This window comes from Bradyrhizobium sp. 2S1, from assembly GCF_011516625.5.
GTDB classification, from domain to species: Bacteria; Pseudomonadota; Alphaproteobacteria; order Rhizobiales; family Xanthobacteraceae; genus Bradyrhizobium; species Bradyrhizobium septentrionale.
In genome coordinates this window covers 7,096,445-7,152,834 of the sequence record NZ_CP147717.1, presented here as the reverse complement: position 1 = coordinate 7,152,834, position 56,390 = coordinate 7,096,445, and the positions used below count along the sequence as shown (strand labels likewise).

General features: G+C 63.8%; 55 protein-coding genes and 3 pseudogenes (2 of these 58 running past the window's edge). 17 read left to right on the top strand and 41 right to left on the bottom strand.

All coding sequences use genetic code 11. The annotated features are described in order from the left end of the window. Both HAP54_RS33650 and HAP54_RS33645 read left to right on the top strand, forming a co-directional pair. A protein-coding gene (locus tag HAP54_RS33650) for an efflux RND transporter permease subunit (protein ID WP_166294622.1) crosses the window boundary here: on the top strand, nt 1–1,900 show its 3' portion. The gene continues 1,346 nt to the left of window position 1, outside the view; the window shows 1,900 of its 3,246 coding nt (coding positions 1,347–3,246); the start codon falls outside the window, past its left edge; the stop codon is at nt 1,898–1,900. Nucleotides 1,901–1,910: 10 nt separating this feature from the next. Beyond that, nucleotides 1,911–3,455, top strand: a complete 1,545-nt coding sequence (locus tag HAP54_RS33645; RefSeq protein WP_414646159.1) for an efflux transporter outer membrane subunit — start codon at nt 1,911–1,913, stop codon at nt 3,453–3,455. Between the two features lie 68 nt (nt 3,456–3,523). Here the strand turns inward: HAP54_RS33645 and HAP54_RS33640 are convergent, their stop codons facing one another. From HAP54_RS33640 to HAP54_RS33615, 6 genes are all read right to left on the bottom strand, one after another. After that, nucleotides 3,524–4,612, bottom strand: coding sequence for a TRAP transporter substrate-binding protein (locus HAP54_RS33640; RefSeq protein ID WP_166294620.1), 1,089 nt, complete (start codon nt 4,610–4,612; stop codon nt 3,524–3,526). Next, complete coding sequence (locus HAP54_RS33635) at nt 4,609–4,782, bottom strand: hypothetical protein (protein ID WP_166294618.1); 174 nt, start codon at nt 4,780–4,782, stop codon at nt 4,609–4,611. The genes HAP54_RS33640 and HAP54_RS33635 overlap by 4 nt, the downstream gene beginning before the upstream one ends. A gap of 123 nt (nt 4,783–4,905) precedes the next feature. Further along, nucleotides 4,906–5,994 (bottom strand): TRAP transporter substrate-binding protein, encoded by a 1,089-nt coding sequence (locus HAP54_RS33630; protein ID WP_029078525.1) that lies wholly within the window; start codon nt 5,992–5,994, stop codon nt 4,906–4,908. A 308-nt stretch (nt 5,995–6,302) separates the two neighbouring features. Further along, the gene (locus tag HAP54_RS33625; RefSeq protein WP_029078524.1) at nt 6,303–6,533 is read right to left on the bottom strand and encodes a hypothetical protein; all 231 of its coding nucleotides are present in this window, start codon (nt 6,531–6,533) and stop codon (nt 6,303–6,305) included. Nucleotides 6,534–6,743: 210 nt separating this feature from the next. Further along, nucleotides 6,744–7,874 carry an Mrp/NBP35 family ATP-binding protein gene (locus HAP54_RS33620; RefSeq protein ID WP_166294616.1) on the bottom strand — a complete coding sequence of 377 codons (1,131 nt, stop codon included), beginning with the start codon at nt 7,872–7,874 and terminating at the stop codon, nt 6,744–6,746. A 56-nt stretch (nt 7,875–7,930) separates the two neighbouring features. Further along, the gene (locus HAP54_RS33615; protein ID WP_414646158.1) at nt 7,931–8,368 is read right to left on the bottom strand and encodes a VOC family protein; all 438 of its coding nucleotides are present in this window, start codon (nt 8,366–8,368) and stop codon (nt 7,931–7,933) included. A 209-nt stretch (nt 8,369–8,577) separates the two neighbouring features. On the opposite strand from HAP54_RS33615, the gene HAP54_RS33610 reads away from it, so the two are divergent. The 6 genes from HAP54_RS33610 (at nt 8,578) to HAP54_RS33585 (ending at nt 15,026) form a co-directional block, all read left to right on the top strand. Continuing rightward, nucleotides 8,578–9,450, top strand: coding sequence for an NAD(P)-dependent oxidoreductase (locus HAP54_RS33610; protein WP_166294613.1), 873 nt, complete (start codon nt 8,578–8,580; stop codon nt 9,448–9,450). Nucleotides 9,451–9,576: 126 nt separating this feature from the next. After that, entirely contained in the window at nt 9,577–11,055 is a 1,479-nt protein-coding gene (locus HAP54_RS33605) for an L-lactate permease (RefSeq protein ID WP_166294612.1), read from the top strand. Nucleotides 11,056–11,208: 153 nt separating this feature from the next. Continuing rightward, entirely contained in the window at nt 11,209–12,813 is a 1,605-nt protein-coding gene (locus HAP54_RS33600) for a sensor histidine kinase (protein WP_029078518.1), read from the top strand. Nucleotides 12,814–12,920: 107 nt separating this feature from the next. Beyond that, a complete protein-coding gene (locus HAP54_RS33595) occupies nt 12,921–13,124 on the top strand; it encodes a DUF1289 domain-containing protein (protein ID WP_029078517.1) in 204 nt (67 codons plus the stop codon). 25 nt (nt 13,125–13,149) lie between these two features. Continuing rightward, on the top strand, nt 13,150–13,737 hold the full coding sequence (locus HAP54_RS33590; protein ID WP_166294610.1) for a TIGR02281 family clan AA aspartic protease: 588 nt from the start codon (nt 13,150–13,152) through the stop codon (nt 13,735–13,737). Nucleotides 13,738–14,042: 305 nt separating this feature from the next. Next, on the top strand, nt 14,043–15,026 hold the full coding sequence (locus tag HAP54_RS33585) for a cysteine synthase A (protein ID WP_166294608.1): 984 nt from the start codon (nt 14,043–14,045) through the stop codon (nt 15,024–15,026). A 49-nt stretch (nt 15,027–15,075) separates the two neighbouring features. Here HAP54_RS33585 and catC read toward each other — a convergent pair whose 3' ends face one another. Next, nucleotides 15,076–15,366 carry a muconolactone Delta-isomerase gene (gene catC / locus HAP54_RS33580; protein ID WP_166294606.1) on the bottom strand — a complete coding sequence of 97 codons (291 nt, stop codon included), beginning with the start codon at nt 15,364–15,366 and terminating at the stop codon, nt 15,076–15,078. 106 nt (nt 15,367–15,472) lie between these two features. Continuing rightward, nucleotides 15,473–17,051 (bottom strand): annotated as a pseudogene (locus HAP54_RS33575) (4-hydroxyphenylacetate 3-hydroxylase N-terminal domain-containing protein). Between the two features lie 339 nt (nt 17,052–17,390). Here HAP54_RS33575 and HAP54_RS33570 point away from each other — a divergent pair. The 5 genes and pseudogenes from HAP54_RS33570 to HAP54_RS33550 all read left to right on the top strand — a co-directional run. Then, nucleotides 17,391–17,900, top strand: coding sequence for an FAD synthetase (locus HAP54_RS33570; RefSeq protein WP_339156784.1), 510 nt, complete (start codon nt 17,391–17,393; stop codon nt 17,898–17,900). 52 nt (nt 17,901–17,952) lie between these two features. Next, a complete protein-coding gene (locus HAP54_RS33565; protein WP_166294602.1) occupies nt 17,953–18,477 on the top strand; it encodes a flavin reductase family protein in 525 nt (174 codons plus the stop codon). A gap of 70 nt (nt 18,478–18,547) precedes the next feature. After that, complete coding sequence (locus HAP54_RS33560; RefSeq protein ID WP_166294600.1) at nt 18,548–19,417, top strand: dioxygenase; 870 nt, start codon at nt 18,548–18,550, stop codon at nt 19,415–19,417. Nucleotides 19,418–19,486: 69 nt separating this feature from the next. Then, nucleotides 19,487–20,665, top strand: coding sequence for a muconate/chloromuconate family cycloisomerase (locus tag HAP54_RS33555; protein ID WP_166294599.1), 1,179 nt, complete (start codon nt 19,487–19,489; stop codon nt 20,663–20,665). Between the two features lie 186 nt (nt 20,666–20,851). Beyond that, nucleotides 20,852–21,010, top strand: a pseudogene (locus tag HAP54_RS33550) (LysR family transcriptional regulator); the annotation flags it as partial. A 102-nt stretch (nt 21,011–21,112) separates the two neighbouring features. On the opposite strand, the gene tnpC reads toward HAP54_RS33550, so the two are convergent. The 3 genes from tnpC to tnpA form a co-directional block, all read right to left on the bottom strand. Continuing rightward, on the bottom strand, nt 21,113–22,714 hold the full coding sequence (gene tnpC / locus HAP54_RS33545) for an IS66 family transposase (RefSeq protein ID WP_166205729.1): 1,602 nt from the start codon (nt 22,712–22,714) through the stop codon (nt 21,113–21,115). 125 nt (nt 22,715–22,839) lie between these two features. Then, nucleotides 22,840–23,193, bottom strand: coding sequence for an IS66 family insertion sequence element accessory protein TnpB (gene tnpB / locus HAP54_RS33540; protein WP_166205730.1), 354 nt, complete (start codon nt 23,191–23,193; stop codon nt 22,840–22,842). Beyond that, nucleotides 23,174–23,620, bottom strand: a complete 447-nt coding sequence (tnpA, locus tag HAP54_RS33535) for an IS66-like element accessory protein TnpA (RefSeq protein WP_166205731.1) — start codon at nt 23,618–23,620, stop codon at nt 23,174–23,176. The genes tnpB and tnpA overlap by 20 nt, the downstream gene beginning before the upstream one ends. Before the next feature lie 111 nt (nt 23,621–23,731). On the opposite strand from tnpA, the gene HAP54_RS33530 reads away from it, so the two are divergent. Continuing rightward, on the top strand, nt 23,732–24,460 hold the full coding sequence (locus HAP54_RS33530; protein ID WP_224741661.1) for a LysR family substrate-binding domain-containing protein: 729 nt from the start codon (nt 23,732–23,734) through the stop codon (nt 24,458–24,460). A gap of 9 nt (nt 24,461–24,469) precedes the next feature. Here HAP54_RS33530 and dusA read toward each other — a convergent pair whose 3' ends face one another. The 9 genes from dusA to HAP54_RS33485 form a co-directional block, all read right to left on the bottom strand. Then, nucleotides 24,470–25,456 (bottom strand): tRNA dihydrouridine(20/20a) synthase DusA, encoded by a 987-nt coding sequence (gene dusA / locus HAP54_RS33525; RefSeq protein WP_166294597.1) that lies wholly within the window; start codon nt 25,454–25,456, stop codon nt 24,470–24,472. Nucleotides 25,457–25,736: 280 nt separating this feature from the next. Next, the gene (locus tag HAP54_RS33520) at nt 25,737–25,937 is read right to left on the bottom strand and encodes a hypothetical protein (protein WP_414646157.1); all 201 of its coding nucleotides are present in this window, start codon (nt 25,935–25,937) and stop codon (nt 25,737–25,739) included. A gap of 399 nt (nt 25,938–26,336) precedes the next feature. Beyond that, nucleotides 26,337–26,549: a hypothetical protein gene (locus HAP54_RS33515; protein WP_224741662.1), complete on the bottom strand. Its 213-nt coding sequence runs from the start codon at nt 26,547–26,549 to the stop codon at nt 26,337–26,339. Nucleotides 26,550–26,628: 79 nt separating this feature from the next. Then, on the bottom strand, nt 26,629–26,829 hold the full coding sequence (locus tag HAP54_RS33510; protein WP_166294594.1) for a hypothetical protein: 201 nt from the start codon (nt 26,827–26,829) through the stop codon (nt 26,629–26,631). A 665-nt stretch (nt 26,830–27,494) separates the two neighbouring features. Then, on the bottom strand, nt 27,495–27,689 hold the full coding sequence (locus HAP54_RS33505; RefSeq protein WP_166204157.1) for a hypothetical protein: 195 nt from the start codon (nt 27,687–27,689) through the stop codon (nt 27,495–27,497). 32 nt (nt 27,690–27,721) lie between these two features. Next, nucleotides 27,722–27,922, bottom strand: coding sequence for a hypothetical protein (locus tag HAP54_RS33500; protein WP_166294592.1), 201 nt, complete (start codon nt 27,920–27,922; stop codon nt 27,722–27,724). Between the two features lie 45 nt (nt 27,923–27,967). Beyond that, nucleotides 27,968–28,141 (bottom strand): hypothetical protein, encoded by a 174-nt coding sequence (locus HAP54_RS33495; RefSeq protein ID WP_166294590.1) that lies wholly within the window; start codon nt 28,139–28,141, stop codon nt 27,968–27,970. A 260-nt stretch (nt 28,142–28,401) separates the two neighbouring features. Next, nucleotides 28,402–28,911 carry a cyclic nucleotide-binding domain-containing protein gene (locus tag HAP54_RS33490; RefSeq protein WP_248114412.1) on the bottom strand — a complete coding sequence of 170 codons (510 nt, stop codon included), beginning with the start codon at nt 28,909–28,911 and terminating at the stop codon, nt 28,402–28,404. 65 nt (nt 28,912–28,976) lie between these two features. Next, complete coding sequence (locus tag HAP54_RS33485) at nt 28,977–31,367, bottom strand: NHLP bacteriocin export ABC transporter permease/ATPase subunit (protein ID WP_166294587.1); 2,391 nt, start codon at nt 31,365–31,367, stop codon at nt 28,977–28,979. Between the two features lie 198 nt (nt 31,368–31,565). Here HAP54_RS33485 and HAP54_RS33480 point away from each other — a divergent pair, with 198 nt between their 5' ends. Next, the gene (locus HAP54_RS33480) at nt 31,566–31,934 is read left to right on the top strand and encodes a hypothetical protein (protein WP_166294585.1); all 369 of its coding nucleotides are present in this window, start codon (nt 31,566–31,568) and stop codon (nt 31,932–31,934) included. Here the strand turns inward: HAP54_RS33480 and HAP54_RS33475 are convergent. From HAP54_RS33475 to HAP54_RS33390, 18 genes are all read right to left on the bottom strand, one after another. Next, entirely contained in the window at nt 31,880–33,148 is a 1,269-nt protein-coding gene (locus HAP54_RS33475) for an ATP-binding cassette domain-containing protein (protein WP_283843173.1), read from the bottom strand. The genes HAP54_RS33480 and HAP54_RS33475 overlap by 55 nt on opposite strands. A gap of 26 nt (nt 33,149–33,174) precedes the next feature. Then, nucleotides 33,175–34,107, bottom strand: coding sequence for a cysteine peptidase family C39 domain-containing protein (locus tag HAP54_RS33470; protein WP_312022797.1), 933 nt, complete (start codon nt 34,105–34,107; stop codon nt 33,175–33,177). Nucleotides 34,108–34,119: 12 nt separating this feature from the next. After that, the gene (locus tag HAP54_RS33465) at nt 34,120–35,388 is read right to left on the bottom strand and encodes an NHLP bacteriocin system secretion protein (protein WP_166294584.1); all 1,269 of its coding nucleotides are present in this window, start codon (nt 35,386–35,388) and stop codon (nt 34,120–34,122) included. A 202-nt stretch (nt 35,389–35,590) separates the two neighbouring features. Beyond that, complete coding sequence (locus tag HAP54_RS33460; RefSeq protein WP_224741664.1) at nt 35,591–35,785, bottom strand: hypothetical protein; 195 nt, start codon at nt 35,783–35,785, stop codon at nt 35,591–35,593. Between the two features lie 190 nt (nt 35,786–35,975). Continuing rightward, on the bottom strand, nt 35,976–36,176 hold the full coding sequence (locus tag HAP54_RS33455; RefSeq protein ID WP_166294582.1) for a hypothetical protein: 201 nt from the start codon (nt 36,174–36,176) through the stop codon (nt 35,976–35,978). 232 nt (nt 36,177–36,408) lie between these two features. Continuing rightward, nucleotides 36,409–37,140 carry a sulfite exporter TauE/SafE family protein gene (locus HAP54_RS33450; RefSeq protein WP_166294581.1) on the bottom strand — a complete coding sequence of 244 codons (732 nt, stop codon included), beginning with the start codon at nt 37,138–37,140 and terminating at the stop codon, nt 36,409–36,411. Nucleotides 37,141–37,598: 458 nt separating this feature from the next. Continuing rightward, nucleotides 37,599–39,368, bottom strand: a complete 1,770-nt coding sequence (locus HAP54_RS33445; RefSeq protein WP_166294580.1) for a hybrid sensor histidine kinase/response regulator — start codon at nt 39,366–39,368, stop codon at nt 37,599–37,601. Nucleotides 39,369–39,429: 61 nt separating this feature from the next. Beyond that, nucleotides 39,430–40,092, bottom strand: coding sequence for a response regulator (locus HAP54_RS33440; protein ID WP_166294579.1), 663 nt, complete (start codon nt 40,090–40,092; stop codon nt 39,430–39,432). A gap of 634 nt (nt 40,093–40,726) precedes the next feature. After that, entirely contained in the window at nt 40,727–41,728 is a 1,002-nt protein-coding gene (locus tag HAP54_RS33435; protein ID WP_166294577.1) for a formate dehydrogenase subunit gamma, read from the bottom strand. 32 nt (nt 41,729–41,760) lie between these two features. Beyond that, the gene (fdh3B, locus tag HAP54_RS33430) at nt 41,761–42,357 is read right to left on the bottom strand and encodes a formate dehydrogenase FDH3 subunit beta (RefSeq protein ID WP_166204147.1); all 597 of its coding nucleotides are present in this window, start codon (nt 42,355–42,357) and stop codon (nt 41,761–41,763) included. A 13-nt stretch (nt 42,358–42,370) separates the two neighbouring features. After that, nucleotides 42,371–45,316 (bottom strand): formate dehydrogenase subunit alpha, encoded by a 2,946-nt coding sequence (locus tag HAP54_RS33425; protein ID WP_166294575.1) that lies wholly within the window; start codon nt 45,314–45,316, stop codon nt 42,371–42,373. 11 nt (nt 45,317–45,327) lie between these two features. Next, on the bottom strand, nt 45,328–45,537 hold the full coding sequence (locus HAP54_RS33420; RefSeq protein ID WP_166294574.1) for a twin-arginine translocation signal domain-containing protein: 210 nt from the start codon (nt 45,535–45,537) through the stop codon (nt 45,328–45,330). Nucleotides 45,538–45,566: 29 nt separating this feature from the next. Beyond that, nucleotides 45,567–46,343 (bottom strand): Cro/CI family transcriptional regulator, encoded by a 777-nt coding sequence (locus HAP54_RS33415; RefSeq protein ID WP_166294572.1) that lies wholly within the window; start codon nt 46,341–46,343, stop codon nt 45,567–45,569. A 119-nt stretch (nt 46,344–46,462) separates the two neighbouring features. Next, complete coding sequence (locus HAP54_RS33410; protein WP_166294570.1) at nt 46,463–47,122, bottom strand: DUF3306 domain-containing protein; 660 nt, start codon at nt 47,120–47,122, stop codon at nt 46,463–46,465. Further along, the gene (locus HAP54_RS33405) at nt 47,119–47,634 is read right to left on the bottom strand and encodes a DUF3305 domain-containing protein (protein WP_166294568.1); all 516 of its coding nucleotides are present in this window, start codon (nt 47,632–47,634) and stop codon (nt 47,119–47,121) included. The genes HAP54_RS33410 and HAP54_RS33405 overlap by 4 nt, the downstream gene beginning before the upstream one ends. Further along, the gene (locus tag HAP54_RS33400; RefSeq protein ID WP_166306651.1) at nt 47,631–48,638 is read right to left on the bottom strand and encodes a DUF6352 family protein; all 1,008 of its coding nucleotides are present in this window, start codon (nt 48,636–48,638) and stop codon (nt 47,631–47,633) included. Before HAP54_RS33400 ends, HAP54_RS33405 begins: the two co-directional genes overlap by 4 nt. A gap of 11 nt (nt 48,639–48,649) precedes the next feature. Further along, nucleotides 48,650–49,186 (bottom strand): DUF6505 family protein, encoded by a 537-nt coding sequence (locus HAP54_RS33395; protein WP_166294566.1) that lies wholly within the window; start codon nt 49,184–49,186, stop codon nt 48,650–48,652. Then, nucleotides 49,183–49,890, bottom strand: coding sequence for a biotin/lipoate--protein ligase family protein (locus HAP54_RS33390; protein WP_166306648.1), 708 nt, complete (start codon nt 49,888–49,890; stop codon nt 49,183–49,185). The genes HAP54_RS33395 and HAP54_RS33390 overlap by 4 nt, the downstream gene beginning before the upstream one ends. Nucleotides 49,891–50,097: 207 nt before the next feature. On the opposite strand from HAP54_RS33390, the gene HAP54_RS33385 reads away from it, so the two are divergent. Both HAP54_RS33385 and HAP54_RS33380 read left to right on the top strand, forming a co-directional pair. Next, nucleotides 50,098–52,143, top strand: coding sequence for a 4Fe-4S binding protein (locus tag HAP54_RS33385; RefSeq protein WP_166294564.1), 2,046 nt, complete (start codon nt 50,098–50,100; stop codon nt 52,141–52,143). Nucleotides 52,144–52,186: 43 nt separating this feature from the next. After that, nucleotides 52,187–52,495: a hypothetical protein gene (locus HAP54_RS33380; protein WP_224741665.1), complete on the top strand. Its 309-nt coding sequence runs from the start codon at nt 52,187–52,189 to the stop codon at nt 52,493–52,495. A 126-nt stretch (nt 52,496–52,621) separates the two neighbouring features. On the opposite strand, the gene HAP54_RS33375 is transcribed toward HAP54_RS33380, so the two are convergent. From HAP54_RS33375 to HAP54_RS33365, 3 genes and pseudogenes are all read right to left on the bottom strand, one after another. Then, nucleotides 52,622–53,914, bottom strand: coding sequence for a c-type cytochrome (locus tag HAP54_RS33375; protein WP_166306642.1), 1,293 nt, complete (start codon nt 53,912–53,914; stop codon nt 52,622–52,624). A 915-nt stretch (nt 53,915–54,829) separates the two neighbouring features. Continuing rightward, nucleotides 54,830–54,927: pseudogene (locus HAP54_RS33370) on the bottom strand (Hsp70 family protein); the annotation flags it as partial. A 52-nt stretch (nt 54,928–54,979) separates the two neighbouring features. Further along, nucleotides 54,980–56,390 carry the 3' portion of an ATP-dependent acyl-CoA ligase gene (locus HAP54_RS33365; protein WP_224741666.1) on the bottom strand. The gene runs 233 nt beyond the window's last position, so only the last 1,411 of its 1,644 coding nucleotides appear in the window; its start codon lies off the right edge, out of view — the gene reads right to left on this strand; the stop codon is at nt 54,980–54,982.

Here is a 56,390-nt window from a genome sequence, read left to right as displayed (position 1 = left end):
GACGCAGCACGGCGGGCCTGCGCCGGGCTGGACCGAACGGCTGCGCATGATCTTCGTCAGCGCGCTGCAGGTCGACAAGGCGGTGTTCTTCACCGCGGCCATCACGGTGACCGCCTTCGTGCCGCTGTTCACGATGCAGGGCGTCGAGGGCCAGATCTTCGGCCCGATGGCGCGCACCTATGGCTATGCGCTGGCCGGCGCGCTGCTGGCGACCTTCACGGTGACGCCGGTGCTGGCGTCGCTGCTGCTGCCGCGGCATATCGAGGAAACCGAAACCATCATCGTGCGCTGGCTGCGCAAGAGCTACACGCCGGTGCTGCGCTGGTCGCAGGCCAATCTGAAGATCGCGGTTGCGGCCGGGATCGTGTTCCTCGGCCTCAGCGCGCTGGCGGCGAGCCGGCTCGGCAGCGAATTCCTGCCCGCGCTCGAGGAAGGCAATTTCTGGATCCGCGCCTCGATGCCGCCGACCATCTCGCTCGAGGCCGGCACCGACCCGACCCGCAAGATGCGCGAGATCCTGCTGCGCCACCCCGAGATCATCACCGTGGTGTCGCAGCATGGCCGCCCCGACAATGGCAGCGACGCCTCGCCTTTCTCGAACGTGGAATTGTTCGCGCCGATCAAGCCGTTCGACCAGTGGCCGCCGGGTCTGACCAAGGAAAAGCTCACCGAGGAGCTGCAAAAGGAGTTCGACGAGGAGATGCCCGGCGTCACCTTCAACTTCTCGCAGTACATCCAGGACAACATCGAGGAGGCGCTCTCCGGAGTGAAGGGCGCCAACTCGATCAAGATCATCGGCCCCAATCTCGACGTGCTCGAAGGCCTCGCGACCAAGGTCGCGCAGGAGATGGCGAAAATCCGCGGCGTCGCCGATCTCGGCATCTTCCATCTGGTCGGCCAACCTAACCTCAACATCAGGGTCAACAGGGAAAAGACCGCGCGCTACGGCCTCAACACCGGCGACGTCACCACCGTGGTGCAGGCCGCGCTCGGCGGCGCCAACGCGACGACGGTGCTGGAGGGCGACCGGCAGTTCGGCGTCGTGGTGCGGCTCGATCCGAAATTCCGTCAGAGCATTGACGCCGTGCGCGACATCAAGGTCGCCTATGCCACCCCGTCGGGCACCAATGCCTATATCCCCCTGAGCGAGCTCGCCGACATCTCGCTCGATACCGGCGCGCTGTTCATCTATCGCGAGCGCAGCCAGCGCTATATCCCGATCAAGTTCAGCGTCCGCGGTCGCGATCTCGGCAGCACGGTGGCGGAGGCGCAGGCCAGGATCGCGGAGGCGGTGCCGTTGCCCACCGGCTACCGGATGATCTGGTCCGGTGAGTTCGACAATCTCGAAGCCGCCAAGGCACGGCTGATGATCGTGGTGCCGGTCACGCTGCTGTTGATCTTCGTGCTGCTCTACAGCCTGTTCAATTCGCTGCGCGACAGCCTGCTGGCGCTGGCCGGCATTCCCTTCGCGGTCGGCGGCGGCCTGATCGCGCTGTACCTCGCGGGGCTCGACTTCTCGATCTCGGCCGCGATCGGCTTCATCTCGCTGTTCGGCGTCGCGGTCATGGACGGCATCCTCAACATCACCTATTTCCGCGAGCTGCGCGCGTCGGGCCAGAGCATTGCGGAGGCGGTGTTCAACGGCACCGAGCAGCGCATGCGCCCGATGCTGATGACCGCGCTGTCCGCGGGCGTCGGCCTGTTCCCGGCCGCGCTGTCGCATGGCATCGGCAGCCAGGTGCAGCGGCCGCTCGCAACCGTGGTGGTCGGCGGCATGTTCATCGGCCCGCTGCTGCTCCTGATCGTAGCACCCGCGCTGCGCAAGATCTTCCTGTCGCGCGAGCCTGCCGCCGCGCCCAGCGAGACGCCTGCCGCGGCACCGCCTGAAGCCGCGCATTAGGGGGCGTGCCATGGACGATTTCAGCACCAGGACGCCGCGTCACGCCGCCCCCGCGATGCGCGGGCTGGCCGCGGCCGCCGGCGCCCTCATGCTTGCAAGCTGCGCGGTCGGCCCCATTTTCTCGTCGCCGCCCGCCCTCACCGTCGCCAGCTACACGCCGGAGAAGCTGCAATCGCCGCCATCCGATCCGGCCGGACCGCGCGTGGTCAGGCAACGCTTCGTCAACGGCGCCGACATCCCGACGCGCTGGTGGGCCGCGTTCCGCTCCGCGCCGCTCAACCAGCTGATCCGCCTGTCGGTCGAGCGCAATCCGTCCCTGCAGGCCGCAGAGGCCGCGATCAGGATGGCGAACTTCAACGCGCTGGCGCAGCGCGGCCTGTACTTTCCGCAAGTCGGTGCAAACTTCACCCCGTCCGACCAGCTCGTCTCCAACGCCGTGTCGGGGCCCGGCAACACGGCGCAGGCGCGCTACACGCTGTACACCGCGCAGCTCAATATCAGTTTCGTGCCCGACGTGTGGGGCGAGAACATGCGTAACGTCGAGAGCCTCGACGCACTCACCGAGCAGGCCCAGTTCCAGCTCGAGGCAGCCTATCTGACGCTCACCTCCAATGTGGTGACGGCGGCGATCCAGGAGGCCTCGCTGCGCGGCCAGATCGCCGCCACCGAGCACATCATCAAGGTCGAGCGCGACATCCTCGGCATTCTGCAGAACCAGTTCAATGCCGGCCAGGCGGCGCAGGTCGACGTGCTGGCGCAACAGGCGGCGCTCGCGCAGTCCGAGGAGACCTTGCCGCCGCTGCAGAAGCAGCTCGCGATCCAGCGCGATTTGCTCACGGCGCTAGCCGGGCAATTCTCCGCCGATGAGATCCTGCAGAAATTCGATCTGCAACGGCTCGCGCTGCCGGCCAATCTGCCGGTGAGCCTGCCGAGTACGCTGGTGGCGCAGCGCCCCGACGTGCGGGCGGCCGAGGCCAATCTGCATTCGGCAAGCGCGCTGGTTGGTGCCGCGATCGCAGCAAGGCTGCCGAGCTTCACCATCTCTGCCAACCCCGGCTCGACCGCCTTCAACGCCGCCCAGTTGTTCACGCCGGGGACGCTGTTCTACACGGTTGCCGGCAGCGCGACCCAGACCGTGTTCGACGGATTGACGCTGTACCACAAGCAAAAGGCGGCGGAGGCCGCGCTCGAGCAGGCCAACGCGCAGTACCGCCAGGCCGTCATCACGGCGTTCCAGAACGTCGCCGACGCGCTGCGCAGCCTGCAGGCCGACGCCCGTGCCGTGCAGGCCGCGATCAAGGCGGAGGACGCCGCCAAGGCCAGCCTCGACATCGTGCAGAAGCAGCTCGGGCTCGGCCAGGTCAATCAGGTCAATGTGCTGAACGCGCAGCAGGTCTATCTGAATGCCGCGATCACCCGCGTGCAGGCGGTGGCAACGCGGCTGTCCGACACCGCGGCGCTGTTCATGGCACTCGGCGGCGGCTGGCCGACCGATTGCGCGACCAGCGACTGGCGCGCCTGCGTGTTCGAAAGCCGCGTCGCGTCGAAGAACTGACCGTTTAATAAGCTAAGCCCCGAAGCGATGGCTTCGGGGCTCGCTGTCGTCATCATGCCGAGCCGCGGTCACACCTGCGAGTGGCGCGCCATGAAATTGTCGTAGCCGACTTCGGCGACCTGGAACCATTGATAGCCGTTGTTGGAGAACGACGTCAGCGAGTCATAGACCTTCTTGAAGTTGGCGTTGGTCGCCGAGACCTCGGAATGCAGCTCCTTGGCGGCCTTGAAGGAGGCTTCCATCACCGTGGCCGGGAACGGGCGCAGCTTGGTGCCAACCGCGAGCAGCTTCTTCAGCGCGATCGGGTTGGCCTGGTCGTAACGCGCCATCATCCAGTTGTTGGCGAGATGGCCGGCCTGCTCGAGCACGAACTGATAGTGCTTCGGCAGCGCATTCCATTTGTCGAGGTTGATCATCGCCACCAGCATCGGGCCGCCTTCCCACCAGCCGGGGAAGTAATAGTTCGGCGCAACCTTGTGGAAGCCGAGCTTCTCGTCGTCGTAGGGACCGACCCACTCGGCTGCATCGATGGTGCCTTTTTCCAGCGCCGGATAGATGTCGCCGCCGGCAAGCTGCTGCGGCACCGCGCCGAGCTTCTGCATCACCTTTCCAGCAAAGCCGCCGATGCGGAATTTGAGGCCCTTGAGATCGTCGACGCTGGTGATCTCCTTGCGGAACCAGCCGCCCATCTGGCAGCCGGTGTTGCCGGCCAGCAGCGAGGTGACGTTGTAGCTCTTGTAGAACTCGTTGAGCAGCTCCTTGCCGCCGCCCAGCAGGTACCAGGCCTGGTTGAGGCGCATGTTGGGTCCGAACGGCACCGAGGAGCCGAAGGTGAAGGTCGCGTCCTTGCCGTAATAATAATAGGGCGCGGTGTGCCCCATCTCGACAGTGCCGTTCTGCACGGCGTCGAGCACCTGCAGGCCCGGCACGATCTCGCCGGCGGCAAAGGTCTGGATCTGGAATTTGTTGTCGGTGGCTTCACCCACCGCCTTCGCCATCAGCTCGGCGCCGCCGTGCAACGTGTCGAGCGACTTCGGCCAGCTCGTCGTCAGCCGCCACTTGAGCTCCGGCATCGACTGCGCGATGGCCGGCGCCGCGACGGTTGCGGCACCAGCGACGCCCAGACCCGTGACCTTGATGAAATCCCTGCGCTTCATTTGAATGAATCCTGCCCTGTATGATTGTGTTGTCCGAGCGTCGACTGCTTGCGATCGTCGCGCCAGTTTTCTTTTTTTGCCGTCATGACCGGTGACCGATCATGCGCCGCCTTCGTGTCGAGGCTTCGGGCGCGAGCATGGAGCATCCCCTTGCCGAACGCCAGACGCAAAAAAACCGGCCTCCTTGCAGAGGCCGGGCTACTTAAGTTGAAGCTTGGCGTGGGCTTCATTCCTGGAAGCGAAACCCCTGCTTGTCGTCTTGCAGCGTTCTCCTCGCGCGAACGCTGCGCCGATCAGCCGCGGGTACGCGAGCGGATCATGAAGCTGTCGAAGGTGTACTCGGCGACCTGCCACCACAGATACTGGTCCGAACGGTAGGCCTGCATGGCGTCGATCGACTTCTTGAAGTCGGCGTTCTTGGCCGAGATCTCGCCCCACAGCTCGTTGGTCGCCTTGAGGCAGGCCTCGAGCACCTCGTTGGTGAACGGGCGCAGCTGGGTGCCGCCGGCCACCAGCCGCTTCAGCGCCGAGGGGTTCTGCATGTCGTAGCGCGCATTCATCCAGCTGTTGGCGTTGGCGCACGCATTGGTCAGGATCGCCTGGTAGTTCTTCGGCAACGCGTTCCACTTCTCCAGGTTGATGAAGGAGTGCACGGTCGGACCGCCTTCCCAGAAGCCCGGATAGTAGTAGTACTTGGCGACCTTCTGGAAGCCGAGCTTCTCGTCGTCATAGGGACCGACCCACTCGGCGGCGTCGATGGTGCCCTTTTCGAGCGCCGGATAGATGTCGCCGCCGGCGAGCTGCTGCGGCACCACCCCGACCTTCTGCAGCACCTGACCTGCGATGCCGCCGATGCGGAATTTGAGGCCGGAGAGATCGGCGACCGTCTTGATCTCCTTGCGGAACCAGCCGCCCATCTGGGTGCCGGTGTTGCCGGTCGGGAAGCCGATCACGCCGAACTTCTTGAAGAACTCGTTGCCGAGCGCCTCGCCGCCGCCCTGGTACCACCAGGAGTTCTGCATGCGCGCGTTGAGGCCGAACGGCACCGACGCGTAGATCGCAAAGGTCGGGTCCTTGCCGACATAGTAGTACGAGACGGTGTGGCACATCTCGACCGTGCCGTTGGAGGTCGCGTCCAGCGCCTGCAGGCCGGGGACGATTTCGCCCGCCGCGAACACCTGGATCTGGAATTTGTTGTCGGTCATTTCGGCGACGTATTTCGAAACCTCGACGGCGCCGCCATAGATGGTGTCCAGCGACTTCGGGAAGCTCGAGGTCAGGCGCCACTTGATTTCAGGCGAGGACTGCGCGATCGCCGGCGCCGCAACCGCCGTCGCGGCAGCACCGGCCGCAGAAACTTTCAAAAAATCACGACGCTTCATCGTAAGGCTTCTCCTTGAGGGGCGTTTCCCAGTGACCGCAAGCAGTTCTCCGGCGGGACGCTTGCACAGGCCTGCCGAGGCGCTCTGGGTCGGCCCTTTAACACGGAAGGCGGCCTCACGGAAACGCGACAATGGCATGACCGCGCCAATTAAACGAAAGTCTGATGACGCGGAAATCGGCCGGAAAACCGGGCTCAGGCCGCGGCGATGACGCCTTGCAGCTGCTCGCGGACCGGTCTTCGATCGCGCGGTAAATCGCCGCGTGCGGGCCGTCCGGCCCGCGCTCAACCACCGGGCTACCGGGGCAATCAGCGCCGCGTCGTCTCCCGCGCTTTCTTGGCCTGGTTGGCCAAATGCCGCCCGCGCCGGATCCAGCTTTGCGCGGTCGTGTGGCTCACGCCATACGTCTTCGAGATCGCCGCCGCGGCCTCCTTGATCGAGTCGGATTTCTTCGCAATGTTGAATGCCATCCGGGAAGCCTCTTCGCGCTTCTCCCGCGTCAGATGTTTGCGGCGTGCTTTCTTTGCTGGTGCTGCCATGTTGATCGTGGCCTCACGGCCTTTCCCGCGGTTACGGCCTGGCGATGGACTCGTTCAAGCTGACGGACAGACTGGTACGATTCGGCTAATCTCTTCACAACCATACAGGCCGAAAGCGGTCCAGCAACCGTTCAGCGCGAGAGTTCTGTGAAGAACCGCCGCCGAGGCCGACGCCTTTAGAGCCCGGCCCGTGACGACGGCAAGGCAACTTCAGGCTGCGGCGATGACACCTTGCAGCTGCTCACGGACCTTGCCGCCGATCGCGCGGTAAATCGCCGCGTGCGGGCCGTCCGGTTCGCTCTCGACCACGGGGGTGCCGGAATCGGACGCGGTCCGGATGGCGATGTGCAGGGGAATTTCGCCGAGGAATGGCACCCCGAGCTTCTCGGCCTCGTGGCGGGCGCCGCCATGGCCAAAGATATCCGAGCGCGCGCCGCAATGCGGGCACTGGAAATAGCTCATGTTCTCGACGATGCCGAGCACCGGCACGTTGACCTTCTTGAACATCGCAAGTCCGCGCCGGGCGTCGATCAGCGAGAGGTCCTGCGGGGTCGAGATGATGACGGCACCCTTGAGCGGGACGTTCTGCGCCAGCGTCAGCTGGGCGTCGCCGGTGCCGGGCGGCATGTCGACCACCAGCACGTCGAGCGTGCCCCAGGCGACGTCGCGCAGCATCTGGGTGATCGCGGACATCACCATGGGCCCGCGCCAGATCATCGCGGTGTCCTCCTCGACCAGAAAGCCGATCGACATGATCGACAGGCCGAAGCGCTGCAGCGGGATCATCTTCTTGTCGTCGTTGAGCTGCGGCTTCTCGCGGATACCGGTCAGCCGCGGCACCGACGGGCCGTAGATGTCGGCGTCGAGCAGCCCGACGCGCAGGCCGAGGTCGCGCAGGCCGAGCGCGAGGTTGAGCGCCGTGGTCGACTTGCCCACCCCGCCCTTGCCCGAGGCAACCGCGATCACGGCGGAGATGCCGGGAATCTCGGCCTGGCGGGCCATCGGCGATTGCGCGCCGGGCGGATGCGGATGCCGGTGCGCGGACGCCGGCGGTACGCCGCCGGCCGGCCGCGGCGCAGGCGCCGCAGCGCCCGCCTTGCGCTCCGCGGTCAGCGCGATCATCGCCACGCTGACGCCGGGAATGGCGCGCACGGCGTTCTCGGCCTGCGCACGCACGCTTTCCCAGGCGCGGGCCTCCGCTGCGTCAACGTTGATCGAGAAGAACACCTTGCCGTCGGTGACCGTGATCGCCGACAGCACATTGGCGTTGGTCAAGGCTGTGCCGCGCGGCGACATCACCTTGGCAAGGCAATCGAGAACCTGTTGCTGCGTCACGCTCACCGCGCATCTCCCGGAAAATTCAAGAGAGCACCCATAGAGCGTTGCAGCGCAAAAGGCTACCTCGCTCCGACGTCGTCCCGCCGCTCGGCCGGCGCTGCCGAGCCGCCTTCCTTGGCGGCCTCGTAGTTGAGCTCGATCATGACCCCGTTGGGGTCGTTGACGAAGATCTGCCAGAGGTCGCCGCCGGGAACCTGGCGCGAGTCGAATTCCATGCCCTTCGACTCCAGCCGCTGCCTCATCCCGTCAAAGCCCTGGCTGGCAAAGGCGACGTGGTGGACGACGCCGGAATCCGGCTTTTGCGCCTCGCTGGTCTGCGAAATATCGACCAGATGCACGACCGCCTTGCCCTCACTGTACATCCATGCGCCGGGGAACGCGAAGTTCGGCCGCGCGCCCTTTTCCAGGCCCAGAATGTCCTCATAGAACCGCACCGTGGCGGCGAGATTCCGGGTCCGGATATTGAAATGATCGAGCACACCCACGCTCATGCCCATGCGAGACACTCCCATTTTTGTGAAGTTCTTTGGTGGGGCGATCCTAGCACAAAACCGGGGTCTGCCATCCAACGAAGGCGTTGCCCTCCGCTGCGCAGGGGGTATGGTGCGGCTCCTTCCATGGACGGAATGCCCTGCCCGCCGCGACGTTTTCCGGCGATCTCAAGTGGCGATCACCACGGCAAATCACAGAACCCAAGGTAACAGATATGGCTAAAGTCGCTTTTCTCGGTCTCGGCGTGATGGGTTTCCCGATGGCGGGACACCTCGTGAAAAAGGGCGGCCATGAGGTCACCGTTTACAACCGGACTGCGGCGAAGGCGAAGGAATGGGCCGACAAGTTTGGCGGCAAGACGGCGCCGACGCCGAAGGCCGCCGCCGAAGGTCAGGATTTCGTGATGTGCTGCGTCGGCAATGACAACGACCTGCGCGCGGTCACGATCGGCCCCGACGGCGCCTTCGCCGGGATGAAGAAGGGCGCGACCTTCGTCGATCACACCACCGCCTCCGCCGAGGTCGCCCGCGAGCTAGACGCCGCCGCTACCAAGGCCGGCTTCAAGTTCGTCGACGCGCCGGTGTCCGGCGGCCAGGCCGGCGCCGAGAACGGCGTGCTGACGGTAATGTGCGGCGGCAGCGCGGACGCCTATGCCGGCGCCGAGCCGATCATCACCGGCGCCTATGCGCGGATGTGCAAATTGCTCGGGCCCGCAGGCGCCGGCCAGCTGACCAAGATGGTCAACCAGATCTGCATCGCCGGCCTCGTGCAGGGCCTCTCCGAGGGCATCCACTTCGCCAAGAAGAGCGGCCTCGACGTCGCGGCCGTGATCGAGACCATCTCCAAGGGCGCGGCGCAGTCCTGGCAGATGGAGAACCGCTACAAGACCATGAACGAGGGCAAGTACGATTTCGGCTTTGCGGTCGAGTGGATGCGCAAGGACCTCTCGATCGCGCTGGCCGAAGCCCGCCGCAACGGCGCCACGCTGCCGGCGACCGCCCTGGTCGACCAGTTCTATGCCGAGGTCGAGAAGATGGGCGGCAAGCGCTGGGATACGTCGAGCCTGCTCGCCCGCCTGCAGCGCTAGCCGCTCGCGCACGGCCAAGGTGTCCCGCGCCCGCGGGTCACCTGCCATGCGGTGTTGCCTGCCAAATTCCGCTCCCTCGCGCGCTGTCGACGGCTAAATATAGCGGTCGCTTGAAACCCGCCGTCGATGCCGCGTGCCCGAGAGGAAAGCGAGACGACCGTGCAATATCTGGTGTGGTCGCTCCCGTTCGTCGTCGTCGCGGCGCTGATCGCCACGGGACGTGCGTCCTCCACCATGGTGGGATTGTTCGGTCTCGTCAGCTCGCTGATTGTCGCCATGGCGGCGCCACCGCACCCTTTTGGCGGTTACGATGCACTCGGCGCGATTGCGCGTGGCGGATGGCTGGCGCTGCTCGTCGGCGCCGTCATTCTTGGAGGATTATTCTTCCGCGAGGTGGTCTCGGAGCACGGCGCGGCCGGCAATCCGCCACCGGTCACGCCGGAGCGGCGCCGCAAGCAGCTCTACACAACGTGCTTTCTGATCGGCCCGTTCGCGGAGGGAGCGACCGGCTTCGGCGTCGGTCAGGTCACGGTTGCGCCGATCCTCAACGGCATCGGGCTTGTGCCGCTCCATGCCATCCTGTTCGGGCTGTTCAGCCAGATGATGGTGTCATGGGGCGCGATGGCCAACGGCACGATCGTCGGCTCGCAACTGTCAGGGATTACGCCGACCGACCTCGGCGTGCACAGCGCTCTCCTCACCGTCCCGCTGCTGCTGGCCTGGCTCGGCCTGTTCTGGCGCATCGCCGCCATCGCCAAGGTTCCCGGGACGACGCTTGATTTCATCGGCGAGGCGCTGTGCACGATCGCGGCCGGCGGGCTGCTGGTCGCCGCCAACGCTCTGTTCGGTCCGGAGGTCGCCGCCCTGGCGGCCCTTGGACCGCTGATCGTCGCAAGATTCCTGTTGAACGGCCGGCCCGATCGCGAGCAGTGGCGCTCGGCGCTGCGCGTCGGGCTGCCCTACGTCGCGCTGATCGCCATCCTGATGGCGACGCGCGCGATCACGCCGCTGAACGAATGGCTGCGCCTTGCGCTCGCGGTGCGGCCGTTTGCCGACGGCCCGGCCTGGTTTCCCCTGCTGCATCCGGGCTCCTGGCTGCTCGTGGTCGGCCTTTCCACGACGATCGCGATGCGACGGCCGGCAGCCGCTGCGCTCGGACGCGCATGGAGCCGGGGCCGCAAACCCATCCTCACCATCGGCTGCTTCCTCGCGATGGCGCAGGTGATGGCCGCATCGGGCCTCGCCGACGGCCTCGCGAGGGGCCTGAGGTCGGCGCTTGGCCCGCTCGCCGTTCTGGCGACGCCCCTGTTCGCCGGGCTGTTCGGATTCCTGACCGGCAGCAGCAACGCCGCCAACGGCCTGTTGATGCCAGCCCAGATCGCGCTCGCCAGGGACGCCGCGCTCAGCCTGCCCTGGCTCGGCGCAATCCAGAACACCGCAGCCGCGGCCCTGACCATGCTGTCGCCGGTGCGGGTCGCGGTCGGCTGCGCGCTGGCCGGAAAGCCCGATCTCGAGCGGACCGTGTATCTGCGCGGCTGGCCGCTCGGTGCGGTTCCGCTCGCGATCCTGGTGGGTGCGGCGGCGCTGCTGCTGGTGAGATGGTGAGATCCATCGCGCGCCACGGCGCCCACGCAAAAGTTAATTTAACCCCCCGTTAACGAGTTTCTTTAGCTCTTTAAGTCATCGCTTAATGATTTGGCGTCACAGATAGACAATGCAAAAAGCCCGCGCGGTTCGCGGGCAGGATTTGTGTTGTTTATGAGTAATCCCGCAGAAAAGCCTGAAGTTGTACAGCTTCCGGCAAGCCCCCAGGTGGCGTCGCCGGTGAATAGCCGGCGTGCCGCCGCGCAGCGGGTGCGTGAGGCGCGGGATCGGTTAACGTCAACCAGTGGAACCCGCCCGGCGTTCGACGCCGAACTGCTCCGGCAATACGCCCAGACCCGGATGTCGGCGTCCTACGTCGTGATGCTGCTCGTGGTGGCGACCGGCGTGCTGTTTGGCCTCTGGATGCAGCCGATCGTGGCCGGCGCCTGGACCGTCGGCATCCTCGCCGTCCATCTCGCGATCATCCGCAGCTGCGCCCGCTTCCTCGCCGAGCCCCCCTCGGTCGCGGTGACCCGCAAATGGCGGACCCGCTTCGTGCTGCTCGACCTGCTCTACGGCCTGTGCTGGACCGCGATCCTGATCCACCCCGCCGGGCGCGATCTCGCCTCCAACACGCTGATGATGTTCCTGATGCTGCTGGTGATCGCGGTCTCCAGCATGCTGGCGGCGAGCCTGCCGATCGCGGCACTCGCGGCGACCGTTCCAGTGACGGTCGGCATCGCGCTCGATCTCGTGCTCAACGGCGCGTTCGACAATTACGTGCTGGCGCTGCTCGCGCTTGCCGCCGAGGGCTATTTCGCGCTGCTCGCGCACCGCCTGCATTCGACCACGCTGGCGACGCTGGAAGCCCGCGCCGAAAAGGACGCGCTGATCGGCGAACTGGAACAGGCCAAGGCGATCTCCGACGAGGCGCGGCACCGCGCCGAATCCGCCAACGTCGCCAAGTCGCGCTTCCTGGCCCAGATGAGCCACGAACTGCGCACGCCGCTTAACGCCATCCTCGGCTTCTCCGAGGTGATGAAGAGCGAGATTTTCGGCGCGCATGCCGTTGCGGTGTACAAGGAATATTCCGCCGACATCCATAATTCCGGCGTACACCTGCTCAATCTCATCAATGAGATCCTCGACCTGTCGCGCATCGAGGCCGGCCGTTACGAGCTGAACGAAGAAGCCGTGGCACTGGTGCATGTCGTCGCCGACTGCCACCATCTCTTGAAGCTGCGTGCCTCCAGCCGCGGCATCACGATCCACGAAGTGTTCGAGCACGGCATGCCCAGGATCTGGGGCGACGAACGCGCCATCCGCCAGGTCGTGCTCAACCTGCTCTCCAATTCAATCAAGTTCACGCCGCAGGGCGGCGAGATCTGGCTGAAGGTCGGCTGGACCGCATCGGGCGGGCAATATCTGAGCGTCAAGGATACCGGAAGCGGCATCGCCGAGGACGAGATCCCGGTCGTGCTGGCCTCGTTCGGTCAGGGCTCCAACTCGATCAAGTCGGCGGAACAGGGTGCAGGCCTTGGCCTGCCGATCGCGAAAAGCCTGATCGACATGCATGGCGGCACCTTCACGCTGAAATCGAAGCTGCGCATCGGCACCGAGGTGATCGTGACCTTGCCGCCGGAACGGGTGATGAGCGCGCTGGCGCCAATGGCGGAAGAATCGCCGCCGATGCAGCCGGAGCCCGCGGAGCCCACGATGGGCGCCGACCGCACACGTGTGCGCCGCAGGGCGATCATGAGTGCCGGCACCGGATTGTAGCAGCATGGCGCGGGAGACCATGCTCACGACAAAAAGCTGAGGCGTGATGACAGTATCGCGCTTCGGTCGGCTTGCACCAGCGGCTGAAACCGTTCAACACTGGAAGAATGAGCTCAGAAACGCCGTGTATCGCAGTCTGCATGATGGACCCCAAAACGAAGCTCTGCTTCGGCTGTGGCCGCACGCTTCCGGAGATCGCGCGCTGGCACAAGATGGACCGCACGGAGCGGCTGACGGTGATGGCGACGTTGCCGGCCCGCATGGCGGACGCCGGGCTCGAGCGCATGGAGCCGCATCCGAAGCGCGCCTGATCGGCGCAGCCGCCGGAGACGCACCGTGACCCGCATCCTCCTCGTCATCCTGCTGCTGATGACGACCGCCGGCGCCGTCGTGACCTATGGCGATCCCGACCAGATCGCGCGCGCGAGGGAAAATCTCAACCAGATCCTCGGTCGCAGCAGCACCATTGCGTCGGCCCCCGCCTCTGCCCCCGCAGTGCAGATCGCACGCGGCCAGGGCGGTGAGTTCGCGTTCCGCGCCAAGATCAACGGCGTCAGCGCGCCGATGGTGATCGACACCGGCGCGACCTCGGTGGTGCTGACCTGGGAAACCGCCAAGGCGATCGGGCTGCCGACCGACATGCTCGAATACAATGTGGACCTCGAGACCGCCGGCGGTCACACCAAGGCGGCGCGGCTGACGCTCGATCGGCTCGCGGTCGGCAAGCTGGTCGAGAAATCGGTGCCGGCGCTGGTGGTGCAGCGCGGGCAGATGAAGACCAACCTGCTCGGCATGAGCTTCCTCGATCGGCTCGAGAGCTGGGGCGTCCGCTCCGACACGCTGTCGCTGACCGGATACCCCGACGTCACCGGCAGTATCACCCCCTCAAGCCGTCACCGGCGCCCGCGCACCGCCGTCGACTAAAGCATGATCCGGAAAAGTGCGAAGCGGTTTTCCGAAAAGATCATGCTCAAACAAACGCCGGATCAACTCCCGCATCTTGCAAGAATGATCCGCAGCCGCAGCGTCGAAAAACGAAGATTGTACGTCGCATAAAAAATGGCTCTACTGAACCTTACGCGCTGCTTCAGCATGTCGGCACATGATGTCTTTGATAGCAGCACGCTCGGAGGCCAGGACTTCCAATCTCGCACACCAAGCGACAAGGAAATTTCCGAAACCAACGAAAAAATAGCATCAAGCCATTGTTCGGCTGGGGCGGGGCAACCATGAACGTTCGATCTGGCTTCCTAGAATCCATTGGCAATACGCCATTGATCAGACTGCGCGCGGCATCGGAAATCACGGGCTGCGACATTTTCGGTAAGGCCGAATTTCTGAATCCGGGCGGCTCGATCAAGGATCGTGCGGCGCTTGCCATCATCAACGACGCCGAGCAGCGCGGTCAGCTCAAGCCGGGCGGTGTCATCGTGGAAGGCACAGCCGGCAATGTCGGCATTGGCATTGCGCTCGTGGCCAATGCGCGCGGTTATCGTTCCGTGATCGTGATGCCTGACACGCAAAGCCAGGAAAAGAAGGATATGCTGCGGCTATGCGGCGCCGATCTGCGCCTGATGCCCGCGGTACCATCTTCCGACCCCGGCCACTATGCCCGCTATTCCGGTCGCCTCGCTGACGAACTGGGCGCATTCTGGGCAAACCAGTTCGACAACGTCGCCAACCGCGATGGCCACTACCGCACGACCGGCCCTGAAATTTGGGACCAGACAGGCGGAAGGGTCGATGGCTTCACGTGTGCCGTCGGCAGTGGCGGAACGTTGGGTGGAATCGCGCGCGCCCTCAAGGAGCGCAATCCCGACGTGAAGATCGCGCTCAGCGATCCAATGGGTGCCGCGCTCTACAATTGGTTCACAAAGGGCGAGCTGACGACCGAAGGAGAATCGATCACGGAAGGCATCGGCCAGGTCCGTGTGACGAAGAACCTTGAAGGCACACCGATCGACATGGCCTACCAGATCACCGATCAGGAGGCGCTGCCCGTCCTGTTCGACTTGATCGCGCAAGAGGGACTGGTACTCGGCGGTTCGAGCGCGATCAACGTGGTGGGAGCCATGCGGCTGGCACGCGACCTTGGTCCGGGCAAGACCATCGTCACCATCCTCGCGGACGGTGGCCAGCGCTACCAGTCCAAACTCTTCAATCCGGACTTCCTGCGCAAGAAAATTCTCCCGCTGCCACCCTGGATGACGTGAATCGGGAGCGATTTGGCGCGATCGCTTCGCGAACAGCGCTCGCCCGCCGCTAGTGGTCATCATCGTGGATCGACGACGGATGCCGGCACAGCGGCGTGACCCGTATCTCCATGAATGGAAACAGCGGCAGGCCGGACAGGATGTCGTGCAATTCCTGCGGGCCTGACACGTCGAAGACGCTGACATTGGCGTAGCGACCGGCCACCCGCCACAAATGGCGCCAGACGCCCGCGCGCTGCAGCTCCATGGCTCTGATACGTTCGGCCTGCTTCAACGCGTCGGTTCGCTCAGTCGGGAGATCGTGCGGAATCCGCACTTCCATTTCGACGTGAAACAGCATGACGGTGAACTCTCTCTGCAAGGATGAAGTGGCGCGAAAACGGAACGGAGCCGCCGTGCGATCGCGGCGGCTCCGATAACTGTCTACCAGATCGTCAGCCTTGTCGTCAGCCCTGCACCAGACCGCGGCTGACGAGGTTGATGTCATCGGGATTGATGAGGTCCTTCGCCGTCCAGCCGGAGACGTCGTAGTCGCTCATGCAGTTGCGCACGAAATCCTGCATCGCCCCGAGGTCGCCGGTGGCGCTCGCGGCCATCAGCGTCTCGACGCGCAGGTTCTCGTAATTGCCCGCATAGTTGCGCTCGTAGAGTTCATGCCGGCCGCCGAACTCCGAGCCGATCGCGTCCCAGAGCAGCTTGAGCAGCTTGATCCGGTCGATCGCGGCATAGCCGTTGGAACCGCGCACAAAGCGGTCGAGATAGGGCCGGATCGCCTCGCTCTCCAGATCGGCCGAGCTCGACGGCAGATAGATCAGGCCGCTCGCGACATGGCGCTCGATCAACTCCTTGATCCGCGGATACGCCATCGGCGCGAACACGCGATAGGCCAGCCCGTAGTTCAGGTTGGGTAGATTGTAGCCCTCAGTCCCCTGCCATGCGATCGGCGATTTCACCATCGCATCGGAAATGCCGTGGAACAGATTGCGCCAGGCGATCACCTCGCCGACGGCCGTCTGCACGCCGCGGAAATCCTTCGACCCGGTCGCCTCGACCGCCATCGAGAACTCCGGCGATGAAGTCGAGCTTGACGGCAAGCCGCGTCACACCGTGCAGGGTGAACCGCGGCACGAAGCCCGACGCCGGGAAGAACTGGTTGATCTTGTCGACGTCGCCATAGATGAAGACGTTCTCCCAGGGCACCAGCACCTTGTCGAAGACCAGGATGGAGTCGTTTTCGTCGAAGCGGCTCGACAGCGGATAGTCGAACGGCGAGCCGGTCGCGGCCGCGGTGAATTCGTAGGACGAGCGCGCGATCAGCTTGACGCCCTTGGCGTCCATCGGGGCCGTGAAGATCAGCGCGAACGACTTGTCCTTGATCGGGATGCCGTAATGCGCGATGAAATTGTAGTGCGTCAGCGCCGAGCCGGTCGCGACCACCTTTGCGCCTGAGACGATCAGGCCTGCATCGGTCTCCTTCTCGACATGCATGAAGACGTCGCGCACATCCTCGATCGCGCGGTCGCGATCGATCGGCGGATTGACGATGGCGTGATTCCAGAAATCGAGCCGCTCCTGGGTCCGGGCATACCACTTCCGGGCGTTGCCGGCATACTCGCCGTAGAAGCCCGAATTCGCGCCGAGGAATGCCGCCTTGTAGTCGGGCGAACGGCCCATCCAGCCGAACGCAACCTTCTGCAATTCGGCGATCGCATCGCGCCCCCTGATCAGATCGTCGGCCGTTCGCGACCCCAGGAAGAACGGATGGGTCAACTGTCCCGAGCCGGTATCGGTCAGGACGCCGATCTGATCCTTCTTCTCATGAAAGCGGTCGTACCAGCGCGCGACCATCCGCGCCGAATTGCGGAAGGCGGGATGCGCCGTGACGTTCTTGACGCGCTCGCCGTAGATGTAGATGTAGATTTAGATTTCGCGGCCGTCCTGGATGCTGTCCAGGAATTCCGCGCCGGTATAGACGCTGGTGGTTGACACAGGCGCATCAGCCCGCAGGGCAGCTGCTGTAGTCATGAACGTTTCTCCTCCGCTTGTGTGGTGGGACCGGCGGAGTTGCCACACCGGCCCGGGACCATCTCGTCACGCTCTTGGTCGGCGTGACATCGGGGGAAACGCTACGCGCTGAGCGGGAGCGGGCGAAAGGTATCACACCATACCGCGCGGACCGCCGCGGCTCGGGCTATGACTCGGGTGGCACGGACCTGACGGCAATGACCGTCCGGCCGATGCAACGCCGTAGCTGACGCAGCAATTGCACAGCACGGCAAGGGAGCGAAACCGGAGCGAACCATGGGCCAAGGTTTGGGCAAGGTTTTTGACAGCACGGCTGTCGCTTTCCATCGCGATGGAGAATTGGCCCTCGACGCCTGCGTCGTGACGGTCGGCGCGTTTGACGGCGTCCACCGCGGTCATCAGGAACTGCTCCGGCAGACGATCGCGGCGGCGCGACGCTGCGGCGTTCCGGCCGTGGTCTACACCTTCGATCCGCCGCCAAAGGTCTATTTCGGCCAGGCCGAGCCGCTGATATCGCTGCGCGAAAAGCTCGAGCGCATCGCAACATTCGCGCCGGACCACATCGTCGTGGCCGGTTTCGACCAAATCTACGTCCGGCGCAGCGCGGCCGATTTCCTCGCCGAGTTGCAGCGTCTGCAGCCTCGCGAGGTGATCGTCGGCGAGGATTTTCGCTTCGGATTTTGCAAGGGCGGCACCGCGCAGCTGCTGCGGCAACACTTCAATACGCGTGTTCTGCCGCCGGTGCGCTGCGGCAATGGCGAGATCGTGTCGAGCAGCCGCATCCGAAGCTTGCGGCGGTCCGGTCTTGCCGCCGCCGCAGCGGCGCTGGAAAACTGGCGGGATTCGTGACCGCGCCACCGGCCAATCGATCCGCTCTCGCCCAACTCGAGGTCGCAAGCCAATGACCGCCATCGATCCGCGAGAACTGCGCAATGCCTGTGGCCAGTTCGGCACCGGCGTCACCATCATCACGACGCATTGCGAGGGACGCGACCACGGCATGACGGCCAACGCCTTCATGTCGGTGTCGCTCGAGCCGCCGCTGGTCGCGATCTCGATCGCGAAAAGCGCGAAGATGCTTGGCAACATCCAGAAGACCGGCCGCTTTGCGGTCAGCGTCCTTGCCGAGGGGATGGAGGATCTGGCCTGGCATTTCGCCGGCAAGCCCAGGCTCGACCTCTGCGACGTGTTCGAGCGCCGCAACGAGCTGCCCGTCATCGCCAACGCAGCGGCGTATTTCGTGACCGATCTTGCCGATGAGATCATCGCAGGAGATCACACCATCTTCCTCGGCCATGTCCGCGAGATGGCGCTCGAGCAAAGCAAGAAGCCGCTGCTGTTCTTCCGCGGCCGTTTCGGCGGGCTTGCCGATCCACACCCCGCGCCCGCGATGCTGGAGAATGCCGGCTACGAATTCGTCTGGTGAGACCACCAACCGAGATTCCCGAAACGGGGATGCAAGTTCGATCAAACTGCAAGAAAAGGAGGAAACGACCATGCTGAACGTCAACAAGGACACCATCACCGACCACGTGATCGCCGCGCTCGCGAAGGACATTCCGGACCGCAACCGTCAGATCATGACCAGCCTGATCCGCCACATGCACGATTTCTGCAAGGAGGTCGACCTGACCTTCGCCGAGTGGTTCGCCGCCTGCGAATTCCTGCGCCGCGCCGGCGATATCTCGGACGAGAAGCGCAACGAGTTCATCCTGATCGCGGATATTCTCGGCGTCGAGGTGCTGGTCGACATGCTCGATCACCGCGTCACCGACGGCGAGAGCGAGTCCACCGTGCTCGGACAGTTCTACCGGGAAAATCCGCCGGTGCTGGCCAAGGGCGCCTCCATCATCAAGAAGTCGTTCGACAACGCGCAGACCGTGAGAGTCAGCGGACGCATCAGCGACACCGCGGGACGGCCGATCGAGGGTGTCACCATCGACGTCTGGGAGGACGCGCCGAACGGGCTCTATGACCTGCAAGACCCCGAGCAGCCGGCCTACAATCTGCGCGGCCGGTTCACGACCGACGCCAACGGCGAATATGCCTTCGTGGCGCTGCGCCCCGAGCCCTACCCGATCCCCTATGATGGGGCCGGCGGCGAGCTCCTGAAATACATGGGCCACCATCCCTGGCGTCCGGGCCACATCCACTTCATGCTCTCGAAGGACGGCTATCAATCGTTGATCTCGCAGATTTACGATTCCGAGACCAAGTACCTCGACAACGACTCGGTGTTTGCCGTGAAGCAGAGCCTGATCGGCAAGTTCAGCAAGGCCCCGGCCGGCGCCGACACCGACCTCGTTCTCGACTTCGACTTCAAGCTCAAGAAGGCGGCGGTCGAGCGGCTGGTCGCGGCCGAGTGATGCGCGTGATGCCCAGCCAGGCCCTTCGACAGGCTGGCTGGGCCCATTTGAACTGACCTGTGAGGACATATGAGTCGTGCCTTGATCGACATCGCCGAGCCCGTGCAACACGTGCCCCCTCTCGCGAAAGACACCACGATCCGCAGTATCCGCGCGACCATCGTGGAGGCGCCGACCCGCCGCCGCCACAAGCTTTCCAACACCGAAGTCACGCATCAGGGCTATGTGCTGGTCCGTGTCCTGCTCGACAATGGCGTGTCGGGTATCGGCGAAGCCTCGACGCTGGGCGGGCCGCGCTGGGCCGAGGAGAGCGTTGAATCGATCAAGGCCGCGGTCACGAATTATCTGGCGCCGGTGCTGCTGGGACAGCCTGCCCTCGCCTTCGAAGCCAATGCGCTGCGCATGAGCAAGGCTGCGACCCGCAATTTCGCGGCCAAGGGCGCCATCGAATCCGCCCTGCTTGACGCCGCCGGGAAGACGCTTGGCCTGTCCGCCAGCGCCCTGCTCGGCGGCGCGGTGCGCGCGCGCATGGAGGTGATCTGGGCGCTGGCTTCGGGCGACAGCGGCCAGGAGCTGGAGGAAGCCAAGGAGAAGCTGCGCCGCCGCGAGCACCGCCAGTTCAAGATCAAGTTCGGCTTCAACCGGCCGCAGGCCGATCTGAAGCGGCTGCAGGCGCTGCGCGCCGGCCTCGGTGACGAGGTACAGCTGATCGTCGATATCAACCAGGGCTGGACCGAGGCCGAATGCATCCGCTTCATGCCGGCGCTGGAGGAGCTGGACGTCGCTCTGGTCGAGCAACCGGTGTCCGCGCTGCAGCTGGAAGCCATGGCGCGTGTCGCGGCACGCACCTCGATCCCGCTGCTGATCGACGAAGCCGCTTTCACCAAGGACGAAATCGCCCGAACCGCCACGATGGGCTGCGGCAGCGTCTACTCGTTGAAGCTCGTCAAAAGCGGCGGCCTGTTCGAGATGAAGCGCGCCGCGGCGGTCGCGGCCGCGCACGGCCTCGAGCTCTATGGCGGTTGTCTGCTGGAGAGCAGCATCGGCGCGGCTGCGCATCTCGCCGCATTCGCCACCCTGCCCAGGCTCGAATGGGGGAGCGAGCATTTCGGTCCGCGGATTCTCGTGGAGGATCTCGTCGTCAACCCGATCAGGTTCGACGAGTTCGAGATTTGCGTCCCCGATGGCCCCGGCCTCGGCGTCGAGGTCGACGAGGACAAGATCCGCGCCTTCGCCCGGAAGGATTAGGCAGATGGCGTCGTCCCCGCGGACAATTGACAATCCAGGGATGCCCGCTCAGTCTTCCCGCTGGAACCATCGTCTCGATCAAGCGCTGATGACCACGCGGTATCAAACCCGGCAGGCCCTCCCCGCAGCTTCCGCGGAAGCGCGCGAACCAATGTCCGGCTAGCCGTGACCGACCGCGACGATGTCATGGATCTGAGGCGACTGGTCTACTTCGTCGCCGTCGCCGAGGAATTGCATTTCGGCCGCGCCGCATCGCGGCTCGCGATCGCCCAGCCGCCGCTCAGCCGGCAGATTGCGCAGCTGGAGAGCGATCTCGGCGTCATCCTGATCGACCGTAAGCGCGCATTTTACTGCACGGGCTGCGCGCGCGGCTGGCCGCGGCGTCGCGTGGCGCCGGGGCCCAGCGGGATCATCGGAACGGCTTGATTGATCCTGAGCGTTTGACGGTCAGCCGCTGTCGTTGTCAGCTGGCAGGTTTTTTTGAGCGGTGCAATTGAACGGCAACAGATCTTCGATATCGGCGTCTGGCGCGCGTTGGGGCAATTCGGTGAGCGCGTGACGTAGCCATGCATAGGGATCGACGCCGCATGCCCGGCATGTCAGCACCAAACTGTAGATCACGGCGCTTGCCTTGGCGCCGGCAACGGTGTCGCTGAACAGCCAACTTTTTCGTCCGGTGCAAAACGGCCTGATGTCGCGCTCCAGAACATTGTTATCGATCGGGGCGAGACCGTCACTGGTGTAACGGGTCAGATAATCCCATTGGTTGCGTGCATAGGCGATCGCCTTGCCGGTCAAGCTTTCGGGTAGCACCTTCGGCGCCTGGTCGTCGAGCCAGGTCCGGAAGGCGGCCAATACCGGCAGGCTATGCTGCTGGCGCAGCCGCAAGGTGTATGCGGCGCGCGTTTCGCCGTCGGGCGGCGTCTGGCGCGCCACCCTCTCGACCTCGTACAACGCCTCGAAGAACTTGAGCGCCTGCAATGGCGGACCGCCAGGCTTTGTCCTGGCCTTGAGCGCATCGGTAAATTTCCTGCGCGCATGCGCCATACAGCCGAGATGGGTCGCGCCTGTCAGCGTGCGCCAGGCGTCATAGCCGTCGCTCATCAACAAGCCGCGATAGCCGGCCAGGAAGGCCTGAGGATGTTGCTGGCCGCGACCGGGCTGGTAATCGAACAGCACGACCGGCTGCGCGCAGTCCTGGCCGCTGCGATAGGCCCACATGAAGGATTTGGCCTGCGCATCACGGCCGTCCTCTTTAAGAACCTGGACCCAGGTTTCGTCGCCGTGGACCAGGGGCTGCGACATGAGCTTTTGCTGTAGCGCGTCATAGACCCGATGCAGATGCAACTCGCTCGCCCGGATCACCCAGTTGCCCAGCGTCCCGCGGCTGATGCTGACGTCGGCGCGCCCCAGCGCGTCCGCCACACGGTACAGCGGCGTGCCGTCGACGTATTTGTTGGCGAGCACCAGCGCCAGCGTCGATGGCGTGGCGACGCTACCCGGCAGCGGCTGCGCCGGCATCGGCGCGGTCACAATCGGGGTGTTCAGCGCGGTGCGCTCGCAGTGACGGCAGGCATATTTGAACCGCACATGTTGCAGCACCGACGCCTTGACCTCGACGTGCAACTGCTCGGTGACGGTCTCGCCCATCCGATGCATCCGATTATGGCAGCACGGACAGTCCTTTTGATCCTCACCCAGATCGTGTTCGACGCGTTGGCGCGGCAGATCGTCAGGCAGCGGCTTGCGGCCGCGTGCCTTCGGCGCCGGCTTTGGAGCCTCCGGCAATCCCGTGTCCGGCACGGCGACCGCCTCGACATCGTCGTCGTCCCGGCTTTCAGCGGCGGCCTGCTCGGCTTCGTTGAAGATGCGCTCCTTGAGCTTTTCGCTCTTCGGCGCATACCGGTGCAGGCGCTCCAGGCGCAACTGCTCCTCTAGATGCAGCACGCGTTGTGCGAGTTTCTCGTTTTCGGCCTTCAGCGCCGCGATCTCGGCCGCGTGCGCCGCGATCAAGGCTTCCAGTTCGTGCGTCGTGGGCTTGCGACTCATCGGAGTCTTGAATCGAAGTCATGCCGCCGCGTCAACCGGGCTCCCATGTCTTCGTCATGTCTTCGGCCGCGTCATCTGAGAACGGCCATGCCGAAGCCCGATGACGCCGCCCGCATCGAACACGCTCAGCCCACGCTCTGATATTGCCGCACCGGATGACGACGCACCGCCGCGATGTTGATGCCGTCAAGCAGCCAGTGCAGCTCCTCCGTCGTCAGCGTCAGCACCGCCTCCTGACTTCGGGGCCAGTGGAATCTGTCGGCCTCCAGCCGCTTCAGCAGCATCCAAAATCCTGACCGATCATAAATCAGCAGCTTGATCCGGTCGCGGCGACGATTGCAGAACGCGAACACCGCGCGCTGGAACGGATCCAGCCCCATCGACTGCTCGACCACGATCGCCAGGCTGTTGATGCCCGCCCGGAAGTCAATCGGTTCGCGGTGAAGGTAGACCCGAAGATCAGACGCCAGTCGGAACATCGCAACGCCCCAGCGCTTCAATCACCGCCGACAGCAACTGCGCGTCGCCGCCTTCCAGCGAAAGCGTCACGCCGTTGGGCATCGATGCCGTCAGCCGCCCTGCACAGGATCGCTCCGTCGCGCAAACCGCAATCGCGCCAGCAGATCGAGTTGGCGACGGCGACGGCGCGCGAACCGGAATAAAGGCTGGCGCAATCGGCGCCCGCGCCTCCGGCTGGCCATCCCCGTTCTGAAGTTGTCGCTTGGCCACCCACTTGCGCAGCAGGTTCGCGTTCACGCCGTGTTGCAGCGCAAGCCCCGCCAGCGACACGCCAGACTGCAGACAGGCCTCGACCAGCCGCTGTTTGCTGGCCGGATCATAGCGACGCCGGCCATTGCGCAACACGCCGACCGTCTCAAGTCTCAAAGGTTCTTCTGGAGTGATCATCGATCGTGTCCACCTCGCTCATGGTGGACACCTCATCCCATCCCCGCGCTCAACTGCATAGGTGCGTAGAAAGGAGCGCTTACGATCGACCGGAGCCGCAGCCAGATCCGCTTGACCCAGGCCGGCAGCGTCCTGCTGGAGCGCGCGCGCGACGTGCTGGAGCGGCTCGATCGAACGCACCGCGAGATCAAGCGGATCGGAGAAGGCTTTTCCGGTCACCTGCGCGTCGCCTTCGTCGGATCGGCGACCTATGGCGTGCTGCCCAATGTGATCAAGGCGTTTCGTTCGGCCTATCCCGACGTCGAGCTCGCGCTGTCGGCGATGAACAATGCCGAACAGAAGCGTGCCGTGATCCAGCGCGAGATCGACATCGCCGTCGCCCGCCCCTCGCTCGACGACGAGGAACTGAAGTCGGAGCCGCTGCTGCAGGAACCGTTGATCCTCGCTTTGCCCGACACCTCGCCGCTGCTCGAACAGCAGGTCACGCTTCTGTCGGCGCTCAAGGCCGAGACATTTATCCTCTACCCGCGCAAGCCGCGCCCGAGCTTCGCCGACCACATCCTCAACATCTGTCTCGAAGAGGGTTTTATTCCGAAATCGCAGGTGCTGGCGCAGGACTATCAGACCGCGATCAGCCTGGTGTCGGTCGGCGTCGGCATCGCGCTGGTGCCGAAATCAGTCTCGCAATCGGAACGCCCCGGCGTCACCTACCGCGCCTATGAGGGGCACAATCCGGGCACCGCGCTGTCGCTGAACTACCGGCGCGACAACCGGATGCCCCACCTCTTCAATTTCCTGAAGGTCGCGCAGGAGGTGACGCGGCGTCAGCGCAAGTCGTAATTGGCGCGCTCAGGCCGCGACCGCCGCAGGCGCGCGATCGTCAACACGCGCGATCGCATCGCGCAGCACGTCGATGTCAGCGCCCGGCCGAACGCCGTTCTCCGCCAGATGCCTGCGGAAGGCGCGCGCGCCGGGGACGCCATGGAAGGCGCCGACGAAATGGCGCGTGATCGAATGCAGCCGCGTGCCTTCGGCCAGTTGCCGCTCGATATAGGGCAGCATCGCCGCGAACACGTCCTTCATCGTCGCGTGCGGCGAAGCTTCGCCGAACAGCTCGGAATCGACTGACAGCAACCGCCACGGCTCCTGATAGGCCGCCCGCCCCAGCATCACGCCATCGACATGCGCCAGATGCTGTTTGGCCTCGGCGAGGCTCGTGATGCCGCCGTTGATGATGACGGGCACATCCGGCAAGGCCGCCTTGAGGCGATAGACGCGATCATAGTCGAGCGGCGGGATGTCGCGGTTCTCCTTCGGCGACAAGCCGTTCAGCCAGGCCTTGCGTGCGTGCACGACGAGCGCGTCCGCGCCGGCGGCGATCACACCGCGGGCGAGCGTATCGAGCGCGACCTCCGGATCCTGGTCGTCGATGCCGATCCGGCATTTCACCGTGACGGGGACCTTCACCGCGCGCTTCATCGCCGCAACGCCTTCGGCGACCAGCGCGGGCTCCGCCATCAGACAGGCGCCAAAGCGGCCATCCTTCACCCGATCCGAGGGGCAGCCGACATTGAGATTGATCTCGTCGTAACCAAACTCCTCGCCGATCGTTGCTGCGGTCGCAAGATCGCGCGGATCGGAACCGCCGAGCTGCAGCGCCACCGGATGCTCGCTGGCGTCGAAGCCGAGCAACCGCGCCCGGTCGCCATGGATCACGGCGCCGGTCGTCAGCATCTCCGTATAAAGCCGCGCCCGCCGCGACATCAGGCGATGGAAGATGCGGCAATGCCTATCGGTCCAATCCATCATCGGCGCAATGGAGAATTTGTATTTCATCTCAATTGCTTAATCACAACACCGGCGCAATGCAATGATGTTTTCGGAAACCCTGCCCGTCCGATCTGCGCCATAAAGCTGCGGAGCAATGTCCGGCCAAACCGAAATATCGAAAACAACCCCATGCAAAGTAGGATCGCAGCCGCAGGGACGCTTCGGGCGACGCGAAGACGTTTGAAGTTGCTCCACAGCAAATACGAAATGATCGATGGCCCGCAGGACCACCGATCATCGTAAAATCTCGGCAATGTCTAGACCCGATCCCGCCGTCGTCCCAAGGTCAGATGGTCGGGGTGACCTGAGCAGAGCCCATCGTTGCGTAGGGCCACCCGCCGCCCGCCACTTTGTCCAGCGAGGTGTCGCTGAGCGCATCAGACGTCGTCGAGGTTTGCGGTGCCGTGTTCTGAGCGCCGTCCTTGCTGCTCTCGAGAGATTCCGCTTGCGCCGTTGAATTCGTGTCCTGCCCACTGGTCATGTTCAATCTCCGCCTTCATCAATGCTGATCGAGTCAACCCGACGTTGAGGATGCCGTGCTGGTCTTGTTTCGTAAGGATTTCAAGGGCCGGGGAAATTGTTTCCCCGACGTCGCGCTTTGTTTCGCGGCATCGCGCTTGGGCGATGGGCCATTCCCCACCGATGCGCGGCGGAGCGCTTTCGGCTAGCCCGTCGGGCCGTTGGCGCTGTAGCTGGCGCGCGCGGCACTACTGAACGGCCAAGAGCCGCCTGACACTTTGTCCAGGGAGCTGTCGCTGAGCGCATCAGCCGCCGGCGAGACTTGGGACGCCGTGTTCTGGGCGCCGTCCTTGCTGCTCTCGAGAGATTCGGCTTGCGCCGTTGAATTCGTGTCCTGCCCACTGCTCATATTCAGTCTCCACTTTCATCAATGCTGGCCGGTGAGGCCCAAGGTCAGATGGTTTTGTTGTATGTGCTGCTGCATTACGGCCGGCCAAAGCCCGCCCGACACATCGTCCAGCGCGCCATCGCCGAGGGCATCCTTCCTCGGCGTCGACGAAATCTTGGTCTCCGCACCCTCCTTGAGGTTCTGAGGAGGTACAACGTCGCCTCTCGAATTCGTGTCCTGCTTATCGGTCATGTTCAATCTCCACCTTCATCAATGCTGATTGGTTAGCTGCCGTTAGCTCGAACCGTCGTTGGCTCTGGTGCTTTCCCGGTCAGCCCCCCTTGCCCGAGCTGATGTAGCTGGCAGATGCAGTGGTACCGTACGGCCAAGCGCCGCCCGACACATCGTCCAGCGCGCCATCGCGGAGCGCATCCTTCTCCGGCGTCGAGGAAATCTTGTTCTGCGTGCCGTCCTTGAGGCTCTCGCGAGGTCGGGCCGCCGCCTTCGAATTCGCATCCTGCTTGTTGGTCATGTTCAATCTCTACCTTCACCAAGGCTGATTGTTAGCCCGCCATTGCTTCAAGTCGTCGGCTCAGACGCTTTCTCGGTCAACCTCCGCCGCCTGTGGCGCCGATGCTGGCACGCACAGCGTTATTATACGGCCAACTGCCGCCTGACACATCGTCCAGCGAGCTGTCGCTGAGCGCATCAGCCGCCGGCGAGACTTGGGACGCCGTGTTCCGAGCGCCGTCCTTGCTGCTCTCGAGAGATTCGGCTTGCGCCGTTGAATTCGTGTCCTGCTTATTGGTCATATTCAATTTCCATTTTAATCAGTGGTGATCGCGATGAGCCGGTTTCCAGACCGATGCGGCACAGCCGCTTCCTCGATCAGCCCCCAGGCGTACCGCCGGATGAATAGCTGCTTGTCAAGTACGGCCAAGCGCCGCCTGACACATCATCCAGCGAACTGTCGGCGAGTGCATCAGACGTCGTCGAGATTTCGGATGTCTTGTTCTCGGCGCCGCCCTTGCTGCTCTCGAGAGATTCCGCTTGCGCCGTTGAATTCGTGTCCTGCCCACTGGTCATATTCAATCTCCACCTTCATCGATGCTGATCGGGCCAACCCGACGTTGAAACGCTACGCTGGGCTTATTTCCTGGGTATTTCGAGTGCGCGGGAAAACGGTTTACCGAGCGGTTAGCCCCCCGGCGTCCCCCCGGATGAAGCCGTGTTGGTGTAGTACGGCCAAGCGCCGCCCGACACATCGTCCAGCGCGCCATCGCGGAGCGCATCCTTCTCCGGCGTCGAGGAAATCTTGTGCTGCGTACCGTCCTTGAGGCTCTCGCGAGGTTCGGCCCCCGCCTTTGAATTCGCATCCTGCTTGTTGGTCATGTCCAATCTCTACCTTCATCGAAGCTGATTGGTTAGCCACCGTTCGTGGGGCGGTAGACGCTGCTCGAGAAAGTATTGAGGGGCCAACCGCCGCCCGACACATCGTCCAGCGAGCCGTCGCTGAGCGCATCAGCCACCGGCGAGACTTGGGAGGCTTGATTTTGCGCGCCGTCCTTGAGGCTCTCGCCAGGTCCGGCGTGCCCTTTGGAATTCGTGTCCTGCTGATCGGCCATGTTCAATCTCCAACTCTGATCAATGCCAAGCGCTATGGCCGGACGTCAGAACCCGTGGGTCGGAGGCACGCGACCGCCGGACACATCGTCCAGCGAACCGTCGCTGAGTGCATCCTTTTCAGACGTCGAGATTTGGGATGCTTTGTTCTGAGCGGCCTCTTTGAGGCTATCGAGGGATTTGGCTTCCGGCTTGGAATTCGCGTCCTGCTTATTGGTCATGCTCAATCTCCAATTCAAATGATGATCTTCTAAGCCCTAAGTCGCGACGCGCCGATGGCGTCATTTCCTTGATAATTAAGGGCTTAGGAAACCGATTTCCCCGGCGTCGCCCTTTGTTTCCTACGCTTGAGAGGGAAAGCTACCGCTGGATCCATTTGCGAGCGATACGGCAGATGCCGTATTTCGTCGTCGGTCACGGGGAAGTGTCGAAAGGTCCCCTCGTCGAAAGGCCTCCCCTTCGAAAGGCCCTGCCTTCGATCTCAGGATCTGGCGTCCCTCATCGCGACCTCCTCCACCAGCTTGAGCAGGCGGTCGAATCGCTCGCCCGCGATCGACACCTGGTCGAGCACGGCAGGATCAAGCTCGTCCTTCAACCGGGTCGTCTCGTCGCCGAGACCGCTTTCCTGCTCGCCGTAGGCCATCCTGCGCTCGGTGGCGCGCAGGCGGTCCGACAGCAGGATGGCCAGCGCGCGATAGAAGCGGCTGGCAAAGGCGTGATCTCCCGCGAGCTTTCGTTTCAGGAGCTGCTTGTCCAGGAACAGGGCAACCGAATCGACCTTCGCAGCCACCGTGGCCGAGGGCGGCGCTGAATCGACCAGCGACATCTCGCCGACGAAGTCGCCCGCCTCGAGCTGGGCAATCTCGCCGATGCCGGACACGCTCACGCCCATTCGTCCTTGCAACAGCAGGACGATCGACGAGATCGGCACGCCTTCATCGATCAGGACGTCCTGCCGCCCGATGCCGCGGCGGGCGCCGGCACGGGCCATCCACTCGATGTCGGAGTCATTCAGCACGCCGAATATGAAGAGGACCTTGCGCATATCGGTGCCCCCTAGATCAGTTGACGTTCTGCGAAATCCGCAAACAGGCCCGGCCGCGCCATCAGCTCGGCAAAGCTGCCGGTCTGCACGATCCTGCCGCCGTCCAGTACGACAATCCGGTCCGCCGACTGAACGGTGCTGAGCCGGTGCGCGATGACGACGCGCGTCAGGTTGAACCGTGAGATCGAATCGCTGACGATGGCCTGCGACCGGTTGTCGAGCGCGCTGGTGGCCTCATCCATCAGCAAGAGCCGCGGCCGATGCGCCAGCGCCCGTGCGATCAGCAATCGCTGGCGCTGGCCACCCGAGAGCGTGTTGACGCCCTCTGCAACGAGTGTCTGCATGCCCATCGGCATGGCCTCGAGGTCGCGGTCGAATCCCGCCAGCCGTGCGATCTCCCAGGCCTGGTCAATCGATAGCTGGGCTGCGCCGCAGATGTTTTCATAGACGCTGCCGGAGGCGAGCCTGGAGTTCTGCAGCACGACACCGACGTCGCGGCGCAACAAGCCGACGTCGATGGTCTCGAGCGACTTGCCGTCGACAAAGATCACGCCGGACTCCGGCTTCTCGAACCCGAGAAGCAATCGGAACAGTGTCGACTTCCCGCTTCCCGACGGGCCGACAATGGCGAGGTATTCTCCTGTCCCGACGCTGAGGCTGACATCGTCGAGGATCAGCGGCCCGCTGTCGCCGTAGCGGAACGACACGTTGGCAAACTCGATCGAGCCGCCGATCTCGCCAACCGACTTCCGCTCGTCGCTGATTTCGGTCGCCGTCGAGATGATCGGCTTGATCCGCTCGATCCTCGGGATTGCGACCAGCAGTTCTCCGAGCGCCAGCGCCCACTCGCCGACCGCGGCGAGCGACAGCCCGAACGCCGCATAGAATGCCAGGAACGTACCAAGCTCGTGTACCGGCCGCGCGCCTGAAGTCGTCTGGGCCAGGGCAAAGATGAGCAGCGTCGCCAACGCCGGAAACGCCGCCTCGAGGCTCTTCTGGAGGTTTCCCGCACGCTGCGATGCGATAAAATGGCGCTTCTGCCTGGAAAAGCGCTCGACCCAGATCGAGAGCGCCTGCATGGTCGCATTGGCGATCCGCAGTTTTCCGACGCCGGTGAGGAGTTGTAGCACCAGCCCCTCCAGCCATCCCTGCTGATAAAGGCTCTCGCGCTCCTCCGACAGCCGGACCAGACTGATCGCGACCACCATTGCGACGCGCAGCACGGCGAGCGCCGCGGCCAGCAGGCCGAGCCTGATGTCGAGGATGAGCATCACGGCAAAACTGAAGGCGCTGGACACCAACGCCAGACATCCGCGAATGGCGCGGCCGGTGACGATGGTGCGGACGGCTTCGACACCAAGGGTGCGGTCTGCGAGGTCACCAACAGAGAAGTTGCGGAAAAAACCGGCCGGCATCCGCAGCAGGCGGTCGACCACCGCCGCCTGCAATACCCAGTCCAGCCGGCTCTCAAGCCGAAGCATGGCGATGCCCTGCATCACCTGAAATCCGCCGGTCACCAGCGTCACGACAATGAGCGCGATGGCGCAGATCAGGAGCTGGTCGACCTCCGCGCGCGGAAGCACGGAATCGATCAGCAGCTTGGTCACCAGCGGCGTGGCCAGCGCGAGAAGACCGAGGCACAGGGCCGCCAGAATGATCCGCAGAAGATCCGCCCGGACCGTCGCGGCGCCGAACTTCAGGAGATCGCGGACCGTCAGAGCCCCCGAAGGCAGCGGGCGATAGAACATCACCGCCTCGGGCGCCAGTTCGGCGGCGGTTGCGCGCGTCAATTCACGGCGCGTGCCGGCGCCGGGGTCAACGATGATGTGGCGGCCGCCCGCCCCCGGAAGGATCGCGACGGCCCGCCGGTCTTCGCCGAGAAACGCCACGAAAGGACCGGCACTGTTGCTCCACCAGTCCGCGCGCAGCAACAGCCGCCGCGTCCGCACCCGCGACGCCTCCGCGATCCTCACGGCGCTCGCAAGATCATCATGGTCGAACGCCATATTGGCCGGAGCCTGGAGCGATATGCCCAGCGCTGCTCCGACCTCCCGACAGGCGGCGAGCAGACGGCTAGCACCAACCGCGCCGGGTTGCGTTGATCCGGGCTCGGCAGCAATGATACCGGCAAGCCGATCGACAATGCTGCAGGTCCGTAGCCGGTTGAGGTTCGAGCGCAGGCGCAGGCGGTCGGCCTCCGCGAGGGTTTCCTCGTCGATCCTGCGACACAGGCCTTCCATGACACGTGCATGGAATCGATCAAGCGCGGCCCATATCTCGGCAAGCGGGAATGCCGTGCTGTCCCGCACCACCAGCGTCGCCTCCTCGCGGGCGACGATCCACGTTCCCGGCGGCATCGGCGCGGGGCACTCCCTGGAGCCATGGGGCGCCGGCATCTCCATCACGCCGATGGTCCCACGCTCAATCCCGATCCAGCCGACCCGCCGGCCGGACAGCCTGAGAATGTCGCCGGCTGCCAATGCGTATCGCGAGCCGATCGCGGCCTGCTGCACGACCGCTCCTTGAGGAGACGCTGCGATGACTCCCGACACAAGCGCGGTCCATGCGTCGATTGCGTCCCGATCGGCAAAACGGCCGCGATGATCGATCACGATTTCGGTCTCGAGACCGCCGACCGCAATCACGGCCACCGAATTTCCGTTTCCATCGCCGATGCCGGGCAGGCCGAAAACCACCGCGCCTTGCTCGACCCGAAACAGATGATGCCGCCGGCTCGGCTCGCCGCTGGCGCTCTCCCTGACGGCAAACAGGTCGACATAGCCGCGAACGACGTGCAGAACGAGATCGAGGTCATTGATCGGCAGCGGTCGGTGGCTCTCGAGCCCGACTGGGCGAGACGCCGCGCCTTCGCGCCAGAGCGGAGTTTCGAGGGCGGGAGGCTGGTAGACGCGGTTCATTCGCTCGACACCAGCTGGACATATTCGCCGCCCTCGGCGAGCAGCTCCTGATGCGTTCCCCGCTGCACGACCCGCCCGTTGCTCATCACAAGAATCTCGTCACAGTCGCGGATCGTGCTGAGCCGGTGCGCGACGATGATGCAGGTGCATCCCCTGCGCCGGAGATTGTCGTCGATCGCCTTCTCGACGATCGGATCCAGGGCGGAAGTGGCCTCGTCGAGGACGACCACGGAAGGATTGCCTGCCAGCGCCCGTGCGATCTCGAGCCGTTGCCGCTGGCCGCCGCTGAAATTCCTGCCGTCCTCGGCCACGTGGCAATCGTAGTTGCCGGCCCGGACGACAACCTCCTCGTGGATCAGTGCATCCTTGAGCGCCCGGGACACGCTGGCTTCAGCCACGGTATGGTCCCAGAGCGTGAGGTTGTCGCGGGCCGTCCCTTCGAACAGGAGGATTTCCTGATCAACATAGGCAACCGAGTTGGTGAATATCGCCTGGGGAATCTCGGCCATCGACCAGCCGTCAATGCGGATGTCGCCGGACCACGGCCGGTAGAGTCCGCTGACCAGCCGTCCAACGGTGGATTTGCCGCTGCCCGACGCGCCGACCAGCGCGACGCGGCGACCGGGCTCGACGACCAGCGAAAAATCCTCGATCAGCGGCGGCTCGAGCGTCGAATAGCCGAACGAGATGTCCTTCAACTCGACCCGGCCCGACAGTTTTGCGGGCATCGTTGCGGGCGCGCGCTCGATCGGCACCAGGGGACGGGCGGGATAGTTGAAGACGTCCTCGATCCGGAACAGGTTGCCCTTGATGGCGAGGAAGACAGCGGCCTGCTGCACAAGTGCGTTGACCGGCTCGACCAGGCTGGTGAGCAGCGCCTGCAGGGCGACGAGGCCACCGATGGTCAATGCGCCGTCGACGATCCGAAGGCCCCCCACCCCCAGCACGATCGCGGTGGTCAATCCGGTCAGGAAGATCGGACAGGTGTCGAGGAAGGTGGAGTAGACGCCGAGATCACGCTCGGCGTTCAGGACCTTGGCCTGAAACCCCGCCCAACGCGCGAAGGCGTCATCTTCCAGGCCGCCGGCCTTGATCGTTTCGATCGTGCGGATGATTTCGATGGTGCTTCCATTCAGCTTGGCACGTTCGATCGACAGCTTGCGGTTGAGGTCCTCGCGCTGGCGCGCGACCAGCCTGAGGACGAGGACATTGAGGAGAGCCATGGCGATGCTGATCGTGGCCAGCAAACCGTCGTAGAACGCCATCGTCACAGCGACGAAGACGACCGCGATCAGTTCAGCGCATTGGCAGCCACCCCGTTCGAAAGCAGCTGGGCGATTTGTTCGCTGGCGGCTATGCGGTTGGCGAGGTCGCCGGAGTGCCGCTGGGTGAAGAATTCCATCGGAAGGGTCAGGACGTGCCAGAGCAACTGGCTGACCATCGTCACCGTGAGCTTGGTCTGGATGCGCAGGAGCAGCGACTGTTGAAATGCCGTCATCAGCGCCCGCGCCACGGCTGTCATCGCCATGCCGATCAGCAAAGGTGTGAACCAGCCCTCGACATGCTTGATCAGGACGTCATCGACAAAGATTTTCGCGAATGCCGGAACCAGGATGGTGGGCACCACCAGCGCCATGCTGAGTGCAACCAGCAGCAGCACCGCCCCCAACGAATTCGACAGTCGCCGCAGCAGCACCGGAACAAGGTCGGGCTCGCGACCACCCGGCTTGAAGTCGGGGCCCGGCTCCATCGCCAGCACAACGCCCGTGAAGGCCGCGTCAAATTCATCGTGACCGACCTTGCGGCGTCCGGTCGAGGGATCGTTGAGATAGGCGAAATCCGAATCCAGCCTTTCGAGCACCACGAAATGGTTGAAGTTCCAGTGGATGATCGATGGCATCGGCAGCTCATGCAGCGTTGCCGGCTCCTTCCTGAACCCCTTTGCCGTCAGTCCGAATTGCCGCGCGGCCTTCAGCACGTTGCTGGCCTTGCTGCCGTCCCGGGACACGCCGCAGGCTTCGCGCAGCTTTTCCAGCGGCACCCAGAGACCGTGATACGCCAGGATCATCGCGAGCGAGGCCGCGCCGCATTCCAGCGCTTCCATCTGGAATACCGTGGGAGTCACCCAACGCCGTCGCACCGGCAGCGGGATGCGCCTGATCCAGTTGCCGAGGCGATCGAGGAGCGCCGGCCGGGCATCGGTTTGGCGCGATGACGCGGTCATGCACTGCCGATCCTAACCGCCAATGCCGCTGAGCCGCTTCATCAGCGGAATCACCAGATCGATCGGCTGCTGCTCGCGCGTCGTAACTTCGGCCCGGGTCAGCGTACCGGTCGAGAGCTGGATCGGCGGCCCCTTGCCGGAGGTCCAGCGATACCCGCTGACGGTGGAGGGATCGCGCTCCAGGGTCACCTTGGCCGTATAGGGCGCGCCGTCCTGCGAAAAGCGCTTGACCAATGCATCGTTGTGCAGGTCCGCCAGCATGCCCTGGGGCGTCACAGGGAATTCCGAGACCGCCACCACATTGCCGACAATCGCGCCGTATTCTTCCCGTTTGATGGTGCTCGGCTCGACACGAACCTCCATGCCGGGCCTGATGTTCTTGCCACGGTCCGGCGGCATGTAGACCGTCGCTTCGAGGACCTGTCCCGCGGTCTCGATTTCGATAACCGGCGTACCCAGGGCAAGCACGGCTCCGCTGGACACTTTGAGTTCGACGACACGCCCGTCGGCGGGACTGAGGATCCGTGATCCTCGCTCCAGCTCGGCCGCAAGCTGCTCAACCGTCCGCTTCGCATCATTGACCTTGAATTCCGAAAGCAGCCGATCGCGCTCACGCTGGCTCTGCAGATCCAGCTGCTGGGCATTGAGCTTGAGAATGTCGTTCCTTGCGTCGGTGATGCGTTCCCGCGCATTGTTGAGTTCGACGCGGCGGTCCTCGAGATACCTGCGCGTGACAGTTCCGTTCGCTGCCGCCGGCTCGAGCTTGGCCACCTCGTCCGTGAGATAGGCGGTGCGCTTCTCGGCAGCCGCGATCACGTTGCCCAGACCTGCCTCCTGCGCCGCATAATTGGCAAGCTTGGCATCGATCTCCCGCGAGATCGCCCCGGCGAGCTCGGCATGTTCGCGTTCGCGCTCGCGCAGGACATCCCTCGCCTGCTGAAGCCGCTGCTCGGTCTCGGTCTGGACGATCCGGGCGATCACCTGATCGCGGCGGACGACATCGCCGATGCCGACCTCGAGCGAGGCCAGCTTGCCGCTGACCGCGGACACGGCGTCGACCAGACGACCGCCGCTGCTCAACAAAATGCCATCACCGGATACACGGGTTGGAATGCGGCCGAGCACGCTCCAGGCAACCAGCACGGCAAGACCAAGTGCCAGCGCCGCGGCAGCCATCCAGTCGAACGGGCGCGTGACGCCGACAACATGGTCGAGCTGTTCGGGATTCGAAAGCCGCTCGATGGCCGCTGCCCGAAAGATTCGCTCCGTTTCCCTTTTCACGCAGCCCCCGCAAACACCGGCGAACAGCTTCCGACATCGTCCGCTCGCCGCGTCATGCGAAGCGCAATGCCTGATTGGCGGGCATCGTTATCTCGCGGCGGTCAAATGCCGCCGAGAGAAGAGAGCGACGCTCACCGCGCGCGACCATCGGTCATCCCAAATGCCCGGTCATATCCAGACCGATCCCGCCCTCACCCCGAGATCAGATGGTTGGAGAGACCTGAGCGGAGTGCAAGGTTGCGTACGGCCAACCGCCGCCTGACACTTTGTCCAGGGAGCTGTCGCTGAGCGCATCGGACGTCGCCGAGATCTGGGAGGCTTTGCTCTGAGCGTCGTCCTTGAGGCTCACGCCAGCATCGGCTTGCGCTTTCGAATTGGTGTCCTGCTCATTGGTCATATTCAATCTCCATCCTTGATCAATACTGATCGGGGCTAGCCCGACGTTGCAACCCTGCGCTCAACTCATGTCCGCTCCTCCAGGAAGGAGCAAAGCGGACATGCCGATATCAACGAGATCGACCATTTCCGGTCCGATGCGCGGCGGCGGTGACCTCTTCGAGCCGTCGTCGGCTCAGGTGCCTTCTTGGTCAACCTCCCCCGCCTGTGCTGGCGTAGCTGGCAGCCGCCAGATTATTGAACGGCCAAACGCCGCCCGACACATCGTCCAAGGAGCTATCGCCGAGCGCATCCTTTTCAGACGTCAACGAGATTTCGGAAGCTTTGTCCTGAGCGGCGCCCTCGAGGCCCTCAGCTTCCCCTTGCTTATTCGCATCTTGCGCAATGGTCATATTCCATCTCCCGTTTCATCAATGCCAGGCGTCTCACGCGAATGCTCGAGACGAACTTCGTCCCCATGACCGGGCTTCATATCTTTATCCCGGTCGCTGGGCGATACGGCAGATGTCGTATTTCGTCGTCGATCAGGAGGTTAATGTCGAAAGGCCCTGCGCCGCCGCAGGTGGCGACTCGGTGTGAGATGTTCAGCTTAAAACCACCCGCATCTTTCCACCGAGACCCCCTCTAAATCACGAGGCAAAGTCCCGAAAACAGCAACAGACCCAGGATGATCCGTTTGAAGGCCGCTTCGTTGACGCGTCCGAACAAGACGATACCCACGGCCGTCCCAGCGGCCAAGGCGGGCAGCGAAATGCCAAAGTCGATCAAGACCTTGAGCGAGAGGCTATGGTGCGAAAACATGAGCGCGAGGGCGAAAAGCTGCATCACCCCGATGTAGGGTTGGACCAGGCCACGCTGCTGAGTTTTCGGGAGACCATGGATGTCGCACCAGATCGCCGGAAGTGCGCCGGGCATCGCAGTCAGCCCCCCGACCAGCCCGCCACCAACCCCCACCAGCGCGTTCCTGCTCCGGCTGTCCATCTGACGCAAATAGACAGCCGTTGGCCGCAACAAGGCATATGCCGCATAAAGCGATACGAGAGCTCCAAAGCCCAGTCTGAACATCCCGGTATCCACATTCTGCAGAAGATAGATCGCGATCGGAATGCCCAATAGTCCACCAGCGATGAAAACGAGGCTGGTTTTCCATTGCATGCTCTTGCGGAGCGCAAACAGATTGGCGGCTTGCACGGTGATGCTGCACGCCATCATCAAAGGCACGGCTTCGATAGGCGGAAAAACGTGGAGCAGGATCGCGCCGGCGACCGCCGAGAACGCAAATCCGGAAAGGCCGGAAACGAACGCGCCCGCAAAAACCGCCCCACTCAGCACCAAATAAACCGCTACGTCTGACATGGTATCGCTTCCTGGAGAACGGTGATTGCCGGCGATGGCCGGACGGCGTGGGGGGCGTCCGAACTCACGCGCGTGGCGTCAGCCAATCCATTTAGTCGCCTTGGACCGCCGTTGTTGCCGTATCGATGGGTCGGAACCTCGGCGCGTGATGCAGCATGTATCCTCCGACCACGTGAAAAATGCCGAAGCCGGCCAGGACGGCGATTGTCCACGCCTTGAGAGCTGGCGATGGCCGCCGGGCGTGGGAGCTATCGGTCGTTGCCATATCCAACTTGCCTTCCCGTACGCGCTCGGAGCGAAGCTGCCCGTCTTGACAGCCCTCGTTGATGGCACACTCCTGCTCCCAACAGCCGGGTTCGAGATCGGCGGCCGTTCAAGCGCGTCCAGTTGGGGTGAAGGATATCGTTGGGTTGATTCGCGAGCGATACGGCAGATGTCGTATTTCGTCGTCTAATGTTTCAGCAATCACTCATGATTGCTTCCTGGCCATCGACGCAGGCTGTGACGATCGCATCGTGCAATTCCTCGCCGCTGATCGGCTTGTGCAGAACACGATAACCGCTGGCGGTCGCTTCCTTGATGCGCGACGGCGAGGTATCGCCGGTTACGATAAAGGCAGGGACCGAGCGGCCGATATGGGCGCAAAGAGCCTCGATTGCCTCCAGGCCTGTAGCACCATCTCCGAGGCGGTAGTCGGCGATGATCAGATCGACCGGTGCATCGCCTGTTATCATCGCCTCTGCATGAATCTGTTGCACCTCAGCGGCAGATCGGCCGGCATAGACCCGATGTCCCTGCAGCGTGAGTAACTGCACCATGACATCGAGAACATCCTCCTCGTCTTCCACGACCATGATGTTGACGGCGATGGCTGCGGGTGGTGCCGCGCTATCCGGCAAGGGAGCCGCCACCGCACTGGCTTGCGGAACCGTAACGGAAAACATCGAGCCGCGCCCGGTGACGGAGACCAGTTTCACCGGATGTTGCAGCAGCGCGGCGGTGCGGCGAACGATGGCGAGGCCGAGGCCAAGCCCTTGCGTGCGATCCCTCGCCGGGTTCTGCAATTGCACGAACTCCTCGAAGACCATTGCTTGCTGATCTGCGGGGATGCCGGGGCCGGTATCCCATATCTGGATTTCCACCGACGCGCCGCGCCTGCGGCAGCCGAGCAGAACGCCGCCGGATCCCGTGTAGCGAAAGGCGTTCGACAGCAGATTGCCCAACACCCGTTTCAGCATCATGGGATCGCTGTCCACCTGGAGACGGCTTTCAACGACACGCCAATCAAGGCCGCGATCCTTCGCAACGGAAGCGAACTCGTTGTTGAGCTGGTAGAACAGCTGGGAGAGATTCACCGTCTCCTTCGCAACAGTGACGACGCCGGCATCGAGCCGGGAGATGTCGAGCAGTCCGTTCAGGAGGGCGCTGAGGTTGCCGACAATGGATTTTGCCTTGCCAGCCAGATCGCGTGCATCGCCGGATTGGACAGCGCCGCGGTGACCCAGCGCCGCGAGCGTGGCGATCAGCAGACTCAAGGCATGGATCGGCTGGCGCAGGTCATGACTTGCCGCCGCAAGGAAACGCGTTTTCGCACGATCGGCCGCCTGCGCGCGGTCGCGTTCTTCCTGCAAGTTGCTGACGAGCTCGACATTTTCCAGACGCAACCTGATGGTCTCACGCAGCATGCGGTGCGTCGTGCGGCAGTAGTAGAAATTGATGGCCACAAGCCCCGTAAGCAGGGCGAGATATGCGCCGGAGGCATCACCTCCATTGATAAAGGAGCGCGCCATGACCGGCAGCACCGTTGCAATGATCGAGCCGATCAGAGCCGGCGGAAAGGCCGAGAGCGACGGAACCGTGCCGCAGACCAGACCGGTCAAGGCAACAGCGGTGAATAAAAAAGGAACGGGCTGTTCAGGAACGAACCCGACCCAGCCGAGCATTCCCCACAGCAGGCCCGACACGCAGGAAAAAGAAGCCGCGAGCCACGCCCATCGCAACACAGACGCTGGTTCTCGATTCCGGCTGAAGAACCGGCGCGCCGCCAGGACGCGTATGGCGGTGAGCAGATACAGCGCACCGAGCCATCCGACCAACCAGCTCGCCGGTACGGTGTTCCTCAGGACGTACGCCGCCGCCAGGGAGATCAGGACGTTGGAGGCCACCACGCCATAGGAATTACGATACAAGAGCTCGACGAGCGCCTCGCGTATCTTGTCTTCTTGCATCGAAACCTCTCCACGCGCCGACAGGTGCGGCGGCTTCGTTCGCCAGTTGCAGCTGCGCTAGCTAGCCCGCTGGAAGGCCGAGACGGATCGCGTAGGCTGTCAATTCGGCACCACTATGCAGATCGAGCTTCCGCATCAGGTTTTCGCGATGCTTCCGGGCGGTCAGCAGGCTGATGCCGAGACGGTTGGCGATGTCGCGGCTGGTGGCGCCGTGAGGGATCATCCCCAGGATTTGCCGCTCACGCCTTGTCAGCGTGACCGGAGATATGATCGCAGCCGTGGGCTCCGGGGTTTCATTCAGGCCGTCATGCTGGTCCACCGCAAAGCGAACATCCTCCGCCACATAGGCGTTGCCTTTCCTGATGGCATCGATTGCAGCGATGAGCTCCGACGGATCGCCGCTCTTGGTCAAATAGCCGCTCGCGCCCGCGGAAAAGGCTGCCCGAACGGAACGTGGCTCAACATTGGCGGTGAGGACAAGAACGCGCAGCTCAGGCCATTCGGCTTTCAGCTTCGCTATGAACTGAAACCCGCCCACACCCGGCATGCCGAGATCGAGTATCAGAAGGTCGGCGGAGCTCTCGTTCAGCAGCCGGTGAACGGCTTCGCCGTCGGCGGCTTCTCCGCCGATTGTAAGCTGGTCCACGGTCGACAGAAGCTGTTTCAGCCCTTCCCGAACCACGGCGTGATCGTCAGCAATGATCGCTTTAACCAGCCCGCACATGCATCACCCCTGCCGATGACGGTATTAGGGTATCAACCAACTCCAATCAAGGATTTCGATTCACAAATCCATTTGCCAGTTTGGTCAGCTTGGTCATTTTGCAGTGATCGTCTGAATGCCCATTGCCGTGCTGCGCGGCTGGCGCCGGGCGGACGCGGACCCTGGTCGATCCACCGGGAGATTTGATTCCTTATGGTGGCCGCCGCCCGCGTCCTGATCTTCCATCAACGGGCTCGTCATCACCTCGACATCTGTTATCCGTGCCGTGCGAGGCGCGGTTGCCAGATTACGCGACCAAGGGACGGAGTCGCATTTTGCATCACCGGTGCCCGATAACGCGCCACGACGGCAATGGCTGTGATGCCGGCAGCTGCGATGCGTCAGAAGCAAGCGTCGACGCAACGGCGTGGGGAAACAGCGCTGTCCGCGACGATCGATTTTGTGTAATCTCTCGCTGCACTCGATCTCTTTGGGAGGATAGCTATGAGAGCCTTCCTGCTCGCCTGCGCGGCCGCCGTCGTTGTGGCGGGAGTCAGCGCCGCGGTCCTTGACCGCGTGCAAGAGCCGGTCGCAGAGGCCTTTGCAACGACGGCCGTGCGGCTTTAGCGATCTCGCCCCCGGGGCGGCGTTGCTCCTACTCCGCCGCCGTGGCGGCCGGCTTCGAGCGCGCATCATTGGCCGCGGCGCGCGTCTCCTCCTCCAGCCACAGGCTGTGGTGCTCCTTCGCCCAATTGACGTCCACGACGCCACGGCCCATCGCCTCGAAGGCGCCCTGCATACCGATGGTGCCGATGTAGATGTGGGCCAGCATCACCGCGACGAACAGGACCGAGACAATCGCGTGGATCACCGCGGCCATTTGCATTCCTTCGATGCCGGACAGGTAGAACGGGAACATCAGCTCATATCCGGTGATCGCAACGGCAGCGCCGCCCACCACGACGATCCAGTAGACCGCCTTCTGTCCGGCGTTAAAACGATAGGCCGGCGGATGATCGTGCCCCACGATACCGCCGCCGCGCTTGATCCACTCGACATCGACCTTGTTCGGGATATTGCCGCCGAGCCACATCAGGAAGATCAGCACCACTCCGATGGTGAACGGGAAGCTCAAATAGTTATGCGCGTATTTCGCCCATTGCGACCATTCGGAGAATGCTTCGTGGCCGATCAGCGGCAACAGCAGCGGACGGCCGAAGGTGATGTTCAGTCCGGAGATTGCCAGAATGATGAAGCAGGTCGCCGTCATCCAGTGCACGAAGCGCTCAAAGGCGCCGAAGCGCACGATCGTGCGCCCCGACCTCCCGCTCTGGAGGCGGACCATGCCGCGGATGAGATAGAACGCGACGAGCGCCACCAGCATGCCGAGGATGGCAACTCCGCCGACCCAGCGCAGGGTGACGTTGCGGAATTCGCGCCACTCGCGTCCCGCCGGCTGCTCCAGCACGCCTGACCGCTGATCGGGAATGCTGACGCGTCCCTGGATCCGGTTGAGTTCCTGCAGAAGCTGTTGCTCCTTCACCGCGCTTGCGGTCGGATTGACCTGCTGGGCGACGGACGGCACCGACGCCGTGATGATCAACGCAAGCGCCCATGCGCCCAGGGCGAGATGCATGTATTTTGCCAGAGACGCCATGAGCTCCTCCCGGTATTTGCGCGAACCCGCCCTCAGGATTCGATCGTCTCGCGATAGGCGGTTTTCCAGCCCCAGGCGCCTGAGCCGTAGCCGCGCTTCATCACACGTTCCTTGTAGATCTGGGCGATGATCTCGCCATCGCCGGCGAGCAATGATTTTGTGGAGCACATCTCGGCGCAGAGCGGCAGTTTCCCCTCGGCGAGGCGATTGGCCCCATACTTCTCGTACTCCTCCTTGCTGCCGTCGGCCTCGGGGCCGCCGGCGCAGAACGTGCACTTGTCCATCTTGCCGCGGGAGCCGAAATTGCCGATCTTCGGGTATTGTGGTGCGCCGAACGGACACGCGTAGAAGCAATATCCGCAGCCGATGCACAGATCCTTGGAATGAAGTACGACGCCATCGGCGGTGGTGTAGAAGCAGTTCACCGGGCAGACCGCCGCGCAGGGCGCATCGGTGCAGTGCATGCAAGCCATGGAGATCGATCGCTCTCCGGGCTTGCCGTCGTTGATCGTGACGACGCGGCGCCGGTTGATGCCCCAGGGCACCTCATGCTCATTCTTGCAGGCGGTGACGCAGGCATTGCACTCGATACAGCGGTCGGCGTCGCAGAGGAATTTCATTCGAGCCATGTGCGTTGCTCCTCTAGGCTGCGACGATCTGGCAGAGAGTGACCTTGGTCTCCTGCATATTGGTTGCAGGATCATAGCCATAGGTCGTGATCGTATTGGCGCTTTCGCCAAGCACGATCGGATCGGTCCCCTTCGGGTAATTGCCGCGAAGGTCCTTGCCCGCGAGCCAACCACCGAAGTGGAAGGGCATCCACGCAACGCCCCTCCCGACCCGTTCGGTCACCAGCGCCTTCATTCTGGCACGCGCGTTGTTTTCAGCGCCGCTCACCCAGACCCAGCCGCCATCCTTGATGCCGCGATCGGCGGCATCAACGGGACTGATCTCGATGAACATGTCCTGCTGCAGTTCGGCGAGCCACGGATTGGTGCGCGTCTCTTCGCCACCGCCCTCGTATTCGACCAGGCGGCCCGAGGAGAGGATGAGCGGGAATTGCTTGGCGATCCCCTTCTCCACCGCGGCCTTCTGCACGGAGAACCCGATGTTGGGCATGCGGAACTGCTTGGCGTCTGGTAGCGTCGGATATTTGGCGACCAGATCGACGCGCGGCGTGTAGATCGGCTCGCGGTGAACCGGAATGGGATCCGGTAGCCCGAACGCATTCATGCGCGCCTTGCCGTTGCCGTAAGGTACGCAGCCATGCATCAGCGCGACGCGCTGAATGCCGCCCGAAAGGTCGAGCGACCACGACACCGCGTCGGGAGTGGCCGGATTGATCCTGTTGATCGTGGCCATCTCCGCTTCCGTCAGATCCTTGTCCCAGCCGAGCTTCTTCAGGCTCGCCAGCGTGAATTCCGGATAGCCGTCCTTGATTTCCGAATCCTTCGAATAGGACCCGTCGGCGAGCAGGCTGACCTTCCGCGTCGAGCCGTCGGCCAGCTTCTCCTCACGTTCGATGCCGAAGCGCGGCCGGAACGTACCGCCGCCGTCCATCACGCCGAGGTTCGTATTGTAGAGCAGCGGCGTGCCCGGATGCCTGACCTCCGGCGAGCCCCAGCACGGCCAGGGCAGGCCGTAATAGTCGCCGCCGACTTCCGGATCGTCCTTCGGAGCCCGCATCGTCAGCATGTCGAACTTCGCCTGGTTCTTCATATGGGCCTTGAGACGCTCGGGCGATTGCCCGCAATAGCCGGTCGACCAGCTGCCGCGATTCATTTCGCGCAGGATGTCCTCGGCCTCGGGCAGATCGTTCTCGACCTTGATGTTCTTGAACATCCTGTCGGCGAAGCCGAACTTCTTTGCCAGCAGATAGGTGATCTCGAGGTCGTCCTTGGATTCGAAGATCGGCTTCACGATCTGCTCGCCCCATTGCAGCGAGCGGTTCGAGGCGACCCGGGACCCCTTGCACTCGAATTGGGTGGCGACCGGGAGAATGTAGAGACCGTCCTTGCGCCCGGCCTCCACGGCGAGCGAGGTCCAGGTGGTCGGATGCGGATCGGCGACGACAAGCAGGTCGAGCGCCTTCAGACCATTCAGGGATTCCGGAATGCGGGTGATGCTGTTGGAGGCGTGTCCCTGCACGAAGACCGCCCGCACATTGTCTTTCTGAGCGACCTGGTCTTTCGGCAACGTCACCGCTTCGAACCAGCGCGTGAGCGGGATGCCGGGCGCTTCCATGATCTGCTTGGAGTCGAAGCGCGACTTCAGGAAGTCATAGTCGACCTCCCAAACCCGCGACCAGTGCTTCCACGCGCCCTCGGCGAGCCCGTAGTAGAACGGCAGCGTGACGATATCGAGCCCGACATCGGTCGCGCCCTGCACGTTGTCATGGCCGCGGAAGATGTTGGCGCCCATGCCCGGTCCGCCGACATTTCCAGTCATCAGGAGCAGGATGCAACTCGCCCGCACATTGGCGGTGCCGACCGTCTTCTGAGTCTGACCCATGGCCCAGATCAGCGTCGACGGCTTTTCCGTTGCGAACATCTTCGCGACACGCTTGAGCTGTTCACCGGGAATGCCGGCAACGCGCTCGACCTCCTCAGGATTCCATTTTTCGACCTCCTTGCGAAGATCGTCGAAACCGTAGACGCGCTGCCGGATGAATTCCTTGTCCTCCCAGCCGTTCTGCAGGATGTGCCACATCATGCCGTAGAGCACCGGAATGTCGGTGCCTGGCCGCATGCGGACATACTCGGTCGCGTGCGCCGCGGTTCGCGTCAGGCGCGGGTCGATGACGATAAAGTTGGCCTTTTGCAGCTCCTTGCCCTCGAGCAGATGCTGCAGCGACACCGGATGCGCCTCGGCCGGATTGCCGCCCATGATCATCTGGGTCTTGGCGTTGCGGATGTCGTTGAAGCTGTTGGTCATCGCGCCGTAACCCCAGGTGTTGGCCACGCCGGTGACGGTCGTCGAATGGCAGATACGCGCCTGATGGTCGGTGTTGTTGGTGCCCCAGAACGCGCCGAGCTTGCGGAACAGATAGGATCCCTCGTTGGTCATCTTGGCCGATCCGAGCCAATAGACGGAATCGGGTCCCGACTTCTCGCGGACCTCCAGCAGCTTGTCGCCGATCTCGTTGATCGCGGCCTCCCAGGAGACCCTGGTCCACTGCCCGCCCACCAGCTTCATCGGATAGCGCAGCCGGCGCTCGCTGTGCACGAGCTCGCGCACCGAGGCGCCCTTGGCACAATGCGATCCGCGATTGATCGGGGAATCCCAGGTCGGCTCCTGGCCGATCCATACGCCGTTCAGCACTTCCGCAGTCACGGTGCATCCAACCGAGCAATGCGTGCAGATGCTCTTGCGCGCCGTCGCTCCCGCGGTCAGCGGCCCGGCGGCGGCAGCCTCCGCCTCGCGAACGCCACCGAGGGGCAGCGTGCTGAGCGCAGCGAGCGCCCCGCCGGCAAGACCGGACCGACGCAGGAATGTGCGGCGGTCGAGGCCGCCAGTCTGCCCGGACAGGAGGGCCGCGACGGATCCACGTCGGTCGGAATCGGAACGCTGTGTTCTCCTGATCAGCATGGCCGCCTCCCTCACCGTGGATAGCGATTGACGCGATAATACGCTTTCACGTCTTCGGTTTCCCTGTAGCGCGCCTTGCGCTTCTCAGCTTCGGTCTCGCTGTCGGCCTTCGCCGGCGCGATCAAGGGGGTTGCCAGCGCGGCGCCTGCACCAACCGTGCCGATTCCGACCTTGCGAAGGAAGTCGCGGCGGCCTGCCGTCATTTTCTTCTCATCGCTCATTGCACCTCTCCTTGGACCGGGGCAGCCGATCAATTGGCAAACTTGAAGGCCTCTGTTTCAATCTCAAAAAACACGCATCCCAGCGCTCCGACCGCTCGATAGAACCTGGCGCATTCGGCCCTCGCCATGTCGGCGAACAGACGTCCGATCCAGCGGGACACATGCTTCTCGAAGAAGACGCGCTGTGCTGCGAGCGACGCCGGGAAACGACCAGCTACAAGGCCCGCCATGATCTCGCATAGCGTCGCCGCATGGTCCTCGGGTTCTGGATTGCTCTCCACCCGCTCGATGCCAAGCGCGGCCAGATCGTCACGAAGTCGCGACAGCGGGCGCTCGTTGAGGAAGCCGGTCAGATAGTAGGACGCGTAGGGCAGCAGCTCGCCGCGCCCAACGCCGACGAACAGGTCAAAATATTCGCGCTCGACCTCGGTTGCGACCGCGATCGAAGCGGCCTCCGCTAGAGCGGAGTGGGCACGCCCAAGCGGCGTCACATCGCCGTTCAGTTGCGCGATCTTTTCGAGGAGGTCTCGCGACGGCGCCGACGAGAGCAGGGTCGCAAGCAGTGCGTATTCCTGCGCGCGTCCGGCTTCGATCGGATCAAGCATGTCCGATATCGCAAGCTCGCTATAGAGATCGGGACGAAGAATTTTTCGCGAGACGCCCGTCGCGACTTCGACTGCAATCACGCGTTGCGCCGGCACCCGGTTCCAGTTCGACACCGAGGGCTGGGCAATACCGATTTTCCGGGCTAGCTGGGCTACGCCGCCCGCGGCATCGATGGCACGTTCAAGGCCCGCATCGCGCACGCCGCCCTCCCATCCTAGGGGCCAAGCGCTTGATTGCGTTTGCTTAACAAAGACTATTCGGGTGCCGGAGGGCGGTCAATCGATGGACATAGCCTGCGGCTATAGCATTTGGTCGCACCCTATCGAGGCAGCGCGCCACCATGTGTGCGGCGCCGAACGGCGGTCTCTTCGCTCGCGCCTTGCAGTTGCGGTGCAGCAGAGTTTGGGGGCAATTCCGCGGTTGCGGACTCATCGGACAGTGAGAGATCCGGGCGCGCCTTCACCGGATTTGATGCTTGCGCCAAATCGTCGACCGCAGCAACGGTCGGTCGCATGGCGTCTTCGACAGTCCCTTCGATCGCGTCAGTCGCATTCTCGGCGGCCTGCACGAGGTCCCCGACAACGCGGCGGACGAGTGCGTCAACCTGCTCGGCCGAATAGTCCAGCGGACCGAAGCCAGGCATGGCGGTCGGATCGTTGAAGTCCCAGGCATTTTCCGCGAGCCCAATGAAGTCGCGAATGGCAGGATCGGCGCTCCAGGCCCGGCGAAGCGCAGCACGGCTCAATTCCTGAGGAATGCCCTTGCGAAGGAAGGCCGAGACGTCGGTCGCGGCATCAATCGATTCGATGGGCGGCAGGCTCGACAAGTCCAACTCGGCGGGACAGGGCTCCGCCACGTCAGGGCCGGCCACCGCCGGCGCATTCGCTTCGGCGGGTGGTTCAGGTCTCGGTTCAGCGTGACCGTCCCTCGCCGCCTGCTTGCGTCGCGACCAGCGCGCCAGAAAGTCGTCTTCGCTCATTCGTGTCCACCGTCACGGCGCCGCTGCGCCAGCGCCTCCGGATCGGCGCGGCTCCGCTCGCGCTTGAAGAACTCCTTCTCGACGTGGTGCTCGGCGATGAAATCTTCAATCGCCTGGCGCAGCACCTCGGGCATCGGCACCGCTTCGACGAGATTGGCACCGGCCCCCGTGAACGCCTCCCCTTCAGCGGGATCGGCCGTGACCGCGGAAAGGAGGTAGGGCGGGGCTCCCTCGGCAGGGCTCAACACAATCCAGATGCTGGGCGCACCGGAGGTGAGATTGTCGCGGTAGCGATCGGTTTCCGAGCGGTAGAGATCGACTGTCGCACTGCCGGCGTAGAACAGCGTCACTCCATCCTGCTCGCGGATCACCGTCCACGGCGTCATCTCCGGGTCGTCCGGCAGCACCCCGACGCTGCGCCAGACGACGTCGATCCACGGAGAATCCGCTCTGCGGCGTTCGACCACGACGCCGACGGGGATACGGACCAGCGGCTCGGCGACGGGGCTCATGTCACGGCCTCCAGATGCTTGACTGGCAGTCCCGTCAGCAAGTTCTGGGGTTTCATCCGGACGACCTGATCGGACGTCATCGCAAGGATCAGATAGGCTGGCGTGCGCCCGGCGGTGTCGACGACCAGGCCGGGATCCGCAAAGCTCAGCCGAAACAACGCCAGCACGCGCCCCGCGGTGCGATCGTCGAGGGATTCGCCCTGCCAAAGCCGGTCGCCGATGCGGGTCGCCTCGGAATCCAGGCCCACATACCAGGTGAGTTCTGCGTTGCGCAGTTCGGTCAGCGGCTCGATCGTCACATCGATCCCGAGCAGATGCGAGATCCAGCGCCGCATCGCGTCGGCCAGCGCGGCCTGCCCCCGCCCTCCGCCGGTCAGATCAAGCGCCATATCGAACTGGTCACTGCGTTGCCAATAGCCGTCGGCGTCCTCCTCGCTGAGAACGTCGAGTTGGGTATCGCTCGTCGCGCCCAGCATCGACATCAGCGACAGTACCGGCGTCGGGCTACGCCCGCCAAGGATTTCATCGTCGCCCAGGAGCAGCAAATGCTCGTGCGGCAGGATCCGTTGCGGCCGAAAGAACAACTCGGCTGCACGCAGCTGAAACGGATCCTCGCAGCGATCGAGTACATTGCGCAGGATCACATGCACCAGCTGGTTCATGAACAGCGGTGGAAGATTGACCGAACCTGAACGAACCGTCGCGAGATAGGCCGCCTCCAGCGTCGGATGGCGCAGCAGGAGGTCACGAAATGCCAGCACGAATTGCCAATTTTCCCGCGCGTCGGCATCGCCGATCGCGGCCACCTCCGTGTCTCCGACCGGGAGGCGCGGATCGGCCAGCAATTGCCGGTGCAGGCGACGCTCGACTGCGCACGCATCATCCGGCAGCATCAGCTCGGGGCGCGCGAAATAGGCCTTCAGGTATTCATCCGTGACAACGAGCCCGCCGCTCGCATTGCGATCGAGCAGATGGTGGCCGCAGGCGATCCAGAAATCCTTCATCGCCAAATCTTTCATCGCCCCGGCTCCTTGCTCATGTCGGCAAGATCGAGATCGCCGCCGGGTTCTGCATCATCCTCCACCTCCATGAACGAGAACGCCTTGCCGTGCCCTTGCCCCTCGCGCAGCCGCAAGCTCCGGAAGGACTCGCGGACCTCGCCATCCCGCACCGAGCGATGGACGGCAATCAGCGTGCTGATCGGATGGGCACAGAGCGATTGCGCAAAGGCAACCTCCTCCTCCGCCGCCACGCGCGCGGTTGCAAGATCCGGCGCACCGAACCGTTCGACGAGCCGCTTCGCCAGCAGCTCCACCAGCGCGCGGCGATCGTCCGCGGTCGCGGGAACGATCTGCGCCAGCGTCGACCAACCCCAGGATTGCACTCCGAGAAAGCCGCCGCGGAACGCGGACCGGTCCTTACCGTCCAGTTGCGCCAAATCCCGATCAAGGAAGCGGAACGCGCCCGGCACCACCCATTCGCCGGGCTCCGCGGGCACGTCGAATACGAACGTGTCGGACGGATCGAGCGCAATGGTGCGCAAGAGCTTCACAGGCGCAGCCCTCCGAGCTTCGGATCGAGCCACGAGGACGATAGCAGGTGTTTCCTCAAATCGCGCCGCTCGGTCCCATCTGCTCCAACCCGGCGCACCAGAAGATCGCCGTTGTCAGCGATCGTGCGCGAGGTCTGCCGTTCGTCCGTCAGCCGGCTCAGGAATTCGCGCGCGAGGGCGTCAAAACCGTCGACTTGCCAGGTTTCGGTCGCGAGCATCAGGTGCCGCGCAAAGCTTTCCGTGATTTGAACCGCGCCGGCTTCGCCAAAGCCCTCCTGATCGAGCGCCGAAACGAGTGGATGCACGCCCGCTTCCGCCTCGGTCATCGCAACCGTCCGGATCATGGCACCGAACACCAACCAGCGCGGCGGCTCATCCTCTTTCGCAGACGATGGCCAGCCAAGCCGGCCGCCACCGACGAGCCCGCCGTCGACACGGACCGCATCCGGCCAATCGATGGCGACCTCCTTGTTCGGGGGTGCATAGGCGCGCAAGGCGTCGGTCAATGCCACCATGGCGGCATAGAAGGCGCGGCGCGCGGTGCACAAGGGCTCGGCGGGTTCGAGCACGACGGCGAACTCAGCAAGATCGAAGCGCCCCACATAGGTCAGCGTACCTGCCCCGCTTTCCTCCGCGATATCGATGGCATGGGCGAAGGCATCGCGCGTCTCGCGCAGCCTCACCAGTGTGAACGGCGGAGGCAGGTCAACGGGCTCCAGGATCGATGAGCGCGTGCGGACGGTCGGCGACAGACGGACCTCCAGCTTCCATTTCTTCCCATGTGATAATAGCTTATCCGAGCAACGGGGACGGCGCGAGTCCGCCCCTCGTTCCCGACCGCTTTGGGAGGTGAATAGCCGCGTATGCCGGATTCGCCGAAGACGATCCTGATCTGCTCGTGCGAAGACACGATGCGTCTCGACACTGCTGCGATCAAGCGGGGATGTCGCAACAGCGAGATCGCCGAATTCCGACACCTGTGCCGAGCCGAGCTGGATCGGTTTCGCGATGCAGCGAAGGTCGCGGGCCCGATGATCGTCGGCTGCACCCAGGAGGCGCCGCTGTTCGCCGATGCGATGGAAGGCCGCTCGGAAAGAACAGAGTTCGTCAACATCCGGGAGACCGCAGGGTGGTCCCTGGAAGGGCGACAGGCGGGGCCGAAAATGGCGGGGCTGCTCGCTGCAGCATCCGAGCCCGTACCAGCCTACCCGTTTGTCACCTTGTCGAGCGAGGGCGTGATCCTGATCTACGGCCGCGATGACGTCGCGGTTGAAGCGGGCCAACTGCTGGCAGATCACCTCGACGTGACGGTCATGATCACGCGGCCAGCGCAGATTGCACCACCGGCGACGACATCGTTCCCGATCGTCAAGGGAACGATTCGCAACGCCAAGGGACATCTGGGCGCCTTCGAGCTTGTGATCGACGACTATGCCGCGGCTCGCCCCTCCTCGCGCGAGGCGCTGCTGTTCGAGGCTCCGCGCAACGGCCTGACGTCGCGCTGCGACCTCATCCTGGATCTTTCCGGCGGGATGCCGCTTTTTCCCGCGCATGATTTGCGCGAAGGTTATCTCCGCGTCGACCCCGCAGACCCGCCCGCAATGCTGCGCGCGGTCCTCAAGGCGCGCGATCTCGTCGGCAGTTTCGACAAGCCGAAATACGTCAACTTCACCCCAGAGCTCTGCGTGCATTCGCGGTCGAAGCTAACGGGGTGCCATCGCTGCCTCGATCTCTGCCCGACCGGGGCGATCACACCGGATGGCGATCACGTCAAAATCAATGCGGAGGTCTGCGCCGGATGCGGCCAATGCGCCGCGGCCTGTCCGACCGGCGCGGCAACCTATGCCCTGCCGCCAGCCGACGCGCTGTTGCACAAATTGCGCGCGATGCTTTTGTCCTATCACGCAGCCGGCGGCACCAATGCCGTCGTCCTGTTCCACGATAGCCAGCACGGCACTGCGCTGATCGATGCGCTCGCCCGCCATGGCGACGGGCTGCCGGCCAGCGTGCTGCCGCTCGCGGTGAACGAGGTGACGCAGGTTGGGCTCGAGGCCGTCGTCGCTTCCTTCGCCTATGGTGCCGCGGGGATACGCTTTCTCCTTCGCGCAAAGCCGCGGCATGACGTCGCTGGCCTCTTCAAGACGATCGCGATGGCCGATGCGATTATCTCCGGACTTGGGTTTGCAGGACTTGGGTTTGCAGGACTTGGGTTGAAAGGACTTGGGTTGAAAGGACTTGGGTTGAAAGGACTTGGGTTCGCAGGACGCAGGGTCGAAGCAATCGAAACCGACGATCCCGACGCACTCGGCAAGACGCTCTGGTCGATCGAGCCAGCGCCGACCGTCGAGCATCCCGCGACCTTCCGGTCCGTCGGCAAACGGCGCGAACTGCTTCGCCTCGCGCTCCACGAGTTGCACCGCCTGGCGCCGTCGCCTGTCGACGTCATCGCGCTGCCTGAAGGCGCACCACTTGGCGCGATCAGCGTCAATGTGGAGGGATGCACCCTATGTCTGTCATGCGTGTCGGCCTGCCCGACCGGTGCGCTGCGCGACGATCCCGAGCGTCCTGTGCTCAAATTCGTCGAAGATGCCTGCGTGCAGTGCGGTCTGTGCCAGAGCACGTGCCCGGAAAAGGTGATCACGCTCAAGCCGCAGATCGACTTCCGTGCCGCCAGGGCCCCGGCGACGATCATCAAGGAGGAAGAGCCGGCGCTTTGCATCCGCTGCAACAAGCCGTTTGGCGTGAAGAGCACGATTGAGAAGATCGCGGCGAAGCTCGAGGGCCGGCACTGGATGTATCCCGCCGGAGACAAGCGGCTCGATACGGTCAGAATGTGCGCGGATTGCCGCGTGATCACCATGAGCGAGCAACAGTTCGACCCGTTTGCCGGCGTACCACAACGCGCGGCGCCTCGAACGACCGACGATTATCTGCGCGAACGGGAAACCAAGAATTAGGACCAATTCAACTGTGGGAAGCGGCACACTTAGGAGGGGCACCATGTCTCATCTCACCAAAGCTCATTTTGCATTCGTTGCCGTCGTAGTTGCCCTTGGCGCAGGGATGATGCCGGCGCCCGTCGAAGCCGCGCGCCTGTCGAAAGCCGACAAGATCGCCCTGAAACAGGCGATCGTTGCCTGCAAGGCGGAGGCGAAGGGCAGGAAGGTCAAGTGGCTCGCGCGCCGGAAATACGTGAACAATTGCGTCTCCGAGGCCCTGAAGGAACATCCAAACGTCGACGTCATTAGATTGATCAAGGAGTATCCGAACATAACGAGCCTCCCGGTAGAGAAATGGCCCGGCTTCTAGAGCTTCGGTTCTGATTGAATCAGAACCGAAGCTCTAGATTCTTGTTTTGACGCGTTTTCTTCACGCGAACCGGTGTCCACTTCGCTCGAAAACGCTCTAGCTGCATGAAGCTTTTGTAACGGGCCGCTACCGTCGCCCCAACGTCGCACGCCCCAGGAAATCCGTGAGCGCCTTGCGGTCCTCGACCGACCCGATCCGCTGCTCCGGCATTTTTGTGCCCGGCGTATAGGTATTCGGGCCGAGCTCGAAGAGCCTTGCCACCGTTTCGGGAGTCCAGACGATATCCATTTTCGTCAGCGCGTTGGAGAAGCGATATCCCGGCAACGACGCAATCCTGCGACCATACAGGCCATCGAGCGTGGGGCCGGCGCGCTGCGGCTCCTCCGCGGACAGCGTGTGGCACGCAATACACGCCCTAAACACCAGGGCGCCGCGATCTCCCGCATAGGGCGCCAGGGGATCGCTTTGCGCAGCCCGCAGCGACGAGCCGATTGGATCGCCCGTCCGCGCGTTCCAGCGCCGGATCCTGCCGTCCGCGCCCCCCGTCAGCAATGTTGCATTGTCGGGCAGGAATGCCACCGACCAACCCGGCGCTCCCTGAGCGACCAGCGTTTGCACGATGCTCCGCGCCTTTCGGTCGATGACGGAGACGCCTCCGCCAATTCCGGTTGCCGCGATCAACGTGCCGTCCGTGGAGAGCGCCAACGCGACGATCGGGGTCGACCCGGCCGCAAGCTCGCCGGTCTCATGCCCGTTCGATGTTAGAAATCGGATCTTCCCGTCGCCTCCGCCCGCGATGATTTCGCCGTCGGGCGCGACTGCCACGGCGTTGAGAGGTGACGGGAGCAGGACGACATCCGGCGTTCCTGCCGCCATCGGCCAGATCCTCAACTCGCAGTCGTAACCGACGCTGACCAGCGATTGTCCATCGGCAGAGAAGGCAACTCCGTTCACGTTCTGTGTATGCCCTTTCAGCACCTGCGACGCGCCGTCGGCGAGTGACCAGACGCCAACCGTATGGTCCCATGACGCCGTGGCGAGCTTCGTTCCGTCCGGCGAGACGACGAGTGAAACGATTGGCGCCTGATGGCCCTCGAAAATCTGATTCGGCTGCTCCCGGCCGGAGGTCCAGATCGCGATCCGCGCGTCGGCTCCGGCGGTCGCCATTCGTCCATCCCTGAGGAAGACGACCGCATTCACCGCATCGGAGTGAAAACGCAGGACTTGTTCGGCGGATTCGGTCTTCAGTGACCATCGAATTGCCGATGTGTCGAAGCTGCCTGACAGAGCACTGTTGCCATCACTCGAGATCGCAATCGCCCGAACGGGTCCGCCATGACCCGCGAGTTGACCTTGCGCCGCCGTTGCATCAAATGCCCACAGGGCGGCAACGACGCACAGATTTGAGAGCCAGTTCATCGGCGGCTCGCGGGTCGGCTCCGGCACGTTGCCGTTGCCCTGCAGGATAGCTTGCACGCGCTTGACCGGGGTCAACAACGAGAGCCGTCGTTCGGTTTCCATGCTGCGCCGCGGGATTGGATCAGCCCCGCTACTCAATGCCGCAATGGCGTCTTGTCGGCTTGAACCTACGGGCACCGGCTCCTAAGCTGAACCTGAAGCGTCAAGGATGACGGCATGCAAATACGACCCAAGACGTATCTGCATCTCATTTCGCTGTGGCGGTCACTTCGCAATTCGATTTCGCCACACGGTGGCGACGTGCCCCGTGAAACGTCACCATCGCTCATTTTTGTCGCGGTCGTGCTGACGTCTCTCCTGGCTATCCTGGAGGTCGACCTTCATCGAGGTGAATTGGAATCGCTTGGCCTACTCCGAAGCCACGACTCACCTCCAGCCTCCTTCTTAGGCCCGTAGCGTTCGTCGCCCGACCAGGCTTCAATCTGAAGCGTGCCCTCAGCGTTGATCCCGGCTGCGGGTCGCTTCGCCTGACAGGTGGCTGTCTAGCGCGTCGTCTCTCTCGGGAAGACCAAGGACCGGTCGTCAAAGTCCTCGGCCGGCAACTTGGCAGCGCCGCGCTGTAGTTCCTGCAATGTCGAACTGCTTGCCATATCGGCCCGCCCGACCGACGAGACCGAGTGTGATCGCGGGATGCCGAGCACTACGGTAACAAACGCTAAAACGGTGAAGGCCGCTACCATCAGACCTTTCATGCGAAATCTCCGTTCGGTTGGAGCTGCCCCCGAAGAAGTTTTGCAATGATCTGATTAGTGCTGACCGCAGCATCGCGATGTGAACCGCCTCACATGCCCTGGAAATTTTCCACTTAGCGCCTTTCGGGTTCCGCCCGAAGTCGACGGCAATGGCGCCCTGCGCGATGCCGACGAGATCGAACTGGCCGAGGAACTTGCTGTCGGCAGCCATCTCGCGCTCGCCTTGGAGACCCGGATCGTCACGGCATTCTGGTTGCCCTCGCGATCTGCACAAGTCACTGGGGAAAGCTGCGCCTGCGGCCCAGCGCAGATCTTAGCGGCGGGGTATGTAGCCTGCGGCGTTGCGGTCCCAGGTGTCGGCTGTCATTCCGGCCTCTCGCAGCACAACCTTTCTGATCTTGCCGTTCTCGGTGAGCGGCATCTCGGTGACAATCCGGACAAAACGCGGAATGGCGAAGTAGGCTATCTGTCCCTCGCAATGCGTGACCACATCGATGGCCTCGAGCGCATGGCCGGGCCGGAGCTGGACCGCCGCAGCAACTTCATCCTCGCCAAGTTCGGATGGCAGCGGATAGATGGCGCAAGCCGCAATCGCCGGATGTCTCAGCAGGACCTGCTCGACCTCCCATGACGAAACATTCTCGCCGCGCCGGCGGATCGAATCTTTCATCCGGTCGGCGAAATGATAGTGACCGTCGGTGTCGCGCATGACGAGGTCACCGGTGTGAAACCAGAGATTCCGCCAGGCCTCGACCGTCTTCTCGGGCATTCCGAAATAGCCCGTCGCGAATGCGAACGGCTCGCGCGCACGCAGCAGCAATTCGCCGGCGATGCCGTCCGGCAGCACCGTATCGTCGGGATCGACGATACGGGCTTCCACGCCGTCGGCGAGATAACCCATGGTGCCCGGGCGATCGGACGGGATCGGGCTTGCGAACACGAAATTGGTTTCAGTCGAGCCATAGCCATCGAGCAGCGGCACATCGAAACGCGCCAGAAACGGACCGTGAAACCGGCCGGGCACGCCGCCGCCGAGCGCGACGCGAAGCTGGTGCGCGGTGTCATTTTCGGAGGGCGGCTGCGCCAGCAGCATCACGGCCATCGCGCCAAGCAGATAGCCAACCGTCGCCCGATGCCGTCGCGCCGCGGCCCAGAAGCCGGAGGCGGAGAATTTCGGCTCGAGCACGTAGGTGCAGCCGTTCAGGAGCGCCTGATAGAATGCGTTCAGCGCATTGGTGTGAAACAGCGGGAGCGTGGTGAAAAGGACATCGCCCTCGACGATGCCGAGCGCGCGTGCCGAATAGACCCCCCACCAGAACATCTGCGCCTGCGGGCAGCAAACGCCCTTGGATGGTCCTGTCGTGCCTGACGTATAGAGGATCGCGACCGTGTCGCCGGGCCGGGCCTGCGCAGGCGGCACTCCCTCCCCGAGCGGAGGTAGTGGCGCGATCGGCCCCGGCATGGAGAAGGGCTCGCCGCCCTCTCCGATCGTCCAGATCACACCGGGCGGCGCGACATCGCTCTCCAGCGTTGCGACGGCCGGCCTGAAGGGTGCCTCGACGACGAGCAGCTTCGGTCCGGAATTGCGCAAGATATGGCTGAGCTGGATCCCGCGCAGCGCCGTGTTGATCGGCACGCAGACGGCCCCCATCCATGCGCAGCCGAGATAGACCTCAAGAAATTCCGGCCGGTTCGAGCAGATCAGGGCGACACGGTCACCGGCG

What these genes read in the sequence shown, in the direction of transcription:
- HAP54_RS33645 (WP_414646159.1), top strand. Translation starts at nt 1,911, where the DNA reads ATGGACGATTTCAGCACCAGGACGCCGCGTCACGCCGCCCCCGCGATG.
- HAP54_RS33640 (WP_166294620.1), bottom strand. Translation starts at nt 4,612, where the DNA reads ATGAAGCGCAGGGATTTCATCAAGGTCACGGGTCTGGGCGTCGCTGGT.
- HAP54_RS33630 (WP_029078525.1), bottom strand. Translation starts at nt 5,994, where the DNA reads ATGAAGCGTCGTGATTTTTTGAAAGTTTCTGCGGCCGGTGCTGCCGCG.
- HAP54_RS33625 (WP_029078524.1), bottom strand. Translation starts at nt 6,533, where the DNA reads ATGGCAGCACCAGCAAAGAAAGCACGCCGCAAACATCTGACGCGGGAG.
- HAP54_RS33615 (WP_414646158.1), bottom strand. Translation starts at nt 8,368, where the DNA reads ATGGGCATGAGCGTGGGTGTGCTCGATCATTTCAATATCCGGACCCGG.
- HAP54_RS33610 (WP_166294613.1), top strand. Translation starts at nt 8,578, where the DNA reads ATGGCTAAAGTCGCTTTTCTCGGTCTCGGCGTGATGGGTTTCCCGATG.
- HAP54_RS33605 (WP_166294612.1), top strand. Translation starts at nt 9,577, where the DNA reads ATGCCGCGTGCCCGAGAGGAAAGCGAGACGACCGTGCAATATCTGGTG.
- HAP54_RS33600 (WP_029078518.1), top strand. Translation starts at nt 11,209, where the DNA reads ATGAGTAATCCCGCAGAAAAGCCTGAAGTTGTACAGCTTCCGGCAAGC.
- HAP54_RS33595 (WP_029078517.1), top strand. Translation starts at nt 12,921, where the DNA reads ATGAGCTCAGAAACGCCGTGTATCGCAGTCTGCATGATGGACCCCAAA.
- HAP54_RS33585 (WP_166294608.1), top strand. Translation starts at nt 14,043, where the DNA reads ATGAACGTTCGATCTGGCTTCCTAGAATCCATTGGCAATACGCCATTG.
- catC (WP_166294606.1), bottom strand. Translation starts at nt 15,366, where the DNA reads ATGCTGTTTCACGTCGAAATGGAAGTGCGGATTCCGCACGATCTCCCG.
- HAP54_RS33565 (WP_166294602.1), top strand. Translation starts at nt 17,953, where the DNA reads ATGACCGCCATCGATCCGCGAGAACTGCGCAATGCCTGTGGCCAGTTC.
- HAP54_RS33560 (WP_166294600.1), top strand. Translation starts at nt 18,548, where the DNA reads ATGCTGAACGTCAACAAGGACACCATCACCGACCACGTGATCGCCGCG.
- HAP54_RS33555 (WP_166294599.1), top strand. Translation starts at nt 19,487, where the DNA reads ATGAGTCGTGCCTTGATCGACATCGCCGAGCCCGTGCAACACGTGCCC.
- tnpC (WP_166205729.1), bottom strand. Translation starts at nt 22,714, where the DNA reads ATGAGTCGCAAGCCCACGACGCACGAACTGGAAGCCTTGATCGCGGCG.
- tnpB (WP_166205730.1), bottom strand. Translation starts at nt 23,193, where the DNA reads ATGTTCCGACTGGCGTCTGATCTTCGGGTCTACCTTCACCGCGAACCG.
- tnpA (WP_166205731.1), bottom strand. Translation starts at nt 23,620, where the DNA reads ATGATCACTCCAGAAGAACCTTTGAGACTTGAGACGGTCGGCGTGTTG.
- dusA (WP_166294597.1), bottom strand. Translation starts at nt 25,456, where the DNA reads ATGAAATACAAATTCTCCATTGCGCCGATGATGGATTGGACCGATAGG.
- HAP54_RS33515 (WP_224741662.1), bottom strand. Translation starts at nt 26,549, where the DNA reads ATGACCGATAAGCAGGACACGAATTCGAGAGGCGACGTTGTACCTCCT.
- HAP54_RS33510 (WP_166294594.1), bottom strand. Translation starts at nt 26,829, where the DNA reads ATGACCAACAAGCAGGATGCGAATTCGAAGGCGGCGGCCCGACCTCGC.
- HAP54_RS33505 (WP_166204157.1), bottom strand. Translation starts at nt 27,689, where the DNA reads ATGACCAACAAGCAGGATGCGAATTCAAAGGCGGGGGCCGAACCTCGC.
- HAP54_RS33500 (WP_166294592.1), bottom strand. Translation starts at nt 27,922, where the DNA reads ATGGCCGATCAGCAGGACACGAATTCCAAAGGGCACGCCGGACCTGGC.
- HAP54_RS33495 (WP_166294590.1), bottom strand. Translation starts at nt 28,141, where the DNA reads ATGACCAATAAGCAGGACGCGAATTCCAAGCCGGAAGCCAAATCCCTC.
- HAP54_RS33490 (WP_248114412.1), bottom strand. Translation starts at nt 28,911, where the DNA reads ATGGCCCGTGCCGGCGCCCGCCGCGGCATCGGGCGGCAGGACGTCCTG.
- HAP54_RS33485 (WP_166294587.1), bottom strand. Translation starts at nt 31,367, where the DNA reads ATGGAGATGCCGGCGCCCCATGGCTCCAGGGAGTGCCCCGCGCCGATG.
- HAP54_RS33480 (WP_166294585.1), top strand. Translation starts at nt 31,566, where the DNA reads ATGATCGATCACGATTTCGGTCTCGAGACCGCCGACCGCAATCACGGC.
- HAP54_RS33475 (WP_283843173.1), bottom strand. Translation starts at nt 33,148, where the DNA reads ATGGCGTTCTACGACGGTTTGCTGGCCACGATCAGCATCGCCATGGCT.
- HAP54_RS33470 (WP_312022797.1), bottom strand. Translation starts at nt 34,107, where the DNA reads ATGACCGCGTCATCGCGCCAAACCGATGCCCGGCCGGCGCTCCTCGAT.
- HAP54_RS33460 (WP_224741664.1), bottom strand. Translation starts at nt 35,785, where the DNA reads ATGACCAATGAGCAGGACACCAATTCGAAAGCGCAAGCCGATGCTGGC.
- HAP54_RS33455 (WP_166294582.1), bottom strand. Translation starts at nt 36,176, where the DNA reads ATGACCATTGCGCAAGATGCGAATAAGCAAGGGGAAGCTGAGGGCCTC.
- HAP54_RS33450 (WP_166294581.1), bottom strand. Translation starts at nt 37,140, where the DNA reads ATGTCAGACGTAGCGGTTTATTTGGTGCTGAGTGGGGCGGTTTTTGCG.
- HAP54_RS33445 (WP_166294580.1), bottom strand. Translation starts at nt 39,368, where the DNA reads ATGCAAGAAGACAAGATACGCGAGGCGCTCGTCGAGCTCTTGTATCGT.
- HAP54_RS33440 (WP_166294579.1), bottom strand. Translation starts at nt 40,092, where the DNA reads ATGTGCGGGCTGGTTAAAGCGATCATTGCTGACGATCACGCCGTGGTT.
- HAP54_RS33435 (WP_166294577.1), bottom strand. Translation starts at nt 41,728, where the DNA reads ATGGCGTCTCTGGCAAAATACATGCATCTCGCCCTGGGCGCATGGGCG.
- fdh3B (WP_166204147.1), bottom strand. Translation starts at nt 42,357, where the DNA reads ATGGCTCGAATGAAATTCCTCTGCGACGCCGACCGCTGTATCGAGTGC.
- HAP54_RS33425 (WP_166294575.1), bottom strand. Translation starts at nt 45,316, where the DNA reads ATGCTGATCAGGAGAACACAGCGTTCCGATTCCGACCGACGTGGATCC.
- HAP54_RS33420 (WP_166294574.1), bottom strand. Translation starts at nt 45,537, where the DNA reads ATGAGCGATGAGAAGAAAATGACGGCAGGCCGCCGCGACTTCCTTCGC.
- HAP54_RS33410 (WP_166294570.1), bottom strand. Translation starts at nt 47,122, where the DNA reads ATGAGCGAAGACGACTTTCTGGCGCGCTGGTCGCGACGCAAGCAGGCG.
- HAP54_RS33405 (WP_166294568.1), bottom strand. Translation starts at nt 47,634, where the DNA reads ATGAGCCCCGTCGCCGAGCCGCTGGTCCGTATCCCCGTCGGCGTCGTG.
- HAP54_RS33400 (WP_166306651.1), bottom strand. Translation starts at nt 48,638, where the DNA reads ATGAAGGATTTCTGGATCGCCTGCGGCCACCATCTGCTCGATCGCAAT.
- HAP54_RS33385 (WP_166294564.1), top strand. Translation starts at nt 50,098, where the DNA reads ATGCGTCTCGACACTGCTGCGATCAAGCGGGGATGTCGCAACAGCGAG.
- HAP54_RS33380 (WP_224741665.1), top strand. Translation starts at nt 52,187, where the DNA reads ATGTCTCATCTCACCAAAGCTCATTTTGCATTCGTTGCCGTCGTAGTT.
- HAP54_RS33375 (WP_166306642.1), bottom strand. Translation starts at nt 53,914, where the DNA reads ATGAACTGGCTCTCAAATCTGTGCGTCGTTGCCGCCCTGTGGGCATTT.